This is a genomic window from Burkholderia sp. 4M9327F10 (assembly GCF_005503145.1).
In the GTDB taxonomy this organism is placed as follows: Bacteria; Pseudomonadota; Gammaproteobacteria; order Burkholderiales; family Burkholderiaceae; genus Paraburkholderia.
Window position 1 is genome coordinate 1 of sequence record NZ_SCNV01000048.1, and the last position, 57,671, is coordinate 57,671.

Genomic DNA, 57,671 nt, shown 5'->3' on the forward strand with positions numbered 1-57,671 from the left:
CCTTCGGACAGCCCCATCCCCACCCCACGCCAGCATTTCGCCTCGTGAAACAGTCCGCGCGCAACTGAAAAACAGAAAACCTCTTTTATTTCCAAAGGCTTATCGGCTATTCTTCGTTTTGTTTCACGGAAACCAAGCGCTGAGCCACTGCTACGGACCTAACAGCAAGCCCATTTGCTCCAGATTGGCGAAAAAACCACCTGCCCCCACAAAGTTGTAGCAAACAATACGTAAATTGTTATGATTCATCGAACCCTGGCAATATCGAGGTGTAAATGAATCTGGATGAGGAACGGCAAGCGATCCGGCAGGAGCTTGAATCAATGCGTGAAAGCGGCGCCCGCCGTCAGGAACTGTCGCTGCACGCCTGTAAGCGTCTTTTCTTCGACCTTGGCATCCGGCCATCCATGGCTGCCGTTCGCGATCTGACTCAAACAGGCAGCGCAAGTGACATTCCCAAAGATATCGACAGCTTCTGGGAGCGCATCCGTACCGCTTCAAGGGTGCGGGTCGGCGCCGGCAGTATCCCCAAAGTTCTTGAAGACCGTGCCGGTGAACTCCTCGGTGCGTTGTTCGAGGAAGCGATCGCCCACGCGCGCGCTACATTCGACGGGGAGCGTGCTGATATCCAGACGCAGATAGAGGCAGCGGAACAGGAAACGCGCGAGGCGGAAATTCGCCGGCAGGCTTCCGACGACGCCATTCGCCGCAGCGAAGCAAGAGCAGATGCAGCCTGGGAACGCGTTCGTGCGCTTGAGAGCGAACTGGTGATGGCCAATTCCCACGGCACGGCCCACCAGGATAGTTTGCAAGCCAGCGTGCGCCGGCTCGACGCGGAAAATGAAACCTTGCGCAAGCGCGTGGAAACCGAGCAGTCCACCAACGCCGCTCTGCGCGACAGGATCGATGCGCTGCATCTGGATTTGCGCCACAGCACCGAACATTACGCCCAGCAGATCAAGGACGCCGTCGCCGAGGCCGAACGACGCATCAAGCCCATGCTGGTCGAGCTCGACTCGTTGCGCAGCATGGCTGCGACGTATCAATCCGGCGTGCGTGATGCCAGCCGCAAGGAATTCGAGTTTATCCAGCAGATCGCGGCTGCCAAGGCTCGCGGCGATCGCCTGGACGCGCAACTGCGCGAACAATCCGACGAACTCGATGCGCTCACCAAGGAAATCGAGGTCTTGCGCGCGCAACAAGGCGTGGATCCTGCCGTCGCGGATCTGCTGTGCACGCTAGCCAGTTCCGGCCGCTTGGGTGATGCCGAAATGGCGACGATCGGCACCATTGCGGACGGTCATGTCGTGCTGCCGCTACGTTGCCCGAAATGCGAGGAAGGTGAACCCGAACTCTCGGAGGTCGATCACCGCTACGAACTCCAGTGTCCCGAGTGCGAACACTCGTCCGGGCTCGGACACTCCCGTCTCGAGGCGGTGACGCGGTTTTTGTCTTTGCGACCGGTGACCTCGGCGGCTTAGATGGAACTCACCGGATTCGCCGCCATGCAGCAGGAAAGGGGCTAAAGGTGAGCGAATTCGGGACCGAAAAGGTGAGGCTTTTCAGGAAAGTTTTCGCACGCTTATCAGGCCTGGCGCCCGCCAGGCGTTGCAATTCCTTCCGTTGCCGAACCGGATTGCACTGCGTCAGATGTCAGGGTTTCCTGCTGTTCTGACCAGGTCGTCCAGGCGCGATGCAGTCTGTTAGCGGAAACCGGCTGCATAAAGCCGAGCCACTGCCCGACGAGATCTGGGGCAACGCCCGTTTCGAACAGGTCGGCGGCGAACGTGTTGCGCAGGGTCTGCGGACTCGCACGCGACTCGCGCGACTCAGCAAAACCCGCGGCTTCGATCAATGCGTCGACCGACCGCAGCATGGTGGCCTTGTGCATGGGCCGGCCGGAAGGCGAGGCGGGAAACACCAGATTGCCAGCGAGTTCGGATAGACGCCGTTCGGCAAGCCAGGCATCCACTGCCGCGACGGCGAAGGGTGCGAGTCGTGTGCGCCGGGTCATCGCCGGGTTCGGTGACTCGATGGTCACCCACGGTGAACTCGGTGTCACGCAACTAACCGTTAGCGATCGTGCCTCGCCGGTCTTCAATCCTCCACCTAGAAACATCGCAATCAGCGCACGGTCACGGCGTTCCCGCCAGCGCTGCGCTGCGGACAGTTCGCTGACCGGCGAGAACAGATGGGCTATCAGCAGCGCCCGCTCCTGCGTGGTCAGAAAACCGGTTGGTTCGTTATCCAGAGCATTGCGCCACGCGGCTTCACCGTCCTGGGCGACAAACCGTGCAGGGTTTGTCGACGCGAGTTCGATTTCCCGAACATGATCGAGCACGCGCTCGATCAGCCGCAAATAGCGGACACGCTGCGGTTTGCGGATTGCCAGTCCGGCAACGAAGTCGGCGATTGTGCGGGTATCGACGGTCATGAGGGTCTTGTGCCTGACCGCCATCCAGTCGAGAAAGAGCCCCCACTGCGCCTGATACACCTCGGCCGACGAGCGGCGAAAGTGTTGCTTCGAGAGCCAGGCGTCGAAAGCGATGCGCGGATCGCGACGCCAGTCTTCACGTTCGCGATCGAACAGGTCGGAGGTGGGGATGTCTCGGTCGGCGGAGCCGGACGAGTGGGGAGAGACCATGATCTGATTTACCGTTAGTTGCGTATTATTGTAGGTCAGGCTTCTCCGTTTCGATAGTCAACATGATCCGATCATTGGACCGGGCAGACCGCCCGGTCGAGGGCGCCCGCGCTCAGTCGCCCCAGGCGCGCGTGCGTCGAAGCGCACCCTGAACCGGCACGGCCTGCGCCGCGCGGCGGTGCGCTTCTTCATAGACGGAAACCGCAAACGCGAACACCGCCGGCAACGCGTTCGACGCGCCGAAATCCACCGGATCGTCGGTCTCGGGATAAGGGAGCGCGGAGGGTCGCTGGAACAGGCCAAGCATCAGTGCATCATGCCTGCTGGCGAAGCCAAGGTCGGCGAGGGCTTCCGCCTCGATAGCGTGGAGTAGCCGCCAGGTGAGCGGAACTTGCTGCGCGATATAGCGCGCAGCAATATTGCGGACGATGTGTTCGAGATCGCGCGCCGCGGTCTGAAAGCGCAGCGCAGCCAGGCCGTGGTCGGCGTGGTGGGTTGTCAGTTCGTTCATTTCGGCTCCGGTCAATCTGGGTATACTGTACAAATATACAGTGCTCAAATCAACCTCGGTCGAATGGCCAAGCATCCACGCCCTCGTCGAAATGTTATGCGCATAAAGGTGCGCGTCGCTCCCGGCGTTCAGCCGTGAATCACCACCAATAGAGCTTTCGCCTCGCTCTTGCCGGCATTGCGAATGGCGTGCGGTTCGTCGGCGACATAGCGTGCCGTGTCCGCCGCCTTCAGCCGCTTGGTAGTGCCCGCCGCCTCAATTTCAATCGACCCGTTCAGCACGGTCAGATGCTCGCGGGTACCCGGCTCGTGCGCATTCGACACCAGCGCCCCGCCCGCCTGCAGCGTCAACTCGTACCACTCGAACTTGCCTGCCAGCTCGATCGGCCCCCACACGCGCAACTGATATTTGGCGTCGTGACCGCTGAGCGTGGGAATCTCGTGCGGCCCGGACACGGCAATGGCTTCCGGCGCCTTCTGCTGCGCGAACAGCGAATCAAGACTGACGCCCAGCGCATTGGTGAGCCGCCAGGCGACCGCAATGGTCGGATTGGCCTTGTCGCGCTCGATTTCCGACAGCATCGACTTCGACACGCCCGCCGCGCGCGACAGGTCGTCGAGCGTCATACGGCGTTCGCTGCGCAGCCGCTGAATCTGTTCGCCCACTCGCGGCGGTGCTGCCACGGTTTGGGCTAAAGTGGGTGCAGCGCTGGGTGCTGCGCGCCGGGTTCCCGAACTTGCCATTTTCCGACCTATCGTTTAGAGTTGTTCGACATACCGAACTTGTGTTCGGAAAATCGAAATTGTTCGGTAAAACCGATATCCAACTATAGCAGGCCGTCATCGCGCCGAACATCACGGCGGCACGGTCTACCTCCCTTCAGGAGACTGATGTATGCGTGAACCCTACCTCGCTCATCTGCGCAGCACGCTCGAGCAGATCCGCGCCGACGGCTTCTACAAGACCGAGCGCGTGATTGCGAGCCCGCAGTCGGCTGACGTGCAGCTTGCGGACGGCTCGGAGGTCCTGAACTTCTGCGCCAACAACTATCTGGGCCTCGCTGACGACGCGCGCCTGATCGCCGCGGCCAAAGACGGACTCGATCGCGACGGCTTCGGCATGGCCTCGGTGCGCTTCATTTGCGGCACGCAGACCGTGCACAAGGAACTGGAGCAGGCGCTCGCCGCATTCTTGCAGACCGACGACTGCATTCTGTATTCGAGCTGTTTCGATGCGAACGGCGGTCTGTTCGAAACGCTGCTCGACGAATCCGACGCCATCATCAGCGACGAACTGAACCACGCCAGCATCATCGACGGTGTGCGGCTCTCGAAGGCCAAGCGCTTTCGCTACAGGAACAACGATCTCGCCGACCTCGAAGCGAAGCTGAAAGAAGCCGACGCCGCCGGCGCGCGCTTCAAGCTGATCGCCACGGACGGTGTGTTTTCGATGGACGGCATCATTGCCGATCTCGCCGGCATCTGCGATCTGGCCGACCGTTACGGCGCCCTCGTAATGGTGGACGATTCGCACGCCGTGGGTTTTATCGGCGAACACGGCCGCGGCACGCCGGAACATTGCGGTGTGCTTTCGCGCGTCGACATCATTACCGGCACACTCGGCAAAGCCCTGGGCGGCGCATCGGGTGGCTATGTGGCAGCGCGCAAGGAAATCGTCGAACTGCTGCGGCAGCGCTCGCGCCCGTATCTGTTTTCGAACACGCTCACGCCGAGCATCGCCGCGGCGTCGCTCAAAGTACTCGAACTGCTCGCCAGCACGGAAGGCGCGCAACTGCGCGCACGCGTGCGGGCAAACGGCGCGCATTTCCGCAGCAAGATGAGCGCGCTCGGTTTCACGCTGGTCCCGGGCGAACACCCGATCATCCCGGTGATGCTCGGCGACGCGCAACTCGCTTCGCGCATGGCCGATGCGTTGCTCAAGGAAGGCGTCTACGTGATCGGCTTTTCGTTCCCGGTGGTGCCCAAGGGCCGGGCACGCATCCGCACGCAGATGAGCGCGGCGCATACGACTGAACAGATCGACCGCGCCGTGGATGCATTTGCACGCGTGGGCCGTTCGCTCGGCATCATCTAACCTGGAGGCGCACATGAAAGCACTCGCAAAACTCGAACGCGCGCCGGGCCTGACGCTCACCGACGTACCGAAGCCCGAAGTCGGCCACAACGACGTGATGATCCGCATCAAGCGCACGGCAATCTGCGGCACGGATATCCACATCTGGAAGTGGGACGATTGGGCGCAGAAGACGATTCCCGTGCCGATGCACGTGGGTCACGAATACGTCGGCGAGATCGTCGAAATGGGCCAGGAAGTACGCGGCTTTGCCATTGGCGATCGCGTCTCGGGCGAAGGCCATATCACCTGCGGTTTCTGTCGCAACTGCCGCGCGGGGCGCCGGCATCTGTGCCGCAATACCACAGGCGTAGGCGTCAATCGTGAAGGCGCATTCGCCGAGTACCTGGTGATTCCCGCGTTCAACGCCTTCAAGATTCCGCCTGAAATCTCCGATGATCTCGCGGCGATCTTCGATCCGTTCGGCAATGCCACGCACACCGCGCTGTCGTTCAACCTGGTCGGCGAGGATGTGTTGATTACCGGCGCCGGACCGATCGGCATCATGGCGGTGGCGATTGCGAAGCACGTCGGCGCACGCAACGTCGTGATTACCGACGTCAACGACTACCGGCTCGAACTTGCCCGCAAGATGGGTGCGACGCGTGCCGTGAACGTTTCACGCGAATCGCTGCGCGACGTGATGGCCGATCTGCACATGACGGAAGGTTTCGATGTGGGCCTGGAAATGTCCGGCGTGCCGAGCGCGTTCACCAGCATGCTCGAAGCAATGAATCACGGCGGCAAGGTTGCACTGCTGGGCATCCCGCCCGCCCAGACGGCGATCGACTGGAACCAGGTGATCTTCAAGGGGCTGGAAATCAAGGGCATCTACGGCCGCGAGATGTTCGAGACCTGGTACAAGATGGTTGCGATGCTGCAAAGCGGCCTGGACCTGTCGCCGATTCTCACGCACCACTTTCCCGTCGACGATTACCAGCGCGCGTTTGCCACCATGCTCTCGGGCGAAAGCGGCAAGGTGATTCTCGACTGGACCGCCTAACCGCCTGCCACCGGCCGGTCGAATTCCGCCTGAATCCGCACGTGGACGTCGTCGCCTACAGCGGGATACCACGTCCCCAGGCCGAACTTCGACCGGCTGAAACTGCCCTCGGCGGAAAAGCCGAGCGTGTCCTGTTTGGTCAGCGGATCGGGACCGAAGCCGTTGAACACCACATCGAGCGTGACCGGCGCGGTTGCGCCGCGAATCGTCAGATTGCCGCTGAGCTTGCCGCGCGCCTCGCCCGTGCGCTCAAAACCCGTGCTGACGAAGCGGATCTGCGGATACTGCGCCACGTCGAACATGTTGTCGCCCTTGACCAGCTTGTCGAGCAAGGGCACGTTGGTATCCACGCTCGCGGCGTCGATGGCCACCGCGACCGAGCTCTTGTCGAGACCGCCTGCGTTCCAGTCAAGCTGAGCGGTGGCGCGGTCAAAGCGCATCGTAAAGCGCGAGTACTTCAGATGGTCGACATCGAACGTGATGCTCCAATGATGCGGATCGAGCGTGTACTGCCCGACCGGCACGCTCGCTTCGGTTTGCGTCACCGAGTGCGTGACGACCTGTAGCGGCGTACACGCGGCTGCCGCAGCCACCGCCACCATCGACAATGCGCGCGCCATGACTGCGCGGACAGCGTAGTGCTTCATCGCTTTGCTCTCCTGATTCGCCCGACGCCACGATAACGCAAGCCGCGCCCCAACGGCAAAAACGCGGGCTGGACTATTCGCGCGGATACCCAATACGTGCTTTCGAATTAAAACGCCATGGGAAGCGGAAAAATTCCATCGCGCGAATTTTTCTTGACGAAGGAGAATGATCGTTCTACCCTTCGTTCATGGCTACTTCAAACGATCCCTTGAGCGCAGGCAGCGCTCGCGAACGCTTACTCGATGCCGCCGAGGCGTTGATATACGCCGGCGGCATCCATGCAACCGGGGTGGATGCGATCGTCCGGCAATCCGGTACGGCGCGCAAAAGCTTCTATACGTATTTCGAATCGAAGGATGCATTGGTCGCCGCAGCGCTTGAGCGTCGCGACGAACGCTGGATGAACTGGTTCATCACGCACACGCTGCGCCACGGCAAGAGCCCGCGTACACGGCTGCTGGGCATGTTCGATGTCCTGCGCGAGTGGTTTGCCGCGGACGATTTCCACGGTTGCGCGTTCCTCAATGCTTCCGGCGAAATCGCCACACCTGAGGATCCGATTCGCGTCGTCGCACGTGAGCACAAGGAGCGCCTGTTGGCGTTCGTGCGCGCGCAGTGCGACGAACTGATGGCCGAGGGCGGCGGCGCAGATAGCCGGCACGCGGCGCGCCTCGCGCGGCAGTGGCTGATTCTGATCGACGGCGCGATCGGCGTGGCGTTGGTGAGCGGCGAACCCGACGTGGCACTCGACGCACGCGCCGCCGCCGAGCAATTGTTGAATGCGGAATCCACCAGCACTCGCACGCCATCCCGGCGCGCGTCCACCTGACCTTTGGAGCAAACATGGCCGATAGCATCGAAACTCGCCCACCTGTGCCGCCCTTCACGCGCGAAACCGCGATCCAGAAAGTGCGTGCTGCGGAAGATGGCTGGAATACCCGCGATGCGGAACACGTGTCGCTCGCCTACACGCCGCAGAGCGTGTGGCGCAATCGCGCAGAGTTCGTGACCGGGCGCGCGGAAATAGTCGGACTGTTGCGCCGCAAGTGGGCGAAGGAGCTCGACTATCGCTTGATCAAGGAGTTATGGGCCTACACGGACAACCGCATCGCGGTGCGCTTTGCTTACGAGTGGCACGATGATTCGGGCAACTGGTTCCGCTCGTACGGCAACGAAAACTGGGAGTTCGACGCAGACGGGTTAATGGCGCGCCGTCACGCGTCCATCAACGACAGGCCGATCCACGAAGCCGAGCGTCTGTACCTCTGGCCGTTGGGGCGTCGTCCGGACGACCATCCGGGGCTGTCCGATCTCGGCCTGTGAGTCAGCAGGAGACGCCGGATACGGGAGCCGCATGAGCACGCGGTTCCCATCGAAATCGTGAACGCTTGCGGGCATTCACCGATCTGCCACTGCTTTTCCGCTATTGTGCTGTCTGGGTAGGGACCGCGCAGGTCCCGTGCCAGTTGTTCCGAGTGTGACTTCAAGATTGATCGCGCGGGTTTGAGGTACAGTGCGCGACGGACGGCGAACCAGACAATAACCAGCACATTCAATACACCGGCGCTCGACCGGTGACGGAGAAGATATGCATTTGCGGCAGACCAGCAGTAACATCCGGCGCGCGCTGGTGACGCTCGTCGCCGGCTTCGCGGTAGCTTCTACTGCGCATGCGGCGGACTGGTGCGGAGGCGGCGTCTGGGTCGACGCAATGGTCGGCTCTTACCATATCGATCCTGATCCCGGTACTCACTTCAACGAATTCAATCCCGGCCTTGGCGTCGAGTGCTGGGTCAATGGCCAATGGGCCGTGACAGCGGGAGGCTTTCGTAACTCGCTGCGCCGCCCTTCGTACTATGGCGGCGGCGTGTGGGCACCGGAGTTCGCGCACTGGGGCGTGATTCGACTGGCGGCGATCTCCGGCATCATCTCCGGCTATAACTACGGTGACTGGGGCCTTGGCCGGAACCACACCATCGGCCCGGTGGCGGCGCCGATTATCATGTTCGACTACAAGCGTGTGGGGGCGAACCTGATCTTTATTCCGCCGATTCCTTCAGATAATTTGCCGTTCACGATTGGGTTTCAGGTGAAGGTGAAGTTCTGAGTTTCGGGCGAACATTCAATTTTTTCGCAATTAAGTTACGAGTCGCTTTGCTGGGTGGTTCTTTCCGGTCCAGGAATCGAATTGACCGGAGCGATTTTTTGCCTGGTTATACGAAATAAAAGATCCGAAACGACGCAATCGACACAGACGACTACCGGCCAAGATTTATGGCCGCCTCCTGGATATCCTCACCGTACTTCAGAGTGATGTCCAAGGGCAGGCTCAACTCACCGGTTGAGCTTGGTGACGGCCTCCTGGGTTTCCTCACCCCACTCAACAGTGACGCGCAGGTTCAGGTCGACCTCACCGGTTGTGGTTGGTGCCGACCTCCTGGATTAGCTCACCTTGCGTGGCGTGGTTCCGCGTGCCGCGCTCCGACATGCAAAAACAGCATCGCCGCGCCGCCTTGCGTTACGGCACGTTACGTCGAGCGCGCTTCGTAAGCACCGGTAAGTCTTCAGATTCGGGTTGCAATAAACGCGGCAGTACGGCGCTGCTATGCTTGATTCGTTCATCCCGTCTGTTCAGGTTTTACCTGCACGACCAGATACGGGAGGTGTCTCAACCTTCGCTTCACCGGCCCGCAAACACCGCATCACGTCGCGTCACGTTGCGCGCATGCGGTGTTCCTCACTCATGTCCATCGATCCTGTTCTTTTCCTGGCGTCCTCGTATCATGAAGAGGGACGTCTCGACCTGGCCGAGCGCTATTACCGTGAAGCAATCAGTATCGAACCAGATCACTGGGACGCATGCTTAGGACTCGCACAAGTGTTGATCCGTCAGGATCGATTCGACGAAGCAATTGGCCGGCTGACGCGACTGCTGAACGTGCATGGCGATAGCGCAACCGTATACCGGCAACTGGGCCTGGCCGAGGCATGCATGGGCCGCAGGCAACGCGCGCTCGATCATTTCAAACGCGCTCTTGAACACGACCCCGACGATCCGGCGACCCTGCACATCGTTGCAAATTTTCAGCAGGCGCTAGGTCTCGATAGCGAGGCGGACGCAAACTATCGCCGTGCTGTGAAATCCAAGCCGCTGATCGCCGTCCCCGCCGTCGTCGCACCACCAGATTTTCGCGTGCTCTTTGTGTTCGGACCGGGCGCGGGCAATACGCCCATCGAGTATCTGATCGAGCAGGCGCGTTTCGAAAGCAATATCGTCACCCTCTTGCGGGATGTCGACTACGATGTCGATCGGCTGCGCGTCTATGCTGACGTGGTCGTCAATCTGATTTCCGACGTGGATCGAGGGCACGCCTTCCTCGGGTCAGCGCAAACGCTTATAGAGCGTGTTGGTAGCCCCATCATCAATCACCCGCAGACGATTGCCGGTACGAGCCGCGAGTCGGTTGCACTGCGCCTCGCGGAAGTACCTGACTGCTGCGTTCCGCAAACTCGGCGCTATCCGGCCGCCGAACTGCGCACAATGCTCTCGCATTCCTCGCTGGCGCAGTTGTCGTTTCCGTTGCTGGTGAGGCCGGCCGGCACGCACGGCGGCGACGACTTCGAGAGAATGGAGGAGCACGCGCAACTGCGGGCATTCCTGGACCGGCACGATGCAAACAGCTACTACGTCACGCCGTTTGTCGACTACCGGTCCGACGATGGCTATTTTCGCAAGTACCGTTTCGTCTGTGTCGGCGATGAAATCCTGCCGTACCACCTCGCCATTGACGACAAGTGGAAGGTGCACCATGTCTCAACCAGTATGGCTAGCCATCCCTGGATGCAGGCCGAAGAACGGGCCTTTCTGCTGGATCCGTGGCGCGTCTTCGGTCCGGCTCAACGCACGGCATTGCAGTTGATTCGTGACTCGATCGGCCTCGACTTTTTCGGCATAGACTGCTCGCTCGCCCGTGACGGCGCCGTCATCGTATTCGAGGTCAATGCGAGCATGCTCGTTCATGGGAATAACCATCGATTTCCGTACAAGACGGCCGCGGTGGAGCGCATCAGGCAGAGCTTCCATGCCATGCTCGAACGGCGAGCGCGCAATGCGCCGGTCCGGCCGGATAGTGCTCAAGAGAAGTAGCGGGGAAACCACCGCAACTATTACTCGCCCGGTACTGGCGTAACGGCGACGCTAACCGCCCGCCATACCCCATTCCGACACGCAAAGACGCGGAGGAACCGTTGATCGATGCGCCGATCGCCCAATTGCAGCTGAAGCCGCCCACGGGTTACAGCGGTATCCCCTAAGACCTGCGCGTCCTGCTCGCTGAATGCCACCAGGCTGGCGATCTCTGACGGATTGACCATGAGTAACGCCTTGGTGATTGCGTCACCTGCGGGCGTCAGCGCAAGAAAGTCATCTGCAAGGACGTTTGCCAATTGCTCGCGATTATGGCTTCGATACGCTTCGTTCCAGGCATTATCGAGGCGTAGCACTTGCGCTTTTGCATCTATTTCCACGGTGATGAGCATCCTGAGTGATTGTCGTTGTGCGCATCACGCGAGCTTACACAGATTTTCGAGCCATCAGGATGGGATATAGCTCAAGCTGACAATACGATCTTGTGCCGGACCTCTGCGGCTTGCGCAGCGTTGCGATTCAAGGTCGCGGCATCGTTGATACCCACGCGATCGTTCGGTTTTAAGATCTAAAGCAGATTCGGCGTCCCGACCCAGATCGCGAGCGCCTCAGTGGCCTGGTTATTCAACCATCCGTGGGGCAGCGTCGATTGATAATGCGCACTGTCCCCTGCTTTAAGCACAAATGTCTTGTCCTCAAGGGTCAACGAAATTTGACCCGAAGTGACGTAAAGAAACTCTTCTTGTGCGCTGGTTGGCATATCGGCGGGTCCGCTCTGACAGGGTGGGAATCTCACCAGGACGGCCTCGAGCTGCCGGCGTCCAGGCTTATGCGTTAGTCGGGCGAACGAGTTCGCGGTATCCGCGAACTCGAAGAACCTCACTTCTCCGCCACGAAACACAGATTGCTGCTCGCTTGGAGCATCGACAAAGTATTGCACGGCGACGCCGAGCGCGTCGGCAATGCCTTTCAATGAGGTAATCGAAGGGGTAGCCAAGCCACGCTCTACCTGTGACAGAAAAGGTTTCGAAATCCCTGCAGCGCTTGCCGTGCATTCAAGAGTGCGCTTTAGTCGCTGTCTCAACGCGCGGATCTTGCTGCCGAGTAGCATGGATGGCGAATTTTTTTCCATTTCGGTGTACATAGTAAGTGAAGTGGAATTCGAGGCGTATGGCATCAATGTATTCACATGATCAGATGTGAGGCTGCGGAGTGCGGTGAGGCCACCTGTGAAACTGGGCTTTGTCCACCGCCATCAGCCGAATCCTCCCTGTGCTCGGGAGATGCCTGCAGGCGCGACACCTTAGAAGCTAGCAGCACATTCTTTTCCGATGTGGAGGCCGAGGTTCTCTGCGCGAAGGCGATAGATCGCGCCCACCCCTGCTTTTCAGTGAGGCACGTCAGCAAGGAGCCGGCCGCAACACCGATGACGAACCACAGCGCTGCCACCTTCCGCAAACCGTCCCCGGCAGCCCGCCCCATCCAACGTAGCTCGCAAGGTCGGCTCGGAGATGCCGGGCGCGGCGCGATGCGCAGTGTCCCGGAACAAGCGTCTACCTCGCGCAGCGGCCGGGGCTGCCGTAGGCGGGCGCCGGTTTCACTTGCGTTCTCATATACCGCCCATGCGTCATCGACGCTCGCTACGCAGCAGATAGTCCCTAGCGGGCGCCAACCAAGCGACATTGCGAAGAACATGTCGGTTGACGTCCCTCGATACGTTACTTCCGTCACGCGAAAGCTTTCAAGCGGCTGCGTCAGACGCTTTGTCGCGATCGTTCCGTCTCCCGGTGCATGCGTAACTCGCTCGCCCGGCCGGTTGCCTTTTCGATGCATTGTTCCTCCTCACACGGAGCAAGATCCAAGAATATATCCACACCGGGCAAGCAACTAGATGGATAATCGTGGACGAATCATTAAGTGAGACAGGATAATGCGAAAGCACGGATTGACTGATCTCGACGCCATATTGACGCTCGCCCGTTATCGCAGCTTTCGGTCATCGGCGGCCGAACTCGAGATTTCGACCTCTGCATTAAGCCAGATGATCGCCGCGTCAGAGTCGCGCATTGGCGTGCAACTGTTCCACCGCACTACCCGAAGTGTGTCGCTCACCGATGCTGGACGGGAGTTCGTAGAAGCCATCGCGCCTGCGGTCGCAGTGATTCGTGACGCGACCGAGCGCGCGGGAGAGCGAAAGGATTCGCCTTCCGGGCGGATTCGCGTGAGTGCAACCACGGGTTTCGCACGACAGTCCATGCCGATGTTTCTCTCCTTTATGGAGCGTTATCCCGACATCGAACTGGAGCTAAAGGCTGAGGACCGTATCGTTGACATTGTGTCGGAGGGTTTCGATCTAGGCATCCGTTTCTCCGAGAGCGTCCCCAAAGACATGATCGCAGTCCCGTTCGGGCGTCCTCAGCGCGCTGCCGTGGTAGCGACACCCGAATACTTTCTGCGGCACCCTGTGCCGAAAACACCCCATGATCTGCTTCATCACGAATGCATTCGCTCCCGCATGAGTGACGGAACGATCAATACATGGGACTTCGAGTTCCGGAGCAAAAAAATCCGGATAGAACCGAAGGGGCGCCTAACAGTCAATTCGGGAAATCTGGCACGCGATGCCGCCCTTAGCGGAGTGGGCATTGCCTTCGTCAACGATTGGCATGTCATGGGGGACATTACCACTCAGAGGCTGCAACGCGTGCTTGAAAAGTGGCTGCCCGCCTACAACAGGCCCAGCCTGTACTTTGCCAACCGTCGGCATAAATCGAGCAGTTTGCGGGCGCTCATCGCATTCGCAAGGAGCTGGACGCCGGATTCGAACATATGAGGTGAGCGTTTCCGGGAGCCGGCAGCCGAAAGGTGAGGACTTCCAGGAGTCAGCCTCTGGCGGTGTGTTCCCACACCGCCATCCCCGCAACCTCAGTGAATCAGGCAGATCTCGTGCAGTGCATCCAGCCTTCGCACAGGTTCGGCCACATATGGATTCGACTCATCCCACGCATATCCCGCCAGAATCGCGCTGATCATGCGGCGAATCAGCGTGGTCTGGCGCGGATAAAAAATGATGTCCTGCAATGCGCCCGTGTACCACCGCTCCACGAAAGCGCGGAACGTATCAATCCCTTTGCGCAGCGGCACATCGTAATCGGCCTGCCAATCGACCGCTTCGCCTTTCAACTGGCGTTCGAGCGTCTGCACGGCGAGATGCGCCGAACGCAGCGCGATTGTCACGCCGGACGAAAATACCGGGTCCAGAAACTCGCCCGCATTGCCAAGCAACGCGTAGCCCGGCCCGTGCAGCCGTTCGACGTTGGCGGAATAGCCGCCAATATGCCGCACCGGCATCAGAAACGGCGCGTTGCCGATCAGCCGTGCGAGGGTCGGCTCCTGCGCTATCAGGCTGCGCAGCTTTGCGTCGCGTTCCTCCTCAGGGCCGGCGAGAAACTCGGCCTCGGCCACGCAGCCCACCGAAGAGCGCCCGCCCGCCAGCGGAATCATCCAGAACCAGACATCGCGGCGTTCCGGATGGGTGGCGACGCAAATCTTGTTGCGGTCGATGGCGTCGAGCGTGAGGCCATCGCGCACATGGGTGAAGATGGCCGCGCGCGTCGGCATTCCCGTGGGCGCTTCGAGATTCAGGAGACGGGGCAGCACACGGCCAAAGCCGCTGGCGTCGAACACGTAACGGGCCTGTACCTGATACTCCCCGCCTTCCTCATCCAACACCTCAAGCACGGGCGCGCTGCCGGTTTGCATGGCCCGCACCGTATGCCCGAAGCGCACATCGGCGCCCTGTTCGGCTGCGCAACGAATCAGGATGTCGTCGAACACGGCGCGTTCGACCTGATAGGTCGTGCCCCAGCCGGGCGAATGCTTGTCGCGGAAGTCGAACGCGGACGACTTGTCCCGCCAGATGAAGTGCGCGCCGTTCTTGTGCTGGAATCCCGCCTGTACGACGGCCTGGAGCATGCCAGCCTCTTCGAGGTAGGCCATGCTTTGCGGCAGCAGGCTCTCGCCAATCGAAAAGCGGGGAAAGTGTTGCCGTTCGAGGACGAGCACCGAACGGCCCGCCTTTCTCAGCAATGCCGCCGCGACGGCGCCCGCCGGACCCGCGCCGATGATGGCGACGTCGACGCTGTTGTTTCTCGATGAAAGGGGATTCAATCTTTCCTCTAAGGGTTATCTAAAGTGAACTGTGCCGTGGCAGGCTCCACATCCCGACGCTCCCGCTTGCCATTACAATGGCGCGCATTCGATCAAAAATCGTAATCCGCCGGGAAAACACATGTCGTCATCTGAACTGTCCTACGTGCCCTTTGTGCATGAAACGGCCTTCGGAATATGGTTTCTGCGCACTCATACCTGGGAACACCATGTTTTGCGTGTTGCGATCAACGACCTGAAGCGCCTGATCGACACCCCCTTGCCTGACGCACCCGTGATTGCCGATGTCGGTTGCGGGCAAGGCATATCGTTTCGCCTGCTGGCCGAGGCGTTTCGTCCGAGCCGGATCATCGGCATCGATTACCACGAGCCGTCGCTCGAGCTCGCTGGCGAGGCCGCACGTATCTGCAAGACCGGCACTGCTCCGGTCGGCGAGATTGAAGTGCTGCATGGCGACTGCGCACAGCTTGCGCTGCCGGACGCGAGCGTCGATATCGTCTTCTGCCATCAGACCTTCCACCACCTTGTCGAGCAGGAACGTGCCCTTGCCGAATTCCATCGCGTCCTGAAACCGGGCGGCGTGCTGCTGTTCGCCGAATCGACTGATGCCTACATCAAGTCATGGGTGATCCGTCTGCTGTTCCGCCATCCCATGCACGTGCAGAAAAGCGCCGCCGGATATCTTGACATGATTCGCCACGCTGGCTTTGCGTTTGGGCAACAGAACGTCTCGTTACCCTATCTGTGGTGGAGCCGCGCGACAGACTTCGGTCTGTTCGAGCGGCTCGGCCTTCATCGTCCGCAGCCCGGCAAGCGCCGCGAAACGCTCGTCAATGTTGCGGCGGTGAAAGCGGGCTGACGTACACCAGCGGGCGTTCTCCGCGCTCGTCCGCCGGACCCGCTTTACCGGCCTTTCAGCTTCACCACATCGCCCACCAGCGCCACGCCTGCGATCACAGCGCCGGCGCCGCACGTGAACTCCGTGGGGCTTGCCGTCAGTTCGTTGTGGTAGTTGCTCTTGATGTTGATGACCGCGTTACCGCCTTCCTGGCGCGCTTGCTGCTGCAACTCGATGACGGCAGACAGGAAGACGTGCTGGCAAGCCTGGACGTCGGTCTTGGCGAACGCGTTGGTCTTCTTGTTCGTTGCGATCGCGTTGAATGTTTGCGCGACGGCCGGGTGGCTCTGGCCGGCGAAGTAGAGCGCGATGTCCGGCGTTACCTTGCCCGGCTCGCTCGCCAGTGCGGCGTCAACCGGATAGGTGCCAACGCTGTCGCGAGCGAAGGCGTGGGATGTAACGAAGGTGGCGCACAGGGCCGCAAGCATCAGATGGCGTTTCATTTAGGTTCCTCGTTTTAGGTTGTTGGTTAGTTGGATTGAAGGACGGCGAGATCGCCGTGCACGGCGACTGCCGCCGCGCTTGGGCTCACGCCACAGGTGAAATTGGTGGACGAACTGGTCTCGGCGCTATGAAAACGTGTCTGGACGTTGATCACGGCATTCGCCTTTTTTTCCTGCGCAGCGGCGCGCAGCTTGTCCAGCGCCTGCTCAAGCGCCTTGTCGCACGAGGCGTCTGCACCGTCCTGGGCACGCGCTACCCGTGCCGAAACAGACGCTTCGCCAAGTTGCTGCTGCACTGCCGGATGAGTTTGCGAGCCAAAATACAAGGCAACCCCGCTCCCCGCTGCGGGCTGCTGCACAGAAGGCTGCAACGCTACCGATTTGACCTGGGTCCCACAGCCGGCCTGCGTGATTACCACGGCAGCCAGCGCTCCCAGGATAAGACCGTTCCTCATTGTGTTTTTCCTCTTCTTGTTAAAACGACCAGAAACGTCATGCGCCCTTCCAGGCGCGAAACATCAGGCTCGCGCAACTGCCGCCGAACCCGAATGAAACCGACATGGCCGCGTCGATGCGCGCCTCGCGCGACGTGCGCACGAGCGGCAGCTCCGCTACCGCGGGATCAAGCGTCTCAATGCCGCTGGTCCCCGCGAAATAGCCATCCCTCATCATCAACAGGGTGTAGATGGCTTCGTGTGCGCCGCATGCGCCGAGCGGATGGCCGGTCAAACCTTTGGTCGACGAAAACGGCGGCACTTCCTTGCCGAATATCCCGGCGAGCGCGTGCAGTTCTTCGAGATCACCGCGCGGCGTCGAAGGCGCGTGCGTGTTGATATAGTCGGGACGCACCTTCGCTTCGTCGAGCGCCTCGCGCATGGCGCGGGCAATGCCCGGTGCACGCGGCGCCACCATGTCTGCACCGTCGGTGCAATGTCCGAAACCAATCAGCTCCGCATGAATACGTGCTCCCCGCGCCAGCGCGTGGTCGAGCGATTCGAGCAGCAACACACCCGCGCCCGAGGCCATCACAAAGCCGTCACGTGCGACATCGTAGGGACGCGACGCGTGCCCGGGTGCATCGTTGAAACGTCGTGACAGGGCGCCCATGGCGTCGAACATCAGCGTCATGTTGTCGTGCAGCGCTTCGCTGCCGCCTGCGAGGACGATCTGCTGACGGCCGGTCTGGATCAGCTGCATAGCCTGGCCGATTGCGAGCGCCGAGGTCGTACATGCTGACGACGGCGAGTACGTCGCGCCTTCCAGCCCGAACACGTGCGCGACATTGGCGGAGGTCGTGCTGCCCATCGCCTGCGGCACGATGTAAGGGGGAACCCGATCGACTCCGCGTGCCCCGGCGATTTCCATGGCGACGTCGTAAGCCGACATCGTCCCGACCCCCGAGCCGATCACCGCGCCCGCCGCCGGCGAATGCAAGGCAGCGGGGTCGAGACCGGCATCGTCGAGTGCGCTGCGAACCGCGTGACACGCAAAGCGTGCGGTGTCGCCCATGAAGCGTTCGAGCTTGCGCGCGAACGGCGCTTCGTCGGCCACCGAAGCGACGCCCGCCACCTGGCTCGCGAAACCGCGCTCGCGCCATGCCTCGATGCGCGAGATGCCCGAGCGTCCGGCGCGCAGTCGCGCCGACACGCCGTCGAGCGTGTTGCCGAGACAGGACACGAGACCCATGCCCGTCACGACGACGCGGCGCAGGCCGCCTGCGGTATGTGCTGCCTGGCTCATCCGGCGCGCCTGAAGATCAGCGAGGTATTGATGCCGCCGAACGCGAAATTGTTGCTCATCACGTATTCGGCCTCGAGCGTGCGGGCCTCGCCGACAATGTAGTCAAGCTCTGCACACGCCGGATCGACATGGGTCAGATTCAGCGTTGGCGAGAACCAGTTGCGCTTCATCATCTCGATGGTCCACCACGCTTCAATGGCGCCGCACGCGCCGAGCGTATGGCCGATGTAGCTCTTCAGCGAGCTGATCGGCATGCGCGAGCCGAAGATCTGTGCGGTAGCGCGGCTTTCCGCCACGTCGCCGAGATCCGTGGAGGTGCCGTGTGCATTGACATAGGCAATCGACTCCGGCGGCAGTGCGGCGTCTTGCAGTGCAAGCCGCATGGCGACCGCCATGGTTTCGGCGGTCGGCTGGGTCATGTGCGCACCATCCGAATTGCAGCCGAAGCCGACAATTTCCGCGTGAATCCGCGCTCCGCGGGCGACCGCATGTTCATACTCTTCGAGCACGAGCGTCGCCGCGCCTTCGCCGACCACGAGACCGTCGCGTGCGGCATCGAAAGGCCGCGGCGTCAGGTGGGGTTCATCGTTGCGCGTGCTGGTTGCGTAGAGCGTGTCGAACACGGCGACCGCCGGCCCCGACAGCTCCTCTGCTCCGCCGGCCAGCATCAGGGTCTGCTTGCCCTGGGCGATCGCTTCGTATGCGTAGCCAATGGCCTGGCTGCCCGACGCGCAGGCGCAGGAGGTGGGTATGATCCGGCCTTTCAGATCCCAGAACAGGCTGACATTGACCGCTGTGGTGTGCGGCATCATCTGCACGTAGCTGTTCGAGGTCACGTCGCTCATCGAACCGGTATCGAGCATTTTTCCGAACGCGCGGATCGGCTCGACGGAGCCGGACGACGATCCGTACGCGACGCCCATGCGCCCGTCGCCGATTGACGGATCGTCGAGCAGGCCGGCATCGGTCAACGCCAGTTCGCTGGCCCGCACCGCATACTTCGAGACGGGGCCCATCGAGCGGGTCTTCTTGCGCGGATAGTGCCCGGGCGTGACGAATTCCGGCAACGGACACGCAAGCCGCGTATGCAGCGATTCGAAGTAGTCCCATTCGTGAATGCGCTGCACCGCATTGCGGCCGCGTTTCAGGCCCGCTTCGACTTCGTCCCAATGATTGCCGAGCGCCGATACGCCGCCCATTCCGGTAATGACGACGCGCTTCATCACACCATCCCGCCGTTGACGCCGATCACTTGCCGCGTGATATAGGACGCCGCATCCGACATCAGGAAGCCGACCACCGCGGCTACTTCGACGGGCTGTCCAACGCGGTTCATCGGCACCGCCTTCAACGCGTGTTCGAGCGGCACCTCGTCGAGCATGCCGGTATCGATCAGGCCCGGCGCCACGCTGTTGACGGTGATGTTGCGGGTCGCGAGTTCGACGGCGAGCGCCTTGGTCGCGCCGATCAGGCCGGCCTTTGCCGCGCTGTAGTTGACCTGGCCGCGATTGCCGGTCACCCCGGAAACCGACGCGACGGTCACGATCCGGCCGCCCTGGCGGGCGCGGACCATCGGCATGGTGAGCGGGTGCACGACGTTGTAGAACGCGTCGAGACCGGTCTCGATCACGATGTCCCAGTCTTCGTCGGTGAGCGCCGGAAAGGCTGCATCGCGGGTCACGCCTGCGCAGCAGACAATGCCGTAGTAGGCGCCGTGGGCCAGGACATCGGCCTCGAGTGCGGCACGGCACGCGGCGCGATCGCGCACATCGAACTGCAAGACGCTGGCCGTTCCGCCTTGCGCCGCGATGCCCGCCGTCACCGCTTCGGCTTCGCTGCGCCCGGTACGGCAGTGGACGGTCACCGCAAAGCCGTCAGCCGCCAGTTGATAGGCGATTGCGCGGCCGATTCCACGGCTCGCGCCGGTAATGAGAACACGCCTGCTCATGACCTGAAACCCTCTTCGATAAATGTCTGAAAATCGCGTGGCTGAAAAACCTTGATCACCGCCTCGGCCGCCACCACGCCATCGTGTTGAATGACGCACTCGTAAGCGCCGTGACCTTCTTCGCTACGCAATAGCTCTTTGATTTCGATTTGCAGCAGCGCGTCGCGCGCAAATGCAGGTGTATGCATCTCGTAGCGGCGCGAGCCGAGCAGCACGCCGGGGCGCGCCGTGTTGCCCGCGCGCATCGCGAGCAGCCCAACGTGCGCTGCAATCGCCTGTGCCATCAGTTCGATGCCGATCCATGCGGGCATCGCACCTTCGGCGTCGGCGTACCACGCATCGCCCAGGACGCGTGCCTGGGCCGTCAGCGACTCCTCTGCGCACGCAACGACCGAGTCGAGCAAGAGCATGGTCCCGCGATGCGGCAGAATTTCCTCGATAGACGGAAAGCGTTGCGCTTCGAAATCCGGACTGGATTGAATGGACTGGATCATGGGAGGCTCACCGGCCGAGAATCACGCTGACGTTGCTGCCGCCGAACGCGAACGAATTGCTCATGACGTATTGCGCACCGGCGTGGCGCGGCAAATACCGCTCAGTTTCAACGAGGTCGAGCGCCGGCAATTCGGCGTCGGCTTCGCGGTCCCAGAGGTGACGCGGCAAGGCGACATCGTCGCGGGCGAGCGTGAGCCAGGCGAAACCGAGCTCGTTTGCGCCTGCCGCGCCGAGTTGATGTCCCGTCAACGGTTTGGTGCCGCTTGCTGCGACCCCGCCGGGGAAGACGCGCGACATCAGATGCGCTTCCATCTGGTCGTTTTTGCGCGTAGCGGTTGCATGCAGGTTGACATAGCCGATCGATGCAGGCGCTACGCCCGCATCCTGGAGTGCGCCGCGCAAGGCGTGCTCGCCGCCGACGCCGTGCGGATCGGGCGCGGAAATGTGATGCGCGTCGCTGGATTCGCCGGCGCCTGCCAGCACAACCGGTCCTTCGTCGCGGCTCATCAGGAACACGGCCGCGCCTTCGCCGATGTTGATGCCGCAGCGGTTGCGGCTCATCGGATTCATGCGCGTCACGCTGGTCGATTCGATCGAGGCGAAACCCTGCAAGGTCAGTTCACATAGCGAATCGACTCCGCCGGCCACCACCGCATCGCAGAGACCCAGATCCAGCAGCCGGCGCGCCGAGATAATGGCTTTCGCCCCCGACGTGCATGCCGTCGAGACCGTGAAGGCCGGCCCCTGGATATCGAGCGCTGCCGCGGCGAATGGCGCGGCCGTGCCGATTTCCATCTGGCGGTAGTCGAACCCGGCCGGCAAACTGCCCGCTTCGGCGTGTTGTGCGAGCGCGGCTTCGGCTGCGCTGATGCCCGACGTGCTGGTGCCGAGCACCACGCCAATGCGACGGGCGCCGTAGCGTTCGCGCGCTGCTTCGATAGCGGGTCTGATCTGCGCGAGGGCGGCCAGCAGCAAACGGTTGTTGCGGCAGTCGTAATGTGCGAGCGCGGCGGCCGGCGCATGCTCGAGCGGCGCCATGACCCGGCCGACGAATGCCTCGCCGCGGCGGGTTTGCAGCGCGCCCATGCCGGGAGCCTGGCCGTCGGCCAGCGCGGCGACAATCGACGGCACGTCGTTGCCGAGTGCGTTGATCATACCGAGCGCATGCAGATAAACACGTGAGGTGCTCACACCATTACTCCTGTCCCACGCAAGATGATTGCTGTTTCGATGGAATGCCGATCGGCGCGAGCAGCACGGACACCAGAATGCCGATCGACAGCGTCGCGCCGAAGCTGCGCAAGGCCGGCATCGAACTCATCCCGAGCATGCCGAACGACAGCAGGGTCGTGAGGGACGACAGCAGCACACCGGTCCACACGGCGCCGGGGTCCGCGTCCGCTCGCAAGGTGCCCTCGCGCAGGAACACGGCATAGTTCGCGCCCACGCCGAGCACGAGCATCAGCGCGAGCCAGTTGAACAGCGTGAACGGGATATGCGCGTAGCCGAATGCGGCGAGCGTGACGGCCACGGCGAGCAGCACGGGCAGCGTGACAGCGAGGCCGCCGCGCGGCCGGTAGCGCAGCATCAGCAGGATCAGCACCAGCAGTAGCGCGCCCGCAAGCCAGATGCTGCTGTCGACACGATATTCGCCGAAGAGCTTCGACACGCTCGCAGCCTTGTCGACGAAGCTGACCCCGGGTACCGCACGCGCGGCGTCGAGCAGCGCAGGCTCGTTGGCCGGCGTCACGCTTTGCGGAATGACCACGGCGGCAAAGGCGCGGGGTGTCGTGGACGTCGCGCCGAGCCACAGATGGCGGAACGGCTGCGACCAGGGCGCGGCAAGCCAGCGGTCGATCGTCAGCCGTGAGGCCGACGAGCCGGCATAGTCCGCGAGCCACGCGTCGGCGACGTTGTCGCGAAAGCCGGCCTGCAGCAGCATCGCGCGCAGGACGACGGGGTCATTGAAGACGTGGGCGGCGAGCAGCGCGCGGTCGGCGCGTTGCTGCTTCGCGGACGGCACGAATGACGTCACCGATTGCCAGCTACCCACCTTTGCGGCGCCGCCGAGTGCGTCAAGCCTCGCGCCGAGCGCTTCGGCGCGCTCCAGCACGATCTCCGGCGTCTCACCGCGCACCACGAAAAACTGGGCCGTGTTGTCCACGCCCACCGCGCGGGTCACCTCGCGCTCCTGTGCCACGAGCGCAGGGTCACGCTGGATCAGCAGGTGGATATCGTCATCGCTTCGCAATTGCAGCCAGCCGGGTGCGGCTGCGATCAGCAGCGCTGCGCTCACCCAGATTGCACGGCGGCCGCCGATCAACGCCCGCCACGTTTGCAGCATGCGTCCCGCCGCCTTGAACAGGTATTGCGGGCTGCGCGCCGGCGCTCGCGTGAGCAGGGTCGGCAACAGCAGGAGAACCGAGGCGAAAGCAATCGAAATGCCCGCCACCGCGAAGCACGCGATCTGCTTGAGCGCGGGAAACGGCGCGCACGCGAGGATCGCGTAGCCAAGCAGGCTCGTGGCGAGGGCAACCGAGAGCGCCGGTGCGACCGCACGGGCGCCGCGCCGCGAATCCCAACCGTCGCGCGCGCCCAGATAGACGACGAAATACTGGATCGAGTAGTCGACCGCTTCGCCGATCAGGCTTGCGCCGAACACGAGCGTCAACAGGTGTAGCTTGCCGAAGACGAGCAGGGTGAATGCAAGAGCGCCGACAATGCCGAGCGCGGTGGAAACGAAGCCCAGCAGCAATAGCCGCGGCGAACGGAAGATCCACAGCATCAACAATGCGATGCCGCAGATCGACACGACGCCGATCGCATGCATTTCGTGTTCGGAGGCGCTGCGCGCTGCTTGCGCGTAGAAAACGGCTCCGGTTCTGGCGAGCGTGACGTCGGGGAACGCCTGCTTGAGACTCGCTTCGCTGTGCCCCACTGCAGCGAGGACGGCGCGTTGGGTTTGCGTTTCGTACGCGGAGCCCGGCAGGCTTGCCATCACCAGTACGCTGGTGGCCGCGCCGCGATGGGAAACCAGCAGGCTGTCTTCGATCTCCAGATTGGAGGTGGCAAGCGGCAGGCCGCCTAGCCAGTGCTCGAGCCAGCCGAATGGATCGTCGGCGAGCGCGGTGGCAAGACCGCCTTCGGCCGGTGCGTAGAGGCGGCGCATGAGCGCGTTGCGTAGCGTCGCTGGACCGTTCGAACCGTCTGTCAGCAGCGCACGGTCGGCCGGCGTGAGCAGGCCGAACCGGTACGGCATGTACAGGCCGCCGATCTGTGACAGGTCGAACGGCGGCAACGTCGTGGTCACGGAGCGGAACGCGCCGCTCGCCGACAGCGCCGCGCCTAGCTGCTTTGCCGCAGCCTTGGCGTGAGTCGCGTTGTCGCTCGTCACGAGGAACACGGTCCGGTCGCCGAGCGTGGCCGCGAGCCTGTCGACCGCTTCTTCAGCGACCGGATCCGCCTCGGTGGCCGGCAACAGGGCGAGCAGATTGGTCTGCAGCGGCGACGGACCGGCGAAGCGCCACACGCAGTAAAGCGCGGCCGATAGGGCGAACACGAGCCACGCGGCACGCATGCCCCATGCCGGTTTCGAGCCTCGCACCTGTGCCGCGTCCATTAGGGCGCTCCGAAAAGCTGCTGCTCGGCAGACGTCAGATCAGTCACCGTGGCGGTATCCGAGAAGTCCAGCGTGGTGACGTCGCCGTTCGTGAGCGTGATGTGCAGGGTGCGCAAGTAGCTGCCGCCGCTCATCTGCAAGCCCTTGATTGCCTGGGCGAGCTGCGGCTGGTTCGGTGTGAGCTGCATGCGCCATTGCGCCGGCGTGCCGCTGGCTTGCACGTCGAATTGAGAATAGAGCGCCGAAAGATCGCCGCCGAGCATCGCGCGCATCATCCGCGATACCTCGGCGACGCCGCGCGCACCGTGGGGGCTCGCGCCTCCGACGCGCTGACCGGCTGCGTCGATTTCGCTCACGCCCGCATCGGTAATCAGATAGGTGGCCTGGTACGGTGTCTCGATGCGCCAGATGACGCCGCGTCCGCGCGCGAGCAGCAGCGATCCTGAACTGACGAGCGGTTGTTTTAGCGCGGCGCGTATTTGCGTTTGCGTGAAGTGTGCGCGAATGCCGCTCGCCCGTCCCAACTGGGCGGCGATCTGCGACACCAGCCCCGCGTTCTGCGCAGATCCGGATGCTTCAGCGGATGTGCGCACAGACGTGGACGCGGCATGCGCCGCTGGCGCGAGTGCCTGCAGCGCGACGCTTGCCGCAACCATGGCGATGCGCAGCTTCAGCCCGCCCATACGCGCTCCAGCTTCTCGAACACGACCGGCGGCGAGACGAACTGCAGTTCCTGGGTGGCCGCGCTTACGGCGACCTGGATCGTGTGGCCCTTGGTGAGCCGGGTGCCTGAGGCCTCATCCACGATTTCATAGCCGATCTTCAGGCGATTTTCGTATTCCAGCAGTTGTGCGCGCACTTCGAGCCGTTGGCCGTACACCGCGGGGCGCACATACTTCAAATGCGCCTCGACAACCGGCCACAGATAGCCCGATGCCTGCATCTCGCGATAGTCGTAGTCGAATGCCCGCAGCAGCGCCGCGCGGCCCACCTCGAAATACTTCAGGTAGTGGCCGTGCCAGCACACGTTCATCGCATCGACGTCGTGAAACGGCACCTCGACGGCCGCGCTGGCCGTCAGCACCTTGCGCGGGTCGCTCATTGCGTTTCCCCGCCGTGCTGCCCGAGCAGTTCGCAGGCCGCAATGCGCGCGGTCAGCGCGCGCAGGTCCGCTTCGAGCGCACGGTCTTCGTCGACGAACGGCGAGTCCGCGCTCACGCTTTGCATAAACGCCTGCAGGGGTGGCGGGAGGAACGTGGCGTCGTTGATGCGCATGCGCAGTCGCGCGGCTTGTACGGTGGCGAGGGTATGCGCAGCGGCAACCTGCTCCGTGAGCTCCAGCACGCGAAGGCAATCGCGTGCGGCGATCGTGCCCATGCTGACCTTGTCCTGATTGTGCGCTTCGGTGGAGCGCGAGAAGACGCTCGCAGGCATGGTTTGCTTGAGTGCCTCTGCCGTCCAGGCAGACGACGAAATTTGCACGGCCTTGAAGCCGTGATTGATCGGCGCACGCACCGAGGTGGCCCCGGAGAGATTGCGCGGCAGTCCGTTGTTGAACTTGTCGTCGACGAGGAGCGCCAGTTGGCGATCCATCAGATCGGCGAGATTGGCCACGGCGGTCTTCAACGCGTCCATCGCGAAGGCAATGTGGCCGCCATAGAAGTTGCCGCCGTGCAGCACGCGTTCGCCGTCCGGGTCGATCAGCGGATTGTCGTTGGCGCTGTTCAGCTCGTTCTCGATATCGCGCCGCATCCAGTCAAGCGCGTCGCACGCCACGCCGATCACGTGCGGTGCGCAACGGATCGAATAGCGGTCCTGCAGACGGTGGCCAGGGGTGTCGGCGCGTCCGGCGAGGTCAGCGCGAATCCACGCGGCGGCTTCGGCCTGGCCGGCGTGCGGCTTGGCTTCGAACAGCAACGGGTCGAAATGCGCGGCCCGGCCGTCGAGCGCGATGGTCGACAGGGCGGTAAGCCGTGCGGCCACGCGTGCGAGATGAGCGGCCCGCGCAAAGGCGAGACATGCGAGACCTGTCATCACCGCAGTGCCGTTCATCAGCGCCAGACCCTCTTTGGGCGCGAGCGTCAGCGGCGCATGCCCGAGCTCGGCCCAGACTTCCCGCGCCTCGCGCAACTCGCCGCGAAACAGCACGTCGCGCTCGCCCACCAGCGCCGCCGCGACATACGACAGCGGGGTGAGGTCGCCGCTCGCGCCCACCGATCCCTCGGCGGGAATCAGCGGCAGCACCTGATGGTTGATCAGATCCGCGACACGTTCGAGCAGCACGGGCCGCACGCCGGAATAGCCGTAGGCGAGCGAATTGAGCCGCGCGGCGATCACGGCCAGCGTCTCTGCGTTGTCGAGATGCCGGCCCATGCCGCAACCGTGATAGCGGGTGAGCTGAAGCGGCAGTGCTTCGACCAGTTCCATCGGCACGTCGACCACGCAGGCGTCGCCATAGCCGGTATTGACGCCGTAGACGGTGGCGCCCGCGGCGAGATGGCGGCGCAGAAAATCGGCGCCGCGGGCGATACGTGCTCGCCACGCCGGATCGGTGCTGAGAGCGACGGGTGTGCGTTGCCGTGCAATCGCCACCACCTCTTCGATCGTGAGCCGCCGGCCGCCTATTGTGATGGCATGGGTGCCGGCGCGCGCCGGCTGGCGCACGTCCTCAGTCAGATCACTTTCGGCCATCTACGCCTCCGCTGGGGCGCGCCCAGAAATCGAAAAAGTTGAACCATTGATAAGGCGCCTTGCGGCAATAGTGCTCAAGACGCGTTGCATACCGTTGCGCCCACGTCGAGATATGCCGCTCGCGTTCGCGGCGCGGCAATTCGATACGCTCGGCGAACGGCTCGAAATACAGCCGGTAGCTACCCTGCTCTTTCAGACAGAAGAACAGGTAGACGGGACACGCGAGGGCATGCGCAAGCACGTAGGGACCCTGAGCGAACGGCGCCTGCGCGCCCAGAAACTGCGCGCTGGTTGTTCTGCCCGATTCGTGCGCCGGCGTGCGGTCGCCCACGATCACCAGCAGCTCGCCGCGGGCGATGCGCTCCTGCATCATCATCGCGGTCTCTGGACCGAAGTCGTTGACTTCGAGCAGGTGTTGCGAGAAATCGCGGTTCGCCGACGCCAGTACGCTGTTGAAGCGGCGCGCATGCTCGGTGTAGACGACGGCGGTCACCTTCGCTTGCGCGCCCCTCACCGCAAGTGCCCGCGCCATTTCCAGGTTGCCCAGATGCGAGCCGATCACGAGTGCGCCGCGGCCGCTCGCGAGCAGGGCGTCAAGTGTGCCGGTATCGTGGAAGCAGACCTCGGCCGGTTCGACGTGACCCGACCAGGCCGTCAGCTTGTCGAAACCCGACTGCGCGAACGCGAGCATGTGCCGGTAGGCGGAGAGCCAGCCCGGACGCGGCGTGTCCCGCTGCGCCGAAGCTTGCCCGAGCTGCTCGAAGTAACGCCGCGAGGCATCGCGCGCAGGACGTCCCGTGAGCAGGAAATACGCGACGATCGGATGCAGCCACCACGAGGTGAGGCGCGGGCCGATTGTCTTGCAACCGAGTGCGAGCAGCGTCATGCCCAGGCGGCTGCCGCGCTCCGCCATACGCCACCAGGGCGCCCCGCCTTCGTTGGCGGAGCGGGCTGTGCGCCGTGGCGTCAGCTTGTGCAGCAGGAGCAACGGCAGCCGCAACAGCATCCCGGCGACGAGCCGCGTATGGGTGCGGCTGATGCGCACGTTGTCCCAAAGCACGTCGAAATGGGACACGCCATCGGCCGCGTAGGTGACGGGGGTGGGAATCGCGATGAACTCCACGCGACGCCAGTGCAGGCGCACGAGGATTTCGATGTCGAAGTCCATGCGCGTGCCCAGCTTTACCGTGTCGATCAGCGCGCAGGCGATCTCGAGCGGATAAAGACGGAAGCCGCACATCGAGTCTCGAATCGCGAACGAGAGCGTTTCGATCCAGACCCAGACGTGGGTCAGATAGCGCCCATAGAGTCTCGACTTCGGCACGCTTGCGTCGTAGACCGGGCTGCCGAGAATGACCGCGCGCGGATTGGCATGCGACGCGTCGAGAAAACGCGGCACGTCGGTGGCGTCGTGCTGGCCGTCGGCGTCGATCTGCAGGGCGTGCGTGTAGCCGGCCGCGCGTGCGGCGCGCAGACCGGCCATGACGGCGGCGCCCTTGCCGCCGTTGACCGGCAGGCGCAATAGCGTGAGCTGGTGCGCGTGTTGCTGCGCCAGCGCGGCGAGCACCTGCTGGGTTGCCTCGTCGCTGCCGTCGTCGACCACAAAAAGCGGCAGGCCGTGCACGGCCAGATTCGCCACGGTCGCCGTAATGGCGTCCTTGTGGTTGTAGATGGGGATGACGATGCAGGCGGCTTGACTCATGCCGCCTCCCGGTAGACGAGCACACCCGAGGCGCAGTCGCGCTCGCCGAGCCGGTAGGTGAACGGGATGCGCTGGCGTGACGCGTCGTGTGAGAAGGTCAGCTTGAGCAGTGCGCCCGGCGGCACAGGCGCCATGAACTTGAGCCGGTCGATCGACTCCAGCGTGCCCGCCGCGCCGACGTGAGCTGCGGCGAGCCGTATGGCCCAGTCGACCTGCACGACCCCCGGCAGGATGGGCAGACCGGGGAAATGGCCGGCAAAGTGGACGAGGGTGCGCGGCACGTGCAGCTCGTAGTAGAACTCGCTTCCCTGTTGCGCCTCGGCCAGCAATTCGAAACCGTCTGCCCGGACCTCGAAGCTTGCGGCCAGCGCAGCGGCCGGCAGCTTGCCGCGCGCATCGAACGGCAAGGCGAGGCGAAAGCGCCAGTGACGTGGCAGCACCACGAGGTCGAAATAGGCGGCGAGGTGGCGGCGCAGGATCTTCACGAGCGCGACACGGCCGTTGGCGCGCAACGCTTCGTTGCCGGCTTCGCTTAGCACCACGACTGCACCGGCCCGCTCGCGCGAGGCGCCCGCGAGTCGCGTCACCGCAACCTGGGCGACAAACGGATGCTGGGCGAGGCGGGTCTCGAGTTCCGCGAGCGACAGACGCTTGCCGTCGAGTTTGATCACCCGGTCGAGGCGGCCCAGCAGACGGAAGCGGCCGTCGCTGTCGAAGGCGGCTTCGTCGTCGGTGCGGTGCCAGTCGTCGTGGCCGAGATGCGGCGAGCGCACGCATAGCGCGCCGTCTTCGGCGCGCTGCACGAGGATGCCCGGCATGGCCCGCCATGCGTCCGACTCGTTCTGCCGGCGCCATGCGATGCCGCCGGTTTCGGTACTGCCGTACACCTCGATGGGCGCTGCGCCGAAACGCGCGGCGTATTGGCTGGCGGTTTCAGCCGCGAGCGGCCCGCCGGATGAGAAAAACGCGAGCGGCGCCGGCGAGAGCGTGGCGAAGCTGGGCAGCTCGGGCCAGCGCGACAGTTGCGCTGGCGTCGACACGACCACCGTCGCGCCGCACCGGTCGATGCTTGCCTGGATGGCCTGTGGGTCGGCGCTGACGTTACGCTCGAAAGCGCGTCCGGCCGCCAGTGGCCAGAACACGCGAAACAGGATTCCGTAGATATGGTGATGCGGCACGCTCGCGAGAATCGTTGCCTGGCCGAGCGCTTCTCCCCATTGCCTTTCGAGCGTGTGGACTTCAGCGTTGAACTGGGCGAGCGTCTTCTGCACCGGCTTGGGCGCGCCGCTGCTGCCGGACGTGAAGAGTGTCAGGCGCGCATCTGGATCGATGGCCCAGTTGCCGTGCGCAGCGTCTTGCGGTGCGGTATTGCGCTCGAGCGCAGCCAGATCCGCAGCGGTGAGCAGGCAGTCGTAGGCGCTCGACAGATCGGCAAGATAACCCGGCGTGGCATTCGCCGGAATCACCGGCTCCTTGCCAGACGCGAGCAGCGCGAACAGGGTGCAGGCGAAATCGAACGAATCGTCGAGGCACAACGCGTAGCGCTTCAAGGGCTGAGCCTGTAGTGCCGCGGCGAGGCGCAACGTGCGGGCGCGGAACCCGGCGAAGTCGAGCACGGCGCCGGCGTCGCGGCACACCGGCGTGTGGCCGGCGCGCGCCGCGGCCAGCAGGTCGTGTAACGCGATCATGAAGCCTCCGAACGGGCGGCTCTCGGCAGCATGATCAGATGGCGCCATGCAATCTCGCCTGCCAGCAGAACGCCGATCAGCGCATAGGCGAGCGCGCCGTTGTAGAGCGACCATGCGTCGCGGCGCCAGCACAGGGCGGTATAAACAGAGAACACGCTATTCAGCATGAAGAAGGCGCACCAGATCTGAGTGACACGGCGCGTGTAGCGCACCACTTGAGGACTCGGGTCGGGATTGCGGAGTCTGGCGAATTTCTCGACCATTGACGGGCCGCGCACGAGCGTAGCGCCGAACACCACCAGCAGTCCGAGATTGACGAGCGACGGGTAGAGCCGCAGCAGCAGTTCGCTGTTGGTCAACACAATCGCCACCGACGCGCAATTGAGCACCCCGGCGACGCACCAGTCGACCGACGTCAAACGGCGCAACGACTCGGCGACCGCGCCGGTGCCGGTCCAGCGCTGCAACCAGAGCAGAACGAACAGCATGCAGCCGATATAGCGCGGGGTGTCCCAGTGCCATGCGCACAAGATCACCAGGGGATAGGCAAGCTTCGTGGCGATACCCAGCAGACCACGCAATTTGCCACCGAGCTTGCTGCCGGCTTTGCCGCGCAGGCCGCTGCCAGTCGTTGCAGCCGCTGGCGCGGCATGGTCATCGCGAGGCGGGATGCCTTGCGCTGCCGTTCCGGGCGTCTCCTGTTCGCACGAGGGCACGGACAGCATCAGTCCTGAGCCGCAAGCAGCGACTCGATTGCGCTGATCACGTCGCCGACCGTGCGCACCTGCTTGAACTCTTCCGGTTTGATCCGGCGTCCGGTCATTTCCTGCAGCTTGATCGCAAGGTCGACGGCGTCGATGCTGTCCAGATCGAGTTCTTCGAACAGATGTGCTTGCGGCGTCACGCGTGCCGGCTCAATGGCAAAGTTCTCTTTGAAGATTGCGCGGATGCGCTCCAGAATTTCTGCCTCGGTCACGATTCACTCCCCTGTGCTTGCGGTTTCGCTGACCGCGGTTGCTGCTTCCCGCTGACTGGCAATCAGCGCTGCGAGGCTGCTGACGCAGCGGAAATGGTCGCGCATGCGTGTGTCATCCGCGGCGATGGTCAGTTGATACTGTTTGCGCAGCACGATGCCGATCTCCAGCGCGTCGATCGAATCCAGTCCGACGCCGTCGGTCTCGAAGAGCGGCGCATCGTCGTCGATATCGGCGGGAGTCAGGTGTTCCAGATCGAATGCTTCGATCAGGAGCTGCTTAATCTCAAGTTTTAAAGAATCCATATTCGAACAGGTGCTGGGTGATGTGCTTCTCGATAGCGCTCGTCACGCTGCGTGCCGCGAGGGCCGGTGGGACATCGTCAATGGCGAGCCGTTCGATGCCCACAGGATCGAGCGCGTTGACACTGATGCGGAATGGACGCGCCGGTACGTGGTACCAGCGCATCTCCTTGGTGAAGGCCGGCGGATCGCAATTCATCAGGACCGGGACAATCGGCGCCCCCGCGTTCAGCGCGATATAGGCAAAGCCGCGCGAGAACGCGTGCAGGCGGTTCGGCGCGGGACTGCGCGAGCCCTCGGGGAAAATGATGATGGTGTTGCCCGCCGCGAGCTGGCGCGAACAGTCTTCGACGAACTGGACCGGGTCCGCGTTGCTCACATAGCCCGCGGCCCGCACGATACCCCAGAAGCAGGGGTTGCCCCAGTGTGCGTTTTTCACGACGCAGCAGGCCGACGGCACCATGGCGAGCAGCACCATGACGTCAAGATAGGTGGGATGATTGGCCACGACAATGGCCGGCCCGCTTGCGCGCAGGCGGGCCACGCCTGCAACGTCGAGTTCCATCACGCCGGTCCACTGCAGCGCTGCAACCAGCGCGCGAAAGAACCAGTGAATCACAGCGGTGATCGCGCGTTGGCGTGAGGCGGCATGCGGCCAAAGGCTCGCGAGCGGATAGGCGAGGATCGAGAAGAGCAGTCCGCAGATGCCGAACACGACGAAGCTCATGCCCGTGGCGAACAGCCGCCAGCCGTAGTCAAGCCGCGCGGTCATGCCATCTCCATTGCCAGTTGGCGCCGGCGCTTTGCCACGTTGCGGCCCGGCGCGAGTCGAGGCAGTGCGCGATTGCCTCGCTTTGCGTGGCGAAGCGCGCGCTCGCGGTGGCCCCGCCGGCTTTATCGGCTTCATCGGGTCCGCAGAGGGTGCATTCCAGTTGCCCCTGGGCTGCATCTGCGTCGAGCAGGATGGCGAGCGCACCTTCCTGCACTTCATCCTCGACGCTGCCGTACAAGGCATCGGCCGGTTCGTCGGCATAAACCAGCAGAACCGGCGGCGAGGGCTGCGTTATGTATTGCGCATAAGCTTCGAGCAATGCGTAGCCGAGTGTTTCGGCACCGGCCGAGATCGCCGTGGCGGGCGAGCGGTCGCTTCGCGCAATGCCGAAGATTCCGGACATGGCATTGAGTACCGAAAGACTGAAGGCGTTCGGCGAAACCGGTTCGGCTGCCGTGATGGCGCGCAAGATGTCGGTGGTGCGCCGCAGTTCCCCGTGCCGCGATGCGAATACCATGCGCACGGCTTCCTTGCCGTCCGCGCAGTCGTACGCGACCTTGAGCGCGACCCGCGACAGGGAGCTCAGGCGCCGGCGCACCATTGGCTCAATAAAACCTGCGTCGGGCATGGGCGCGGAGGTAGCGGACCAGAATGACCAGTGGGCAACCGGCATGGTCCAGTGCAAATCGGGCATCACGGTATTCTTATATTGAGGACTGCAGCAGTTTCAGATCCCCGCCGAAGCGAAATGTCAAAGCTTGTTAAGACTTATCTCGCTACGGATCCTGATAATGTGCAGAGGAAGGTCAAGTTGTTTTCGGTTATGTGCGTTAACGGCATGCCGCGCAAATTATATAGGCCCAGGAATGGAAATAATCCGAGGAGCCTGTCGGTAGTGACGAAATTTAACGTGCATGGCTAACCAAATCGCTCTCGCAGCAATGTCGTCTTATATTTTTATTCTTCTGTGAAAGATTTTCGTAATGTAATGAAGCGCAGCCCCTGGTGTCTGGCGGCTTCAAACACACGCGGCAATGCGCAGAGGAGCACGGGTTGGCCGTTCGCCGTGGTGGCGGCATTACCATCGTGCACGAGCAAAATGTCACGAGGCGACAGATTGTGAAGCAAACGTTGTCGTACTCGCTCCGGATCCGGTTCACGCGTGTCGAACCCGCGTTTCGTCCAGGACACCAGCCGCAGATCGTGCTTCTGCAGCACGGGTTCCAGCAGCACATTGCGTAGTCCGGCCGGTGCGCGAAAGAACGTTGGCCGTTCGCCGGTGAGCTCGATCAAGGTTCGCTGCGCCGTATCCACTTCTTTGGCCAACGCGCCCGGAGTTTTAACTGAAAACGTGTGCCGGTGCGTGTACGAATGGTTTTCGATGGTGTGGCCGCGCGCCACGATCTCGCGGGTGAGCGACGGATAACGGCGGGCGCGCTCTCCGATGCAGAAAAAAGTGGCGCGAATCGCGTATTGATCGAGCAGATCGAGCACTCGTGGCGTGACCTCGGGGTCCGGGCCGTCGTCGATTGTCAGCGCGATGCAGTTGGCGTTGCCGGCGACCGCCGGTAAATGGGTCCAGTTGGGCCCGAGCAGCGACGAGCGCGGCCACAATCCCGCCAGCGTGACCGCAGCATGGTTGATGGCTGTGCCGGTGAGCCACCACGGCCATGTGGACGGCGCAATCGCGCAACCGGCCAGCGCGGCCGCATGCCATGCGGTGGTGAGTTTTAGCGCGATGGGGTGGCCCGTGACGGGCCAGCGACGCTCAGGCGTCACTTCCAGTCCGAGTGGCGCCCGCGTGATGGGCTCGGTCATCCTGCTTCTTCTACACTTAAATAAACGGCCTGTTGCGTGCAACGGCTTTCAACGCCGCGCTTCATGCTGATGAAGCGGGAAGATTGCGATTGTGCCGCATTCGCGAAAGACTCGAAGTTTATTGCATCGACGCGGATTGGTGTAGGGTTAAATAAAGGGTGAGAGGATTCGGGATAGTGAGGACTTCCAGGATCTCAAAGCATGATTTCTATCCGCCGGCTTTGTCCGGCGGGCGGGTGCGACGCGGGGGACCAGATCTCATCGAGAGCGGGCCTCACCAGATCGAGCTCGGTCGACACCCCTGTCGTGCGGTGAAAGCGCGCCTTGTTGAGGGCTTGTGCCTCGACGATATCCTGATCCTGCCGGGCCACATGACGCAAAAAGGGCCATGCGATCATCCGTACCGCCCACTGCGGCGCCCAGCGGTTTTCGACGTGGAAGGTGCCGTGCACCTGAGTCAGCGTCTCACCGATCGGGCTGAAATGAAGCGTGAAATAGAGCGCACTGCCGTTCTGATAACGGTATTCGAGTTGCGCCGTACCCGCCGCGGCAGCCGCGAAATGCGCGCGCTCCAGCTCACGCGGCGACTCGAACAAGCGGTACAACCAGCCGCTTTGCTGCGGCTGTCCGCGATAGTCGACCTGTAGCAGGCCCGCCGAGCGCGTGAGCGTCGCGCTGACGACCCGGCGATCAGCGTCACCGCGTACCAGCCCCGGATGCACGAAATGCGTATGCAGCGGATCGAGGAAATTCTCCAGCGCATCGGCCGCGTGGGCCTTCCACGTTGTGCTCCAGGTGAAGCGGCGGCTTCCCTGCGGCAACCTGCGCACAAACTCGGGCAGCCCGTGCGAATCCGCGCTGCTCGTGGCGTCGAGTTTGACCCAGACGAGCCCGTCATGCTCCATCACCGGGACCGAGGCGACCCGCACCAGTGGCTTGCACGATGAGGGTGCCAGTCCGGGTATCGCGGTACAGCGTCCATCGGCACTGAAGGTCCAGCCGTGATAGCCGCATTGCAGCCCTGCCGGCGTGACGCGCCCTGCCGACAACGGCGCATGCCGGTGCGGGCAACAATCGTCGAGCGCGAGCAGTTCGCCCGACTGCATGCGCGCCAGCACCAGCGGCCGGTCGAACAGCGTGACGGCCAACGGTTTCGACTTCAGCCGCCGCGACGATGCGACCACAAACCAGCTTCGATACAGCGTCGGGTTCCATGGGTTCATAGCTGAAAGCGCCTCATGATCGGTACGCCGAGCCGGGTTGTCAGCATCTGCAGGCCGCGTAGCGTGCGGCGTGTCGCCGCCGGCAAATGGCGGCTAAGCACTGCACTGTATTCGATCGCCGGCTCGCCACCCCGCAGCCGCTTGAAGTGCGCTGCGCCCGCGCTCAGATTGAGAACGGCCTCGCGTTCGAGCGTCGTCTTGAGCACATGCGCCATCAGCAGACGATACAGGCCTGCGGCAGACGGCCAGCTCGTGTCGTAGCCGACAATCGGTGCGCTTAGCAGCATGCCCTGCCCGAACATGCCGACTACCGCGCGCAGTTCCCCGCTGTCGTCCCTGAAGCCGAAGAATTCAAGCAGCCCCGCGTGATGCCACGCTTTCAGAAACGCGGCCGTATAGCTCGGGTTCAGCCGCGAATACTTCTCCAGATAGAGTTGCGCGTAAAGCGTTTCGCTCTGGGCAAAATCGGCGTCGCTGAAGTCGTCGTGGCCGACCGGCGTCAATGGTGTGGTGCGCAGCAGGTGCAGATCGCGGCGCAGATTCTGATGCCGGACTCCGCTCTGCTTCATATTGCGGAACAGGTACACCTGGCGCGTGGGGATCAGGTCGAAGCCGGCCGCTTGCAATTCCCGCAACCAGTCGGCATGTTGCACGGGATTGAGCGAGCGGAACCACACCGCATGGCGCGGCCAGCGCGCCTCAGACGCCGCCGCGAGCGCGGCAAAGTCGATGCCGTCGGCGGCGGGGTACAGGTTCGTGCTGACCAGCCAGTTGTTCAACGATACCGCGTTGTCCAGCTCGGCGCGGCGCAGCCAGCGATCGGCGAGGCCGATCACGCCGCCAAGCGGCGCCGCAAGCATGTGCGGCGCGACGCGGCGGGTCTCTTCGAGCGCATAGCGGCTATAGGTCGTCAGTGGCGAGCAAACCCATGCGTTGTCCGGCACGTTGCCGTTGACGGTGACCGGCAGGCTCAGGCCGCCGGTATCGAGCGTTTCCACTTGAGCGTCGATGTTCGAGACGAAACCGCGCGTGGCGACGCCGGCATGCAGCGCGGCGAAGGCCGCGGCCTTGCCGGCGAAACAGGCGTGCGGCACGTACAGGCATTCGCTCATGGTTCGGGCAGCTCCTCGCCGTCCCACTCGATATCCTGCGTCGCCGCCTCGCGCATATTGCAGCGCTGCGCGAGCGCCAGCCGCGCATACGACGCCAGATCGCGCAGCGCGCCGCCGATCGGGCCGCGATCACCTGGTGTGCCGATCACGTCGGCGGCGCGGCGGTAGTCGCGCAGCCACCCGCCGAGTTCGCCGCGCCGCAGCCCGCCGATCAGGCCTGCACTCAGCATCACCGCGCCAATCATGCGTGGTGTGCCCAAGGGCGGCTCGATGGGGGCTGTTATTTCGCTGCTGAGGGTGCCGTCGAGCGCTGCGGGCAGCGGGGCGTCGAGCGCAAACAGATGGCAGCCGCTGGTCGCGCGGGGATTGCATTCGAGCACGCTCACGCGCCCGTCGGCCTGCTGGATCCAGTCGAACGACAACTGCCCGGTGAAGTCGAGCTTGCGCGCGAAGTTTTCGACGAAGCGGCGAATGGCCTCGATGCGCACCGCTTCGAAATAGAAACTCGAACTCGTCGACATTCTCCAGCGCGGCCAATACACGCTATGCGCGACCAGCCGGCCGCGGTCCGCCACGCTGTACGAGCAGAATTCACGGCCTTCCGCGAAAGCCTGCACGACCCAATGACCGAGCGGCGCGAGCGCCGGTGCGTCCGCCGGGATGCCGTGGCGATAGAGCCGTACATGCACGCCGAAGCGGGAGTACTCCGGCTTCAGCACGACCGGTCTGCCACCTGCCCAGGCGCGGGCTTCGTCAAGCGACGCGACCCGCGCCGAATCCGGCACCTCGGCGCCGCAGCCGCGAGCCAGCGCAAGAAAGCGCCACTTGCTGTGCACGTCGCGCATCTTGCCGAAGTCTTCGGCTAGGACGCGCACGTGGGCCGGCAAGCGGTCGCGGTACCGCGAGACAAAGAAAACCTCCTCGCAGGTCGGCACGATCAGGTCGATGCCGTGCGCCAGCGAGGCGCGCCGCAAATCGTCCACGAAGCCGGCCGGCGCGTGACGCGGCGACGCGACCCGCAGCGTCGCAGTGACCGCATGCGAGGCGCCGCTGATCTGGCAAGGGATGCTGTCGGCCACCCACACCTTCCAGCCCTGATGCGCGAAACGGCGCGCGTGGTCGAGTGCGGACGGCGCGCGGCCACCGAGTATCAGGACGTTACACGTCATGGCGCCGCCCGGCGCTGCTGCGCGGCAGAGAACCCGGGAAGCCGGCCGGAACGAGTGTGAGTCGCCGCATCTCAGTAGACCATGACCATGCCGCCGATCGTCAGGCCCGCACCGGAGCCGATCAACATGATGGGATCGCCGCGCTGCACGCGGCCGTCCGCAATTGCGTGATGCAAGGCGGACGGCAGCGACGCAGCGACCTGGTTGCCGTAGCTCGCGAGGATATCGACTGTGCGGGCCGCTTCGACATGCAGCCGCCTGGCGAGGTGATCGAGCGCGAGACGGCTCGCCTGATGCGGCACGATGAGGCGCAGTTGGTCGAGCGTGAGCGCCGCGCTGTCGAGCAGGCCGTTGACGAAGCGCGGCAACTCGCGCGAGGCTGCCTTGAAGAGGCGCGGACCGTCCATGTGGAACAGCGACAGCGGATCGATACTGGTGCTCAGCCGCAGAGGATGATAGCGCGAGCCGCCGGCCTTGATCTGGCAATACGCGGCGCCCTCGGGATAGGTTTCGATGCGCGAGGCCAGGATCGACGACGCTTCGCCGGGCGCGCTTTTGCGGATCACCGCGGCCGCGGCGCCGTCGCCGAAAATCGCCGATTCGCCAAGCGTCGACCAGTCCAGCGAAAAGGTGGCGATATCGGCGGAGACGATCATGACGTTGCGGTAGCGCCCGCCTTCGACCAGATAGCTGAGCGTGTCGAGCCCTACCAGAAACGACAGGCAGCTTGCGCCGACATCGAACGCGGCAATCCGCCTGGCCTCGCCGCCGAGTTCTGCGAGAACCATCGCCGCGTTGTAGGGCAGCGCCTGATCCATGGTGGCCGACGCGCAGACCAGGCAGTCGATGTCGCTCCAGCGCAGCCCGGCATTGGCGAGTGCCGCTTCGCATGCCTGCACGGCCAGCATGGCCGCGTTTTCATGGACGGTGCGATGCCGCGTGCGCACGCCGTAGCGCTTGAATACGGTCCCCACCGGCAGGCCGAAGCGCCGGTCTATTTCATCGCTCGTCAACACCTGTTCAGGCACGGCGACGCCCGTTCCGCAGATGCGGACACTGCGCCCGTGGTTCGTCATATTGCTTCCTCTGCATAGCGGGCCGTGCTTTCCAGCGCCTGCAGCAGCAGGGCTTTGTTCACGGTGAGAAATACCTCACGGCCTTCCTTGCTGGCTTCCAGCAGGCCCGCCGACTGCAGCACGCGAACGTGATGCAGCACGGCGGTCCGGCTGAGCGGGAGCGCGTCCGCGATCTGCTTGATCGTCAGCCGTTCGCCTGGCTCGAAGAACAGCAGGATGCGCTGCCGGTAGCTATCGCCCAGCGCCGAGAAAACGGCGGCGAATTGCGCCCAGTCCGCAGGAATGTCGTTGGCATATTCGTTTCGCATATCTATAAATCTAGATATGTAGTTATTTTAAGTCAAGCTTTTATCAACCGGCAAGGTGCTGATGGATAGCCTTTGATCAGAACGGTCTCGTTATTCAAGACGCATGAGCGACGCTCGCGTTGCCATCCAGTACGGTTGTCGTCTTAAAAACAATACAGTTTGGTTGCGCGATGTCTGGCTGTGTAGGGAGTCCGCCTGGCCGCGCCGATAAAGTCAGCGGGTCTTCAGGGCGCCTGCGCGCCGGTCCCATCCAGAACCCGAGGTAATGAAATGAATGCAGTGAACGAGCAAGCGAACCTGTCGGTGCAGCAACTGGGCCATTTCATCGGCGGCGCGGCTGCCGCGCCCACCAGCGGCCGCTTCAAGGACGTGTTCAATCCCGCCACCGGCAAGGTGACCGGCTCGGTCGCGCTCGCCTCGGTCGCGGAAGTCGACGCGGCGGTCCAGGCGGCCAAGGCGGCTTTTCCCGCATGGAGCGAGACCGCGCCCATCAAGCGCGCACGCATTCTGTTCAAGTTCAAGGAGTTGCTCAACCGGCACCACGACGAACTGGCGCTGCTGATTACGCGTGAACACGGCAAGGTGTTCTCGGATGCGCAAGGCGAAGTGGTGCGCGGCATTGAAGTGGTCGAATTCGCTTGCGGCATTCCGAACCTGTTGAAGACCGACTTCACCGACCAGATCGGCGGCGGCATCGACAACTGGAACCTGCGCCAGGCGCTCGGCGTGGTCGCCGGCATCACGCCGTTCAACTTCCCGGTGATGGTGCCGATGTGGATGTTCCCGGTCGCGCTCGCGTGCGGCAACACGTTCGTGCTGAAGCCGTCGGAGCGCGACCCGTCGGCGTCGCTGCGCATTGCTGAACTGCTGAAGGAAGCGGGCCTGCCCGATGGCGTGTTCAATGTGGTCAACGGCGACAAGGTCGCGGTCGACGCGCTGATCGATCACCCGGATGTCGCGGCGCTGTCGTTTGTCGGCTCCACGCCGATTGCCGAATACATCTACACCGAAGCATCGAAGCGCGGCAAGCGCGTGCAGGCCTTGGGCGGCGCGAAGAACCACCTCGTCGTGATGCCCGATGCCGATCTCGACCAGGCTGTCGATGCGTTGATCGGTGCGGCCTACGGTTCGGCCGGCGAGCGCTGCATGGCGATTTCGGTGGCGGTGGCGGTGGGCAACGTGGGCGACCGCCTGATCGAAAAGCTGGTGCCGCGCGTGAAGTCGCTCATCATCAAGAACGGCGAAAACGCCGACGCCGAGATGGGTCCGCTGGTGACGGCCGAACATAAGGCCAAGGTGGCCGGCTATATCGCGTCGGGCGAGGCGGAAGGCGCGACGCTGGTCGTCGATGGCCGCGCGCATCCGGTCGCGAGTGAAGAAGGTTTCTTTATCGGCGGCACGCTGTTCGATCAGGTCGGCACGCAGATGAAGATCTACAAGGAAGAGATCTTCGGGCCGGTACTCGCCGTCGTGCGCGTGCCGGACTTCGCGAGCGCGGTCGAACTGATCAACGCGCACGAATTCGGCAATGGGGTGTCGCTGTTCACTTCAGATGGCGGTGTGGCGCGCGCCTTCGGCCGGCAGATCCAGGTGGGCATGGTGGGCATCAATGTGCCGATTCCGGTGCCGATGGCGTGGCATTCGTTTGGCGGCTGGAAGCGTTCGCTGTTCGGCGATCACCATGCTTATGGCGAAGAAGGGGTGCGCTTCTACACGCGCTACAAGAGCATCATGCAGCGCTGGCCCGACAGCATCGCCAAGGGCGCGGAGTTCACCATGCCGGTGGCGAAGTAAGGGCGTTGCCAGGCAGCGTGGCTTCCCGGTTGCCGCGCTGCGTGAACTGAATAAAGGCGGCCAAAGGTCTTACTTCGGCTTACTTACGGCAACAAGACGTAGAGGCGCCAAATGCCTCCAACGACCCCTATATGTTCCTGTAGTGCGCAAACCGAGGTTGATTCCGCGGTTTGCGCGCACGCTTGCGGCAAACCTTTGTCTGGATTGTAACGGCGCTGTTAAACACGATCCTTCGTGGATTGATATGTTGCGGGCATTGCGGTTGATAGGGACCGAATCGACGGTCCCGTGCTCGCAACACCTCACGAAGGAGAAGCGCATGAGAAAGTTAGCGATAGTGGCGGCCCTGGCGGCGCTGACGGCTACCCTGAGCGGTTGCTGGTGGGGACCGGGCCCAGGTTGGGGTGGCCCTGGTGGCGGTGGCCCTGGCGGCCCCGGCGGTGGCGGTCCGGGCGGTCCTGGCGGAGATGGGCCACACGGCTCGATCACGGTTCCCGCTCAGGTGGCTCAGGTGGCTCAGGGCTGAGCCGTGGCGATGGACCGAGCGGGTGCGGTACGCAGCCGCTGTCCGCGTCGAGCTTAAGCCAGCACACGCAAAAACGCCTGCCATGCCATGGCGGGCGTTTTTGCATACAGACGGCGCATGTCACACGTTGCCGCGATTGCCGCCGTGTGCAGCCGGAAACGTCAGCGATACGGCAAAGCCGCCAGCGGGCGCATTTTCCGCGTCAAACGTCCCGCCGTTATATCGCACCAGCCGCCGGACGATTGCGAGTCCCAGCCCGCAGTGAGCGTCGCCGCCGCGCGCCTGGTCGAGCCGTACGAAAGGCTGCAAGGCCCGCTCCAGTTGTCCGGCGGGAATGCCGTTGCCGTGATCGCGCACGCTCAATGTGTATTGCTCGTTGCGCCGGTAAGTCGAGATTTCCACCGGCGGCTCGCCATAGGTCAGCGCGTTCTCGATCAGGTTGGCGAGAATCCGGTCGAGGTCTACCAAAGGCAGGCTGAAACCGTCGCCGGCTTGCAGATCCACCCGCATCAGCGCATCGTCCGCGAGACTCTCGCCATAGTGCCGGCGGCAATGGGCATCGACGCCGGCACGCGGCGAGGTATCGGCCGTCTCACGCGCGAAATCGAGGAACTGGGTGACGATGCGCGACAGCGACTCGGCATCGCGCAGAAAGCCACTGCGGTTCGATTCGTCGGGCAGCAGATCGGCGCGCACCTGCATCCGTGTGATCGGGGCGCGCAGGTCGTGTGCCACACCGGCCAGCATCACTGCGCGTTCCTGTTCAGCCCGCACGAGGTCATGCACCATCTGGTTGAAGTCGCCGATCAGTTCCTTGACTTCACGCGGCCCGCCCGGCCGCACCACTGGCACCCGGTGACCGACGCGGAATTCGCGTGCGGCGAGCGCGAGCCTGTGCAACGGCCGCTGCAGATACCACGCGCCCAGTAGCGCAATGATCACGGCGAGTGCGAGCATCAGCGCCGACGCGCTCACGAAGCGGCGCCCCGGCAACACCGCGTTTTGCAGTTTCAGCCAGTCCGGATTGTCTGCATATCGCACCCACACGGTGCCGTTGCTGCTGTCGAACACCACCTGGCTGCCTGGCGGCAGCTTGTTGCGCAGATCCCGGTCGAACGGACCGAATGTGTTCGTGCAAGGCGCAGGGCAACCTTCTTCGATTGCCTTGCTCGCCGGCACGTAGGAGAGTCCAAGCGTCTGGGCGACATGCGATGCAGCGGGCCGTCCGTCCTGTTCGGCCTGTACGGCGAGCATGACGGCATTTTCCAGATGGGTGGTCTCCAACTGGCCGCGTTCGAGATCCACGAGGAACAACAGGGTGAGGTGGACCAGCACGATCAGCCCCACGGTCATCAGGGCAAGCCGGCCAAACAGCGTGTTAAACGGGTTTTTCATCGTCGCTATCGCCAGGCACGAACATGTAGCCTACGCCGCGCAACGTCTGAATGCGGCGCGGGTTGGCCGGGTCGTCTTCGAGCAGGCGGCGCAGACGCCACACCGGCACGTCGATGCCGCGTTCGGTCACTTCTGAATAAGGGCCATGCAGCAGGTCCACCAGCTTTGTGCGCGAAAGCGCTTCCATTGGGTGCTGCACGAACACTTCGAGCAATGCGTATTCGCTGCCGGTCAGCTTGAGCGGCTCGTCGTCGCGCAACAGCGTGCGCGAGGCGAAGTCGAGCCGGAAGCGTCCAAAGCGGAACGCCTCGCGCCGTTCAACCGGCACGGGTGACTGAGCTTGCGCGTGACGGCGCAGCACGGCGTGAATGCGCGCGAGCAATTCCTGCGGCATGAACGGCTTGCCGAGATAGTCGTCGGCACCGAGCTCCAGGCCGATCACGCGATCCACGCCATCGGCGCGTGCCGTCAGCATGATCACGGGGATGGTGTCGCCGCTCAGGCGCAGTTGGGTGAGCGCGGTGAGCCCGTCGACACCCGGCATCATCAGATCGAGCACCACGATCGAGGGCCGCTCGCGTTCGAGCCGGCGCGCAAGATGGTTCGCGTCGTGCAGCACCGAAAACGCGATGTCGCGTTGCTGGAAAAAGGTTCTCAGCAGGTCGCGCAGGTCGGCGTCGTCGTCGACCAGCAGGACATGAATGGGCGTGTCGGACATGGTTGGACCCGAGGAGATGGGGCCGGGTAAGGCCGTAAAGGCAGCGCGTGTGGAAATTGGGGCGGCTGCCGGTAAGGATGGAGATTCCACGAAGCCAGGTTGCACGCGCCTCGTACAACGAAATATAGCGAAATTGACTGCCGCGCCGGTTGCGGGTTCTTAACGATGCTTACGGTTTATTACGCGCTCGCCGCCGCAGCGGGCTGAGCGCGTTGTGTTACGGAGCGTAATCGAGCCCTAAGCCATCGTAATCGACCGCTTATTAAGCTGGGTCATCCATTGCCGCCGGGCATGGCTTTGCGTGGTTTCTGTCGCCCCTTCATCGTTCTTCCCGCGCTTTTGAGACCCGCATGCGCCAATGCATGCCAGGCGGCTCTTTGTCGAATTCAGCCGAAGGATGCCCTGAGCATGACAAGAGTCCATATTTTGCCGGCGCTGCCCTCGCGCGCGATGGCAGTCAGTCCGCTTGCCCTCGCGGTAGTCGCCGCCGCATTTGCCCTCGCGGGCTGCGGCCGCCAGGGGCCGCAGATGCCGCCCCAAATGACCCCGGAAGTCGGTGTCGAGATTGTCGCGCCGCATCCGGTGGTTTCCAGTACCGAACTCTCCGGCAGGCTCTCCGCCATCCGCGTGGCCGATGTCAGGCCGCAAGTGGAGGGCATTGTGACCAGGCGCCTCTTCACGGAAGGTTCGCTGGTCGCAGCCGGCAGCGTGCTGTACCAGATCGATCCGGCCAGCTATCAGGCCTCCTACGACCAGGCCGTTGGCACGCTCGCAAAAGCGGTGGCCACGGCCGCCGCCGCGCAGACCAAAGCCTCGCGCTACACCGAGTTGTCGAAGATCCAGGGCGTCAGCAAGCAGGACTATGACGACGCGATCTCGTCGCTGCAGGAAGCCCAGGCGGACGTGGTGGCTGATCGCGCCGCATTGAAGACCGCCGCGATCAACCTCGGCTATACGAAGGTGGTCGCACCTATCGCCGGGCGCATCGGCAAATCCAGCGTCACCGAAGGCGCCCTGGTCACGGCGGAGCAGACCACCGCGCTCGCCACGGTGCAGGCCACGCAAGAGATGTACCTCGACGTCACCCGTTCGTCGGTGGACTGGCTGCGCCTGCAAAAGGAGTTCGCGAACGGCCAGTTGCAGCAGGCCGGCAAGGACGGGGCGGTGGTCCATCTGGTGATGGAAGACGGCACGGCTTATCCGCAGACCGGCAAGCTGTTGTTCTCGGATATCACCGTTGATGCCACTACTGGCTCGGTCACCTTGCGTTGCGTGTTCCCAAATCCCGACGGCGTGTTGCTGCCCGGCATGTTTGTGCGCGCACGGCTTGAAGAAGGTGTGAACCAGCAGGCGATCACGGTGCCGCAACTGGCGGTCTCGCGAGCGTCCGACGGCTCGGCCAGCGTGCTGACGGTCGACGCAGCCAACAAGGTGGTGCAGACGGCGGTTACCGCCGACACCGCTCACGACGCCGACTGGATCGTCACCCGCGGGCTGAAGGCCGGCGACCGGGTGATCGTCGCAGGCTCGCAGAAGGCGCGCGTTGGCGCCCTTGTGACGCCGGTGGAGAGTCCCGCCACCGCCGCAGCGCCCACCGCCCCGGACACGGCCCTGGACACCGCGGCGACCGCTGCCCGGCAGGCCGCGCCCACGACAACCGGTAGCTAAAGCGAGACTCTCATGGCTGGATTTTTTATCAATCGACCGATTCTCGCGTGGGTGATCGCCATCGTCATCATGATGATCGGCGCGGCATCCATGACGACTCTGCCGGTCGAGCAATATCCGAGCGTGGCGCCGGTTTCGGTACAGATCACGGCGACCTATCCGGGGGCCTCTGCCGAAACCGTCGCGACCACGGTCACCCAGGTGATCGAGCAGAAGCTGAGCGGCATCGATCACCTGCTCTATATGTCCTCCACGAGCAGTTCGTCCGGACAGGCCACCATCACACTGACGTTCCAGCAGGGCACCAACGCGGACATTGCCCAGGTGCAGGTGCAGAACAAGGTGGAGCAGGCCACCTCTTCGTTGCCGCAGACCGTGCAGGATCAAGGCGTGCAGGTCGCGAAGGCGGCCAACTCGTTTTTGATGATCGTATCGCTGTCGTCGAGCGACGGCAGCATCAGTTCCATCGATCTCGGCAACATCATCGCCACGCAGATTGAAGATCCGCTGACGCAGATCGACGGCGTCGGCGACGTGACGCTATTTGGTGCGCAGCACGCGATGCGCATCTGGCTAGATCCGGTGAAGCTGCAAGCGGTCGGCTTGACGACCAGCGACGTGACGACCGCCATCACCAACCAGAACGTCCAGCTCTCAGTTGGAGAGATTGGCGGCGCGCCGTCCACCCGGGCTCAGGCGATCAACGCAACCATCTCGTCCTCAAGCCTGCTCACGACCCCTGCGCAGTTCGGCGCCATTCTCTTGCGCGTGAACAGCGACGGCTCGAAAGTGCTGCTCAAGGACGTGGCGCGCGTCGAGGTGGGCGGCGATGACTACAGTACGGACTCGCGTCTGAACGGCAAACCGGCCGCGTCGCTCGCCATCAAGCTTGCGAGCGGTGCGAACGCGATGAATGTCGCCAAGGCCGTGCGCGCGAAGCTGACCGAACTGGGCGCACAACTGCCGTCCAGCGTGGTGGTGGACTACCCGTACGACACGACGCCCTTCGTGCGCATCTCGATAGAAGAGGTCTTCAAGACGCTGATCGAAGCGGTGATGCTGGTGTTCGTCGTGATGTACGTGTTTTTGCAGAACTTGCGGGCGACGCTGATTCCGACCATCGTTGTTCCGGTTGCGCTGCTGGGCACGTTTGCGGTGATGTCGGTGGTGGGCTTTTCGATCAACGTGCTCTCGATGTTCGGACTCGTGCTCGCTATCGGCCTGCTGGTCGACGACGCGATCGTCGTGGTGGAGAACGTCGAGCGCCTGATTGCCGAAGAAGGATTGTCGCCGCTCGAAGCCACGCGCAAGGCGATGAAGCAGATCACCGGGGCGCTCGTCGGCATTACCACGGTGCTGGTCGCGGTCTTCATCCCGATGGCGTTCTTCTCCGGCTCGACCGGCGCGATCTACCGTCAGTTCTCCATTACGATCGTGGCGGCCATGCTGCTGTCGGTGTTTCTCGCGTTGACGCTCACGCCCGCACTATGCGCGACTCTGCTCAAGCGTTCGGACGTCGAGCATCACGAGAAGCGCGGTCCGCTGGGGTGGTTCAACCGTATGCTGGCGCGCGGCACGCATCGCTACGGCGCGGCGGTGACCGGTGTGATCGGCAAGCCCCTGCGTTATATGGTGATTTATGGGCTGATCGTGGGCGTAGTGGCGTTGCTCTTCATGAAGCTGCCTTCGTCGTATCTGCCGGACGAGGACCAGGGCATCATCATCACGTCGATTTCGGCGCCGGTCGGCACGCCGGCGGCGGCCACACTGGAAACCGTCAAGCAGGTGGAGGCTTATTACCTCGGGCTGCCGCAGGTGGACAAGATCATCTCCATCACGGGCTTTAGTTTCAACGGCTCAGGACAGAACAATGCGCTCGCTTTTGTCAGGCTGAAGGACTGGAGCGCGCGACGAGGCGAGGCGAATTCTGCGGCGGCGATTATCCAGCGCGCCAACATGCACTTTGCTGCTACCCGCAATGCGCAGATTTTCGCGCTCAATCCGCCGGCTATCCAGGAGCTCGGTACGCAGAGCGGGCTCGACTTCGAACTGGAAGATCGTGCGGGGCAGGGTCACGACAAGCTGATGGCCGCGCGTCAGCAACTGATTGCGCTGGCGTCGAGCGATAGCACGCTGTCTGGCATGCGCCCAGGCGGTCTCGAGGATACGCCGCAGTTCCAGGTGAATATTGACCGCGAAAAGGCGAGTGCGCTCGGTCTTTCGATTGCCGATGTCAACGACACCTTGCAGACGGCATTCGGTTCGACCTACGTGAATAACTACGTCGATACGGGGAGAATCCAGAAGGTCTACGTCCAGGCCGATGCGCCGTACCGGATGATGCCGGCCGACATCGGACGGTGGTATGTGAGGTCGAGCAGTTCGAGCGCATCTAGCAGTTCCGGCAGTTCCAGCAGCTCCAGCAGTTCAAGCAGTTCCAGCGACTCCAGCAGCACGACGACCACCACCAGTTACGACGGCGAGATGGTGCCGTTCTCGGCTTTTGCCACCGGCAAGTGGAGCTTCGGGCCACCTCAGATAGAACGCTTCAACCGCACGCTGGCCATGGAAATCACCGCGCAGACCGGCCCGCACGCGAGCACCGGCCAGGCGATGGACGCCGTCGACGCGCTTGTGAAGAAGCTGCCCAGCGGCTTCGGCATCGACTGGACCGGACAGTCCTATCAGGAGCGCATGGCCGGCTCACAGGCGATTTACCTGTACGCAATTTCGGTGATCGTGGTGTTCCTGTGCCTCGCCGGCCTGTACGAAAGCTGGTCCATTCCGATTGCCGTCATCCTGGTCGTGCCGCTCGGCGTGCTGGGCGCGCTGCTCGGCGCGGATGTGCGCGGTCTCTCGGACGATATCTATTTCAAGGTCGGCCTGCTCGCGACCATCGGACTCTCCACCAAGAATGCCATCCTGATCGTCGAATTCGCCAAGGACCTGCAGGCGCAGGGCCGCAGCCTGATCGATGCGACGCTCGAAGCCGCACGCCTGCGCTTGCGGCCAATCCTGATGACCTCGCTCGCCTTTGTATTCGGCGTACTGCCGCTCGTTATCAGCACGGGCGCGGGCTCGGCGAGCAGGCATGCGATCGGCACCGGTGTGATGGGCGGCATGATCGCCGCGACCTTTCTCGCGATCTTTTTCGTGCCGGTGTTTTTCGTCGTCGTGCGCCGCTTGTTCGGCGAGCACGGCCACGCCCCGCAAAACGAAGGTGCAGCATGATGAAGCTCAAACTGACCGCCTGTGTGGCGCTTGCGATGGCCGCACTCGCGGGTTGTACGCTCGATCCACATTACGAACGGCCGGCCGCGCCGGTTCCGTCCTCCTATCCGCAAGGTGACGCGTACCGGAGTACGATGGCAGCCCAGACGGCCACAGCCGAAGCGCCGCTTGCCACCGACACCGACTGGTATCAGTTTTTCCGCGATCCGCGCCTGCAGCGCCTGATCCAGATCGCGCTCGACAATAACCGCGATTTGCGAGTGGCGGCGCTGGACGTGGCGGAGTACGAGGCGCAATACCGGATCACGCGCGCCGAGCTGGCGCCTACCGTCAATGCGAGCGGCAGCTTCACGCGTGAACGCGTCGAAGGCGTTACCACAGGCGACAATGAACTGAACGTGGGCACAACGTCGTGGGAGATCGATTTCTTCGGCCGCCTGAGGAGCCTCAAACGCCAGGCGCTGGAGAACTATCTTTCTACCGATGCATCGCGCCAGAGCACCCGGATCAGCCTGATCGCGACGGTGGCGACGGACTACCTGACGTGGCTATCCGACGAACGGCTCCTGAAGGTGACCCAGGACACCGTGACAGCGGATCAGGCCACGTACGACGTGACCCGGCGCATCGAGGAACTGGGCAATTCGACCCTGCTCGACGTGCGGGAGGCGGAGAACTCGCTGGCGAGCGCGAAAGCAAGCCTCGCGTCATACCGGCGAGCCGTGGAGCAGGATCGCAACAACCTCGTTGCGGCGCTCGGCGCGCCGCTTCCGGATGACCTGCCCCCCGAGCCCAAGCTGGACGACGCGTTCGACGACGGCGCGCTGTTCGCAGACATCGGCGCAGGCGTGCCGTCCATGTTGCTTGCGCGCCGCCCCGATATCGTGGAGGCCGAGCATGCGTTGAAGGCCGCCAATGCGAATATCGGCGCCGCGCGGGCCGCGTTTTTCCCGAAGATCGAACTGACGGCGACCGCCGGTGCATCGAGTTCGACGCTTTCCAGTCTGTTCAAGGCAGGCAGCGGCGCATGGACTTTCGCGCCGAGCATCTCAATGCCGATCTTCGACTACGGCAGCAACAAGGCCTCGCTCGATGTCGCGAAGATCGAAAAGCAGATCGAAGTCGCGGACTACGAGAGCACCATTCAGACTGCGTTCAAGGAAGTGGCCAATGCGCTGACGGCGCGTGCGACGTATGTGGACCAGGTGCAGGCGGACCGCGAGTATGTTGCTTCGGCCCAGAGCTACTACGTGCTGGCCCAGGCGCGTTACAAGGCGGGTACGGACAGTTTCCTCACGTTCCTCGATGCGCAACGCACGCTCTACACCGCGCAGCAGCAGCTTGCGTCGGATAGTTTGTCGCGACAGAGCAATCTCGTCACCTTGTACAAAGTGCTAGGGGGCGGCTGGAACAATGCGCGTACGGATGAAAGCACTGCCGCGCAGGATTGATGACCCGGGAGCGCGCGGCTCGCACATGCATGTGAGCTGACGCGCCCCGAGGTCTTGAGTCCCACCTCGTGGGCTACTAGTCCCGCACGTACGTCACGATCTCCACCCGGCGGTCAGGCTGAAGGCATCGCACCAGGTCCGCGTTATCCATATTGCCGCATTGGGTGACCGGGTCCTGGCTGCCAAGTCCGTCGGCGCGGATCTTCTGCGCCGGCACGCCCTGCTGGACCAGGACCGCTTTAACTGCCTCGGCACGCCTTCTGGAGAGATCCAGGTTATAGGCGTCGGAACCGAGCCGGTCGGTGTAGCCGCGTACTTCCACGTGACCAAACGGGCTGCCGCGCAGCCGCGCCGCGATCTGTGCGAGGTCCGACAGACCCGCGGGGCGAATGTCGCTTACGTCGCCACGGTCGAACGGAAACAAGGCGTCCGCCGACAGACGTTCGACGCGCGGAGGCGGCGGCGGTTCGGGCGCGGGTTGCACCGCTGCCGGATACACGCCATAGGCGAGCGTTGGTTGAGCGACCCACACGCCGGAAATCCACACATAGCGGCCATGCTCCCATTGCCAATAGCCGTGGTGCCACATATGCCCGGGGCGCGGCGGCGGAACGTACTCGTGAACCGGCCCAGGAGCCGGCACGAGTACGACCTGTGCGAACGCGGCAGGTGCTGTCGCAGCGAGTACGGTTGCCGCGACCAACGTACGCACCAGCGTGCGTGAGTGTGAGATCCGTTTGCGGAATGCGAGCGCGCGGTTTTTGACCGATTGTGATTGTAGGGACGTCATCGGGACAACTCCGGATTATTGTGGGGCGCCACGGATGAATCTGGCACATGCGCATTCTAGGAAGGGCGCATATGACAAGCTCTCTCGGTTTGTAACGAGACGTGTGCGGCGTTACGTATTCTCCGGTGAGGGCCGTTGGCTGGGCGTGAATGAATTGCAAACGATGGTTAAACGGGGCGACAGCGAGGTGTGAGAAGCGGCGTTTCGGGAGGCGCAAGCGAGTGGCAGCGCGGCGATTGTGAAACAAAACCGCACTATGTTTCGGCCTGATGTGGACGGGTAAAGGTGAGGATATTCGGGAGGATCAACCGGCATCGGCACATCCAGCTGGAATGTGCCGCTCCGGCTGGATCGTATGGCGTCAGCTAATTGAAGGCATGCCTGGGAATGCTGATTAGCCGTGGCTGCACGCAAAGGTGAGACTATTCGGGAATCGCGCATGGTGACGAAGAGGTGCGGTGTCTAACTCGCTTTGTTTTCACCTTTTGTTGCGCAGCGGTGAGGGGCGCGTTGCTCAGGCTTATCACCTTTGCAATGCAGTAGAAGCGCGTTTGCCAATGTGTGCGGCGAAGCGCTGCATACGCTTGATGCCTCTTTAACAATCGCTGGTGCATCAATCACTTGGATTGTTTGCTAGAAAGTTATTCACAGCCTTATCAAGCAAAGCTGTGGATAAATCCATCCCGCGCGGGCTATGCCATATCGCGATAACGCACGATAGGATCAATCCGATTTGATGCAAACGTTGTAGCGCCGCACCTTTTGCGAATTTTGACATTTCCCCGGTTCGATATCCGCTAGTTTACGGTCCGTTAGCAATCCGTAATACGAAGCAAAAAGAATGAACCGGAAAACATACAGGCTGGTGTACAGCCGACTGAGAGGCATGCTTGTAGCCGTCGAAGAGAGCGCCACGGCAGCGGGCAAGGAAGCGGGGCAGACCACGGTACGCAGCGAAAAATCACAGGGTGTAATTTTTTCATCATGCGCCGCGCTATTCACACTGAGCACGCAGAGACAGATCACGCTGGCCGCGCTCGCGCTCCTTGGCGCGTTGCCTTCATTGGCGGGTGCACAGATCGTTCCGGGCGGCGCGCACGCCCCCGGCGTCGTCCAGACACAGAACGGGCTGGATCAGGTGAACATCAACCGGCCCTCGGGCGCGGGTGTCTCGATGAACACGTACGGCCAGTTCGATGTTCAGCAGAAAGGCGCGATCCTGAACAACTCGCCCGCCATCGTGCAGACGCAGCAGGCGGGCATGATAAACGGCAATCCGAACTTCGGCCCCGGCCAGTCGGCGCGCGTTATCGTCAACCAGGTCAACAGCAGCGCGGCAAGCCAGATCAACGGGCATCTGGAGGTTGCGGGCCAGCGCGCGGAGGTTGTCATCGCGAACGGCAGCGGGATTTCCGTCAATGGCGGCGGCTTCATTAACACGTCGCGCGCGATCCTGACCACCGGCACACCGAACTTCGCAGCGGACGGCTCGCTCTCGGGTTTCAACGTGACCGGCGGCAACATCAGCATCCAGGGCACGGGACTCAATGCAGGCGACACCGACCAGGTTGACCTGCTTTCGCGCGCCGTACAGGCGAACGCCGCAATCTATGCGAAGAACCTGAATGTCGTGACCGGTGCAAACAGCATCGGCCATGACACACTCAATGCAACGCCGATTGCGGGTGATGGCCCGGCGCCGGGCGTCTCCATCGACGTGAGCCAGCTTGGTGGCATGTACGCCAATCGTATCGTGCTCGTAGGCACGGAACAGGGTGTGGGCGTGTCTAACAGAGGCGTGCTGGCCGCCCAGTCGGGTGACCTGACACTGACCACACAGGGCACGCTCATCCTGGCCGGACAGACTAACGCGAGCGGTAACGTTGCGTTGTCCGCGCGCGATGGCATCGACAACAGCGGCACGACCTACGCGCAGCAGAATGTCATTGCGAACACACCTGGCGCGTTCACGAATAGCGGTGTGCTCGCGGCGCAGCAGAATGCGAGTGTCAATGCCGGCAGTGTGACATCGACCGGCACGCTCGGTGCGGGCGTGAACGTCGACGGCAGTCTCGCGCAATCCGGCGATCTGTCGGTGACGGCCGACGGCACACTGACTGCGACCGGACGCAATGCGGCGGGCGGAAACGCCGCCGTATCCGGGTCGACGGTTGGTCTGGCCGGCAGCAGCACGTCGGCCTACGGCTCGCTGGCGCTTGTTGCCAGCAGCGGCGACCTGAATCTCTCGGGCGCAACCGCGACGGCAGGCGGCGCGCTGGACGCGCACGCCTCCGGGACGCTCATCAACGACGCTGGCGCTCTGTCCTCAGGCGGTGCGCAGACCGTGACTGCGGGGGCGCTGTCCAATCGCAATGGGCAGATCGTCTCGGGCAGTACGCTCAACGTCGCGGTAACCAGTGACTTGTCGAACGAGGGCGGCACGCTGCAGGCCGCGGGTGCGCTTTCCGTCAATGCCGCTTCACTCGACAACTCGGGTGGCCATGTCGCAGCGCTCGGTGCGGATGGCCTGACGCTGAACACGGTCGGCCTCCTGAACAACGGTGCGAGCGGTACCGGGGTTGGCACCATCGGCGGCAACGGCAATGTGACCGTGCAGGCGGGGCAAATTGCAAACGCGGGTTCAATCGCGGCTGTGCAGTCGCTGATTGCCAGCGCGGCGCAGACCCTTTTCAACAGCGGCACGCTGGCGGCGAACGGTAACGTCACCTTGTCCGCAGGTTCAACGTTGACGAACGCGAACACCATCGCGGCTGGTCGTCTGGTGACGCTCACTGCAGCGGCGTTCGACAACAGCCGCGGCAATATTGGCGCTGACCAGCTCGCACTGCATGCGACGAACCTTGTTAATCAGAGCGGCAGCATCACGCAGACCGGCACGGGTGCGACGATTGTCGATGTGACCGGCACGTTCGACAACACGGGCGGCATGCTCCAGACCAGCAGCGAGAACCTCGCGCTCGGCCCTGCTGCACTAGTTAACGACGGCGGCACGATTGCCAGCTCCGGCACCGGCATGCTGTCGGTCAATGCGGGCAAGCTTTCAAACAACGGCGGCACGATTGCGACGAATGGCGCGCTCGATGTCCGGTCGGGCGCCGCGTCGAACCGGGGCGGCACGCTGGCCGCACAGACAGGCGCGGCGCTCCGGATTGCCTCACTGGACAACAGCGCGGGCGGCTATGTGGGTGCACAGACCGTTTCGGTGACTGACACGGGTGCGCTGAACAATGCAGGCGGCACGATCCAGGCGGACGATACGCTCTCGGTCTCCGCGCAATCGGTTGCCAACGATGGCGGCTCCATCGCCAACGGCGGCACCGGCGCGACGACGCTCAGCGCCAGCGGTGCGGTCACGAACACGGGTAACGGCCTGATTGGCGGTAACGGCGCCGTGTCGGTATCGGGCGGCAGCATCGGTAACGCCGGCGGCACGATCACGGCGGGCGGGGCAGCCACGGTGCAGTCCGCCAGCACGCTCGACAACCGGGCGGGTTTGATTCAGGGCAACGGGAACGTCTTGGTGTCGGCACAAGGCGCCATTGACAACACAGGCGGGCAGATCGAGGCGGATGGCATGGGTGCAGCGCTGGCCGTCTCGGGCGCATCGCTGGACAACACGAACGGCCGGATCGCCGACACGGGATCGGGTGCGACGACTGTCAGCGCGGCTACCGTCACGAACAGCAACACAGGTGGCGTCGCTGGCGCAGGCACTATTGGCGGCAATGGTGACGTGACCGTGAATGCGGGTACGCTGTCGAACACGAACGGCGCGCAACTCGTGTCGGGCCATGACCTCGCGCTGAATATCGCCCAGCTTGCAGACAACACCAACGCAACGCTTTCGGGTGCCAACAACGTCACGCTCAACGGTCCGAACGCTGGCGTCATCAATGCGGGCGGCTCGATTCACGGCAACGGTGCGATGGTGCTGAATGCGGTCTCGCTCGACAACACGTCGGGACGGATCGGTAACGATGCAGGTAGCGGAGGCTCGGTATCCGTCAATGCCGGCACGCTTGCGAACCAGAACGGCGCGATCGGCAGCGACCAGAACCTGAGCGTCACGACGGACCAGCTTTCCGGCGACGGCCGGATCGTTGCAGGTAACGATGGCGCGGTCACCATCAACGGAGACTACACGCTCACGGGCGCCAACCAGATTCAGGCCAACAACAACCTGACGTTCACTGCGGCGGGCACCTTCACGAATCAGGGCACGCTTGGCGCGGTGAACGCGCTGACGGTGAACGCAGCGAACGTGGATAACCAGGCCGGTGCGGATCTGAACTCGTCAGACACAACGGTCAATGCCGCGAACGCGATCACCAATGAAGGCCGTATTGAGGGCGATCTGGTGACGACGCATAGCGCGTCGCTGATCAACACGGCTACGATTGTCGGCAATGTGGTCACGCTGAACGCTGGTTCAATCGCCAACACGGGTCCAGCGGCGGCTATCGCAGCCGCCTCTGCGGTGAACCTGTATTCGCCCGGCGACATCTCGAACACGGGTGGCGCGAATATCTTCAGTCTTGGTGACATTAACATTGCCGCAGACGCAACGCGCGATGCTAACGGTGTACTCGCTAAGCGCGGCAACTCGGTCACCAATGACCAATCCACCATCGAGGCAGACGGCAATATCGAGGTCGCCACACAGACGCTGACGAACACGCGCCCCGCGCCTACGGTCGAGACCGTGACAACCGGTGTCGATACGGTTCACCAGACCAAGCGCAGCAAGTACATACCCTGCACGACAACCGGTCCAGATTCGCATACATCCTGCACGCAATCGGTATGGGACAACGGCTATATCGCACCGGTCAACGCGACCTTTTCCGGTTCAGATGTCGTGTCGCAGACTTCCGGTCCGAGCGCTACCGATAACATGCTGGTGGTGAACGTCAATGGCCAGCCGCAGACGATCTGGTACAACACGCTGACCACCAACGCTGACGGCACGATCACGATTAGCTATTGGGACGGCTACGACCCGAACGTCAACTACGACCCCGCCACCGAATATGCATCGCGTAACGATGCCCACAAGGGTTACCAGCGCGTCGAGATCGCACGCGACACGACCACCACCACGCAGCAGGACCAGGTAACCGGACCGCAGGCGCAGCAAGCGCAGATCATGGCAGGCGGCAACCTGGTGCTTGCCAACGTTGGCACGCTGAACAACGCGTACAGCGCGATCGGCGCAGGCGGCTCCATGCAGATCGGCAGTGCCGATGCCGGCGGCGATGTGGCGAGCGGCAACTACGGCGGCACGCTCGTCAACAATACTGGCCAGACGCTCTACCAGTACCAGAAGCAGGACATCGTTTCGACCTATGCATGGAACGAGAACATTTCGCGCGATGTCGGCACGGTGGTTGAACCGTCGATTGTCCTGTCTCCGGTTGCGATTGGCGGCACGGGTGGCACGATCATCGCGAACAAGGCGGTGCAGATCAACGCAACCGATATCAACAACACGAATGTGGTGGCGGCAAACTCCGCGACTGGTGCGACGGGCGGCACGCTTGGCGCGAATGGTGCGGTTGGTGGCATCACCGGCGGCGGGGCACAAACCGTCAACCTCGCAACCGGTCAGACTCAGACCGTTAACGCGCCGCAGTCCATCGCGGGGCCGGGTGGCGCGCTCAGCATTACCCTGCCGCCAGGCGGCCTGTACACGCTCAACACGGCGCCCGGCGCGTCGTATCTGATCGTCACCGATCCGCGGCTGACCAGCTACGCGAGCTTCATTTCAAGCGACTACATGCTGGGGGCACTCGGACTCGACCCATCGAAGACCATCAAGCGGCTCGGCGATGGAGTGTATGAAGAGCAGATGGTGCGCAACCAGATCACGCAACTGACGGGCCGTGTCTATCTGCAGGGCTACACGAGCAACGAGGATGAGTATCGCGCGCTGATGGATAACGGCGTGAACGTCGCGAGGGAATTCAATCTCGAACCGGGCATGGCGCTGACTGCTGCGCAGATGGATGCGCTTACCAGCGATATCGTGTGGCTGGTCCGCCAGAGCGTCACGCTGCCGGATGGCAGCACGCAGCAGGTGCTGGCTCCTGTCGTCTATCTGGCTCATACCCATGCGAACGATTTGCAGCCAACCGGTGCGCTGATTGCCGCGGACGATGTGGAAATTCACGCCACAGGCAGTGCGATCAACTCGGGTGTCATCAAGGGTGGTACGCAGACCGTGGTCAGCGCGACCAATATCCTGAACCGGGGCGGCTCGATTGGCAGCAGCACGGATAGCGGCACGACCGTGGTTTCGGCGAGCAATGACGTGGTGAACGCCTCGGGGCGGATCACGGGCAACCGGGTAGCTGTGCTTGCCGGTCATGACGTCGTGAATACGACGCTGGTGGATGCGATTGGCGTCAGCTCGGCAGCGGGTAACAGCAAGGTCAGCCAGACGCTGCTGGGTGCGCAGGGCACGATTGCGTCGACGGGGGATCTGCTTGTGGCAGCAGGCAATGACCTGGCTGTACACGGTGCGAGCATTGCTGCGGGCGGTAACGCGCAGATTGCTGCGGGTCATGACATCACCGTGGACGCCGTGCAGTCGAACACATCGCAGTCGGTCACGAAGAATGCCGGCCATCATTGGGAGGCGTCCAGCACGATCAACGAGACTGGCGCAATCACGGCTGGCGGCAGTCTTGCGATGCAGAGCGGCAACGATACGACGCTCAAGGGGGCGACCGTTAGCGCGGGCGGCGACATGGCGGTTGTGGCGGGCGGCAACCTGACGGCGACGACTGTCACCAACACCGCGACATACAGCAATGTCGCGACCGACGATAAGACGCGCAAGCA

At 63.2% G+C, this 57,671-nt stretch carries 49 protein-coding genes (1 of these 49 running past the window's edge); 15 read left to right on the plus strand and 34 right to left on the minus strand.

Features of this window, described 5'->3' with window-relative positions:
* The first annotated feature begins 275 nt into the window (after positions 1–275).
* On the plus strand, positions 276–1,481 hold the full coding sequence (locus FFS45_RS30825) for a DNA-binding protein (RefSeq protein ID WP_137958425.1): 1,206 nt from the start codon (positions 276–278) through the stop codon (positions 1,479–1,481).
* 104 nt (positions 1,482–1,585) lie between these two features.
* Here the strand turns inward: FFS45_RS30825 and FFS45_RS30830 are convergent, their stop codons facing one another.
* From FFS45_RS30830 to FFS45_RS30840, 3 genes are all read right to left on the minus strand, one after another.
* Positions 1,586–2,644, minus strand: coding sequence for a tyrosine-type recombinase/integrase (locus FFS45_RS30830; protein WP_137958426.1), 1,059 nt, complete (start codon positions 2,642–2,644; stop codon positions 1,586–1,588).
* Positions 2,645–2,756: 112 nt separating this feature from the next.
* Positions 2,757–3,155: a DUF2471 family protein gene (locus FFS45_RS30835; RefSeq protein WP_137958427.1), complete on the minus strand. Its 399-nt coding sequence runs from the start codon at positions 3,153–3,155 to the stop codon at positions 2,757–2,759.
* Positions 3,156–3,283: 128 nt separating this feature from the next.
* Positions 3,284–3,898 carry an XRE family transcriptional regulator gene (locus tag FFS45_RS30840; protein ID WP_137958428.1) on the minus strand — a complete coding sequence of 205 codons (615 nt, stop codon included), beginning with the start codon at positions 3,896–3,898 and terminating at the stop codon, positions 3,284–3,286.
* A 151-nt stretch (positions 3,899–4,049) separates the two neighbouring features.
* On the opposite strand from FFS45_RS30840, the gene FFS45_RS30845 reads away from it, so the two are divergent.
* Both FFS45_RS30845 and tdh read left to right on the plus strand, forming a co-directional pair.
* Positions 4,050–5,249, plus strand: coding sequence for a glycine C-acetyltransferase (locus FFS45_RS30845; protein WP_137958429.1), 1,200 nt, complete (start codon positions 4,050–4,052; stop codon positions 5,247–5,249).
* Between the two features lie 13 nt (positions 5,250–5,262).
* Positions 5,263–6,291 (plus strand): L-threonine 3-dehydrogenase, encoded by a 1,029-nt coding sequence (gene tdh, locus FFS45_RS30850; protein ID WP_137958430.1) that lies wholly within the window; start codon positions 5,263–5,265, stop codon positions 6,289–6,291.
* Here the strand turns inward: tdh and FFS45_RS30855 are convergent.
* On the minus strand, positions 6,288–6,938 hold the full coding sequence (locus FFS45_RS30855) for a YceI family protein (protein WP_137958431.1): 651 nt from the start codon (positions 6,936–6,938) through the stop codon (positions 6,288–6,290). The genes tdh and FFS45_RS30855 overlap by 4 nt on opposite strands.
* Positions 6,939–7,126: 188 nt before the next feature.
* On the opposite strand from FFS45_RS30855, the gene FFS45_RS30860 reads away from it, so the two are divergent.
* The 4 genes from FFS45_RS30860 to FFS45_RS30875 all read left to right on the plus strand — a co-directional run bounded on the left by FFS45_RS30860 (position 7,127) and on the right by FFS45_RS30875 (position 11,086).
* Positions 7,127–7,768, plus strand: a complete 642-nt coding sequence (locus tag FFS45_RS30860) for a TetR/AcrR family transcriptional regulator (RefSeq protein ID WP_137958432.1) — start codon at positions 7,127–7,129, stop codon at positions 7,766–7,768.
* Between the two features lie 14 nt (positions 7,769–7,782).
* Positions 7,783–8,262, plus strand: coding sequence for a nuclear transport factor 2 family protein (locus FFS45_RS30865; protein ID WP_137958433.1), 480 nt, complete (start codon positions 7,783–7,785; stop codon positions 8,260–8,262).
* A 265-nt stretch (positions 8,263–8,527) separates the two neighbouring features.
* Positions 8,528–9,046, plus strand: a complete 519-nt coding sequence (locus tag FFS45_RS30870) for a hypothetical protein (RefSeq protein ID WP_137958434.1) — start codon at positions 8,528–8,530, stop codon at positions 9,044–9,046.
* A 636-nt stretch (positions 9,047–9,682) separates the two neighbouring features.
* Entirely contained in the window at positions 9,683–11,086 is a 1,404-nt protein-coding gene (locus FFS45_RS30875; RefSeq protein WP_171029797.1) for a tetratricopeptide repeat protein, read from the plus strand.
* Positions 11,087–11,106: 20 nt separating this feature from the next.
* Here the strand turns inward: FFS45_RS30875 and FFS45_RS30880 are convergent, their stop codons facing one another.
* On the minus strand, positions 11,107–11,478 hold the full coding sequence (locus FFS45_RS30880; protein ID WP_137958436.1) for a nuclear transport factor 2 family protein: 372 nt from the start codon (positions 11,476–11,478) through the stop codon (positions 11,107–11,109).
* 176 nt (positions 11,479–11,654) lie between these two features.
* Positions 11,655–12,197, minus strand: a complete 543-nt coding sequence (locus FFS45_RS30885) for an XRE family transcriptional regulator (RefSeq protein ID WP_137958472.1) — start codon at positions 12,195–12,197, stop codon at positions 11,655–11,657.
* Positions 12,198–13,031: 834 nt separating this feature from the next.
* Between FFS45_RS30885 and FFS45_RS30890 the strand changes: the two genes are divergently transcribed.
* Entirely contained in the window at positions 13,032–13,919 is an 888-nt protein-coding gene (locus tag FFS45_RS30890) for a LysR family transcriptional regulator (protein WP_249363001.1), read from the plus strand.
* A 92-nt stretch (positions 13,920–14,011) separates the two neighbouring features.
* Here the strand turns inward: FFS45_RS30890 and FFS45_RS30895 are convergent, their stop codons facing one another.
* Positions 14,012–15,256 (minus strand): NAD(P)/FAD-dependent oxidoreductase, encoded by a 1,245-nt coding sequence (locus tag FFS45_RS30895; RefSeq protein WP_137958438.1) that lies wholly within the window; start codon positions 15,254–15,256, stop codon positions 14,012–14,014.
* Positions 15,257–15,377: 121 nt separating this feature from the next.
* On the opposite strand from FFS45_RS30895, the gene FFS45_RS30900 reads away from it, so the two are divergent.
* A complete protein-coding gene (locus FFS45_RS30900; RefSeq protein ID WP_137958439.1) occupies positions 15,378–16,115 on the plus strand; it encodes a class I SAM-dependent methyltransferase in 738 nt (245 codons plus the stop codon).
* A gap of 44 nt (positions 16,116–16,159) precedes the next feature.
* On the opposite strand, the gene FFS45_RS30905 is transcribed toward FFS45_RS30900, so the two are convergent.
* From FFS45_RS30905 to FFS45_RS31020, 24 genes are all read right to left on the minus strand, one after another.
* Positions 16,160–16,597 (minus strand): excinuclease ABC subunit A, encoded by a 438-nt coding sequence (locus tag FFS45_RS30905; RefSeq protein WP_137958440.1) that lies wholly within the window; start codon positions 16,595–16,597, stop codon positions 16,160–16,162.
* A gap of 26 nt (positions 16,598–16,623) precedes the next feature.
* Complete coding sequence (locus FFS45_RS30910) at positions 16,624–17,052, minus strand: YbjQ family protein (RefSeq protein ID WP_137958441.1); 429 nt, start codon at positions 17,050–17,052, stop codon at positions 16,624–16,626.
* Positions 17,053–17,089: 37 nt separating this feature from the next.
* Positions 17,090–18,337 (minus strand): beta-ketoacyl synthase N-terminal-like domain-containing protein, encoded by a 1,248-nt coding sequence (locus FFS45_RS30915; protein WP_137958442.1) that lies wholly within the window; start codon positions 18,335–18,337, stop codon positions 17,090–17,092.
* Positions 18,334–19,560 carry a beta-ketoacyl-ACP synthase gene (locus FFS45_RS30920; protein WP_137958443.1) on the minus strand — a complete coding sequence of 409 codons (1,227 nt, stop codon included), beginning with the start codon at positions 19,558–19,560 and terminating at the stop codon, positions 18,334–18,336. The genes FFS45_RS30915 and FFS45_RS30920 overlap by 4 nt, the downstream gene beginning before the upstream one ends.
* Complete coding sequence (locus tag FFS45_RS30925) at positions 19,560–20,285, minus strand: 3-ketoacyl-ACP reductase FabG2 (protein WP_137958444.1); 726 nt, start codon at positions 20,283–20,285, stop codon at positions 19,560–19,562. Before FFS45_RS30925 ends, FFS45_RS30920 begins: the two co-directional genes overlap by 1 nt.
* Positions 20,282–20,779, minus strand: a complete 498-nt coding sequence (locus tag FFS45_RS30930) for a hotdog family protein (RefSeq protein ID WP_171029798.1) — start codon at positions 20,777–20,779, stop codon at positions 20,282–20,284. The genes FFS45_RS30925 and FFS45_RS30930 overlap by 4 nt, the downstream gene beginning before the upstream one ends.
* Positions 20,780–20,786: 7 nt before the next feature.
* On the minus strand, positions 20,787–21,971 hold the full coding sequence (locus FFS45_RS30935) for a beta-ketoacyl-[acyl-carrier-protein] synthase family protein (RefSeq protein ID WP_137958445.1): 1,185 nt from the start codon (positions 21,969–21,971) through the stop codon (positions 20,787–20,789).
* A 4-nt stretch (positions 21,972–21,975) separates the two neighbouring features.
* Positions 21,976–24,399 carry an MMPL family transporter gene (locus tag FFS45_RS30940; RefSeq protein WP_137958446.1) on the minus strand — a complete coding sequence of 808 codons (2,424 nt, stop codon included), beginning with the start codon at positions 24,397–24,399 and terminating at the stop codon, positions 21,976–21,978.
* Positions 24,399–25,082: an outer membrane lipoprotein carrier protein LolA gene (locus tag FFS45_RS30945; RefSeq protein ID WP_137958447.1), complete on the minus strand. Its 684-nt coding sequence runs from the start codon at positions 25,080–25,082 to the stop codon at positions 24,399–24,401. The genes FFS45_RS30940 and FFS45_RS30945 overlap by 1 nt, the downstream gene beginning before the upstream one ends.
* Complete coding sequence (locus FFS45_RS30950) at positions 25,070–25,501, minus strand: thioesterase family protein (protein WP_137958448.1); 432 nt, start codon at positions 25,499–25,501, stop codon at positions 25,070–25,072. Before FFS45_RS30950 ends, FFS45_RS30945 begins: the two co-directional genes overlap by 13 nt.
* A complete protein-coding gene (locus tag FFS45_RS30955; RefSeq protein ID WP_137958449.1) occupies positions 25,498–27,090 on the minus strand; it encodes an aromatic amino acid ammonia-lyase in 1,593 nt (530 codons plus the stop codon). Before FFS45_RS30955 ends, FFS45_RS30950 begins: the two co-directional genes overlap by 4 nt.
* Positions 27,077–28,792 (minus strand): glycosyltransferase family 2 protein, encoded by a 1,716-nt coding sequence (locus tag FFS45_RS30960; RefSeq protein WP_137958450.1) that lies wholly within the window; start codon positions 28,790–28,792, stop codon positions 27,077–27,079. The genes FFS45_RS30955 and FFS45_RS30960 overlap by 14 nt, the downstream gene beginning before the upstream one ends.
* The gene (locus FFS45_RS30965) at positions 28,789–30,480 is read right to left on the minus strand and encodes an AMP-binding protein (protein WP_137958451.1); all 1,692 of its coding nucleotides are present in this window, start codon (positions 30,478–30,480) and stop codon (positions 28,789–28,791) included. The genes FFS45_RS30960 and FFS45_RS30965 overlap by 4 nt, the downstream gene beginning before the upstream one ends.
* Positions 30,477–31,205, minus strand: a complete 729-nt coding sequence (locus tag FFS45_RS30970) for a hypothetical protein (protein WP_249363002.1) — start codon at positions 31,203–31,205, stop codon at positions 30,477–30,479. The genes FFS45_RS30965 and FFS45_RS30970 overlap by 4 nt, the downstream gene beginning before the upstream one ends.
* Positions 31,205–31,456, minus strand: a complete 252-nt coding sequence (locus FFS45_RS30975; protein WP_137958452.1) for an acyl carrier protein — start codon at positions 31,454–31,456, stop codon at positions 31,205–31,207. The genes FFS45_RS30970 and FFS45_RS30975 overlap by 1 nt, the downstream gene beginning before the upstream one ends.
* Positions 31,457–31,459: 3 nt before the next feature.
* Positions 31,460–31,759: a phosphopantetheine-binding protein gene (locus FFS45_RS30980; RefSeq protein ID WP_137958453.1), complete on the minus strand. Its 300-nt coding sequence runs from the start codon at positions 31,757–31,759 to the stop codon at positions 31,460–31,462.
* Positions 31,740–32,528 (minus strand): 1-acyl-sn-glycerol-3-phosphate acyltransferase, encoded by a 789-nt coding sequence (locus FFS45_RS30985; RefSeq protein WP_137958454.1) that lies wholly within the window; start codon positions 32,526–32,528, stop codon positions 31,740–31,742. The genes FFS45_RS30980 and FFS45_RS30985 overlap by 20 nt, the downstream gene beginning before the upstream one ends.
* Positions 32,512–33,222, minus strand: coding sequence for a beta-ketoacyl synthase chain length factor (locus FFS45_RS30990; protein WP_137958455.1), 711 nt, complete (start codon positions 33,220–33,222; stop codon positions 32,512–32,514). The genes FFS45_RS30985 and FFS45_RS30990 overlap by 17 nt, the downstream gene beginning before the upstream one ends.
* A 263-nt stretch (positions 33,223–33,485) precedes the next feature.
* Entirely contained in the window at positions 33,486–34,346 is an 861-nt protein-coding gene (locus tag FFS45_RS30995; RefSeq protein ID WP_137958474.1) for a polysaccharide deacetylase family protein, read from the minus strand.
* 194 nt (positions 34,347–34,540) lie between these two features.
* Positions 34,541–35,569 carry an aromatic ring-hydroxylating dioxygenase subunit alpha gene (locus FFS45_RS31000; RefSeq protein ID WP_137958456.1) on the minus strand — a complete coding sequence of 343 codons (1,029 nt, stop codon included), beginning with the start codon at positions 35,567–35,569 and terminating at the stop codon, positions 34,541–34,543.
* Positions 35,566–36,681, minus strand: coding sequence for a hypothetical protein (locus FFS45_RS31005; protein WP_137958457.1), 1,116 nt, complete (start codon positions 36,679–36,681; stop codon positions 35,566–35,568). The genes FFS45_RS31000 and FFS45_RS31005 overlap by 4 nt, the downstream gene beginning before the upstream one ends.
* Positions 36,678–37,850, minus strand: coding sequence for an ATP-grasp domain-containing protein (locus FFS45_RS31010; RefSeq protein WP_137958458.1), 1,173 nt, complete (start codon positions 37,848–37,850; stop codon positions 36,678–36,680). Before FFS45_RS31010 ends, FFS45_RS31005 begins: the two co-directional genes overlap by 4 nt.
* 71 nt (positions 37,851–37,921) lie before the next feature.
* Positions 37,922–38,926: a 3-oxoacyl-[acyl-carrier-protein] synthase III C-terminal domain-containing protein gene (locus tag FFS45_RS31015; RefSeq protein WP_137958459.1), complete on the minus strand. Its 1,005-nt coding sequence runs from the start codon at positions 38,924–38,926 to the stop codon at positions 37,922–37,924.
* The gene (locus FFS45_RS31020) at positions 38,923–39,234 is read right to left on the minus strand and encodes a helix-turn-helix domain-containing protein (RefSeq protein ID WP_137958460.1); all 312 of its coding nucleotides are present in this window, start codon (positions 39,232–39,234) and stop codon (positions 38,923–38,925) included. The genes FFS45_RS31015 and FFS45_RS31020 overlap by 4 nt, the downstream gene beginning before the upstream one ends.
* 270 nt (positions 39,235–39,504) lie before the next feature.
* Here FFS45_RS31020 and FFS45_RS31025 point away from each other — a divergent pair, with 270 nt between their 5' ends.
* Entirely contained in the window at positions 39,505–41,028 is a 1,524-nt protein-coding gene (locus FFS45_RS31025) for a CoA-acylating methylmalonate-semialdehyde dehydrogenase (RefSeq protein WP_137958461.1), read from the plus strand.
* 319 nt (positions 41,029–41,347) lie between these two features.
* The gene (locus FFS45_RS41915; protein WP_171029799.1) at positions 41,348–41,554 is read left to right on the plus strand and encodes a hypothetical protein; all 207 of its coding nucleotides are present in this window, start codon (positions 41,348–41,350) and stop codon (positions 41,552–41,554) included.
* 120 nt (positions 41,555–41,674) lie between these two features.
* Here FFS45_RS41915 and FFS45_RS31035 read toward each other — a convergent pair whose 3' ends face one another.
* Entirely contained in the window at positions 41,675–42,949 is a 1,275-nt protein-coding gene (locus tag FFS45_RS31035; protein ID WP_137958463.1) for an ATP-binding protein, read from the minus strand.
* Positions 42,933–43,667: a response regulator gene (locus tag FFS45_RS31040; protein ID WP_137958464.1), complete on the minus strand. Its 735-nt coding sequence runs from the start codon at positions 43,665–43,667 to the stop codon at positions 42,933–42,935. The genes FFS45_RS31035 and FFS45_RS31040 overlap by 17 nt, the downstream gene beginning before the upstream one ends.
* Before the next feature lie 408 nt (positions 43,668–44,075).
* Here FFS45_RS31040 and FFS45_RS31045 point away from each other — a divergent pair, with 408 nt between their 5' ends.
* The 3 genes from FFS45_RS31045 to FFS45_RS31055 are packed head-to-tail and all read left to right on the plus strand — an operon-like array spanning position 44,076 to position 50,017.
* A complete protein-coding gene (locus FFS45_RS31045) occupies positions 44,076–45,335 on the plus strand; it encodes an efflux RND transporter periplasmic adaptor subunit (RefSeq protein WP_137958465.1) in 1,260 nt (419 codons plus the stop codon).
* Positions 45,336–45,347: 12 nt separating this feature from the next.
* On the plus strand, positions 45,348–48,566 hold the full coding sequence (locus FFS45_RS31050; RefSeq protein ID WP_137958466.1) for an efflux RND transporter permease subunit: 3,219 nt from the start codon (positions 45,348–45,350) through the stop codon (positions 48,564–48,566).
* Complete coding sequence (locus FFS45_RS31055) at positions 48,563–50,017, plus strand: efflux transporter outer membrane subunit (protein ID WP_137958467.1); 1,455 nt, start codon at positions 48,563–48,565, stop codon at positions 50,015–50,017. The genes FFS45_RS31050 and FFS45_RS31055 overlap by 4 nt, the downstream gene beginning before the upstream one ends.
* A 76-nt stretch (positions 50,018–50,093) precedes the next feature.
* On the opposite strand, the gene FFS45_RS31060 is transcribed toward FFS45_RS31055, so the two are convergent.
* The gene (locus FFS45_RS31060) at positions 50,094–50,807 is read right to left on the minus strand and encodes an OmpA family protein (protein WP_137958468.1); all 714 of its coding nucleotides are present in this window, start codon (positions 50,805–50,807) and stop codon (positions 50,094–50,096) included.
* Between the two features lie 841 nt (positions 50,808–51,648).
* On the opposite strand from FFS45_RS31060, the gene FFS45_RS31065 reads away from it, so the two are divergent.
* Positions 51,649–57,671, plus strand: partial view of a hemagglutinin repeat-containing protein gene (locus FFS45_RS31065; RefSeq protein WP_137958469.1) — the 5' portion only. The gene runs 3,166 nt beyond the window's last position; 6,023 of the gene's 9,189 nt are visible here — the first part of the coding sequence; the start codon lies at positions 51,649–51,651; the stop codon falls past the right edge of the window.

What these genes read in the sequence shown, in the direction of transcription:
- FFS45_RS30825 (WP_137958425.1), top strand. Translation starts at nt 276, where the DNA reads ATGAATCTGGATGAGGAACGGCAAGCGATCCGGCAGGAGCTTGAATCA.
- FFS45_RS30830 (WP_137958426.1), bottom strand. Translation starts at nt 2,644, where the DNA reads ATGGTCTCTCCCCACTCGTCCGGCTCCGCCGACCGAGACATCCCCACC.
- FFS45_RS30835 (WP_137958427.1), bottom strand. Translation starts at nt 3,155, where the DNA reads ATGAACGAACTGACAACCCACCACGCCGACCACGGCCTGGCTGCGCTG.
- FFS45_RS30840 (WP_137958428.1), bottom strand. Translation starts at nt 3,898, where the DNA reads ATGGCAAGTTCGGGAACCCGGCGCGCAGCACCCAGCGCTGCACCCACT.
- FFS45_RS30845 (WP_137958429.1), top strand. Translation starts at nt 4,050, where the DNA reads ATGCGTGAACCCTACCTCGCTCATCTGCGCAGCACGCTCGAGCAGATC.
- tdh (WP_137958430.1), top strand. Translation starts at nt 5,263, where the DNA reads ATGAAAGCACTCGCAAAACTCGAACGCGCGCCGGGCCTGACGCTCACC.
- FFS45_RS30855 (WP_137958431.1), bottom strand. Translation starts at nt 6,938, where the DNA reads ATGAAGCACTACGCTGTCCGCGCAGTCATGGCGCGCGCATTGTCGATG.
- FFS45_RS30860 (WP_137958432.1), top strand. Translation starts at nt 7,127, where the DNA reads ATGGCTACTTCAAACGATCCCTTGAGCGCAGGCAGCGCTCGCGAACGC.
- FFS45_RS30865 (WP_137958433.1), top strand. Translation starts at nt 7,783, where the DNA reads ATGGCCGATAGCATCGAAACTCGCCCACCTGTGCCGCCCTTCACGCGC.
- FFS45_RS30870 (WP_137958434.1), top strand. Translation starts at nt 8,528, where the DNA reads ATGCATTTGCGGCAGACCAGCAGTAACATCCGGCGCGCGCTGGTGACG.
- FFS45_RS30875 (WP_171029797.1), top strand. Translation starts at nt 9,683, where the DNA reads ATGTCCATCGATCCTGTTCTTTTCCTGGCGTCCTCGTATCATGAAGAG.
- FFS45_RS30880 (WP_137958436.1), bottom strand. Translation starts at nt 11,478, where the DNA reads ATGCTCATCACCGTGGAAATAGATGCAAAAGCGCAAGTGCTACGCCTC.
- FFS45_RS30885 (WP_137958472.1), bottom strand. Translation starts at nt 12,197, where the DNA reads ATGCTACTCGGCAGCAAGATCCGCGCGTTGAGACAGCGACTAAAGCGC.
- FFS45_RS30900 (WP_137958439.1), top strand. Translation starts at nt 15,378, where the DNA reads ATGTCGTCATCTGAACTGTCCTACGTGCCCTTTGTGCATGAAACGGCC.
- FFS45_RS30905 (WP_137958440.1), bottom strand. Translation starts at nt 16,597, where the DNA reads ATGAAACGCCATCTGATGCTTGCGGCCCTGTGCGCCACCTTCGTTACA.
- FFS45_RS30910 (WP_137958441.1), bottom strand. Translation starts at nt 17,052, where the DNA reads ATGAGGAACGGTCTTATCCTGGGAGCGCTGGCTGCCGTGGTAATCACG.
- FFS45_RS30915 (WP_137958442.1), bottom strand. Translation starts at nt 18,337, where the DNA reads ATGAGCCAGGCAGCACATACCGCAGGCGGCCTGCGCCGCGTCGTCGTG.
- FFS45_RS30920 (WP_137958443.1), bottom strand. Translation starts at nt 19,560, where the DNA reads ATGAAGCGCGTCGTCATTACCGGAATGGGCGGCGTATCGGCGCTCGGC.
- FFS45_RS30925 (WP_137958444.1), bottom strand. Translation starts at nt 20,285, where the DNA reads ATGAGCAGGCGTGTTCTCATTACCGGCGCGAGCCGTGGAATCGGCCGC.
- FFS45_RS30930 (WP_171029798.1), bottom strand. Translation starts at nt 20,779, where the DNA reads ATGATCCAGTCCATTCAATCCAGTCCGGATTTCGAAGCGCAACGCTTT.
- FFS45_RS30940 (WP_137958446.1), bottom strand. Translation starts at nt 24,399, where the DNA reads ATGGACGCGGCACAGGTGCGAGGCTCGAAACCGGCATGGGGCATGCGT.
- FFS45_RS30945 (WP_137958447.1), bottom strand. Translation starts at nt 25,082, where the DNA reads ATGGGCGGGCTGAAGCTGCGCATCGCCATGGTTGCGGCAAGCGTCGCG.
- FFS45_RS30950 (WP_137958448.1), bottom strand. Translation starts at nt 25,501, where the DNA reads ATGAGCGACCCGCGCAAGGTGCTGACGGCCAGCGCGGCCGTCGAGGTG.
- FFS45_RS30955 (WP_137958449.1), bottom strand. Translation starts at nt 27,090, where the DNA reads ATGGCCGAAAGTGATCTGACTGAGGACGTGCGCCAGCCGGCGCGCGCC.
- FFS45_RS30960 (WP_137958450.1), bottom strand. Translation starts at nt 28,792, where the DNA reads ATGAGTCAAGCCGCCTGCATCGTCATCCCCATCTACAACCACAAGGAC.
- FFS45_RS30965 (WP_137958451.1), bottom strand. Translation starts at nt 30,480, where the DNA reads ATGATCGCGTTACACGACCTGCTGGCCGCGGCGCGCGCCGGCCACACG.
- FFS45_RS30970 (WP_249363002.1), bottom strand. Translation starts at nt 31,205, where the DNA reads ATGCTGTCCGTGCCCTCGTGCGAACAGGAGACGCCCGGAACGGCAGCG.
- FFS45_RS30980 (WP_137958453.1), bottom strand. Translation starts at nt 31,759, where the DNA reads ATGGATTCTTTAAAACTTGAGATTAAGCAGCTCCTGATCGAAGCATTC.
- FFS45_RS30985 (WP_137958454.1), bottom strand. Translation starts at nt 32,528, where the DNA reads ATGACCGCGCGGCTTGACTACGGCTGGCGGCTGTTCGCCACGGGCATG.
- FFS45_RS30990 (WP_137958455.1), bottom strand. Translation starts at nt 33,222, where the DNA reads ATGCCCGATTTGCACTGGACCATGCCGGTTGCCCACTGGTCATTCTGG.
- FFS45_RS30995 (WP_137958474.1), bottom strand. Translation starts at nt 34,346, where the DNA reads ATGACCGAGCCCATCACGCGGGCGCCACTCGGACTGGAAGTGACGCCT.
- FFS45_RS31000 (WP_137958456.1), bottom strand. Translation starts at nt 35,569, where the DNA reads ATGAACCCATGGAACCCGACGCTGTATCGAAGCTGGTTTGTGGTCGCA.
- FFS45_RS31005 (WP_137958457.1), bottom strand. Translation starts at nt 36,681, where the DNA reads ATGAGCGAATGCCTGTACGTGCCGCACGCCTGTTTCGCCGGCAAGGCC.
- FFS45_RS31010 (WP_137958458.1), bottom strand. Translation starts at nt 37,850, where the DNA reads ATGACGTGTAACGTCCTGATACTCGGTGGCCGCGCGCCGTCCGCACTC.
- FFS45_RS31015 (WP_137958459.1), bottom strand. Translation starts at nt 38,926, where the DNA reads ATGACGAACCACGGGCGCAGTGTCCGCATCTGCGGAACGGGCGTCGCC.
- FFS45_RS31020 (WP_137958460.1), bottom strand. Translation starts at nt 39,234, where the DNA reads ATGCGAAACGAATATGCCAACGACATTCCTGCGGACTGGGCGCAATTC.
- FFS45_RS31025 (WP_137958461.1), top strand. Translation starts at nt 39,505, where the DNA reads ATGAATGCAGTGAACGAGCAAGCGAACCTGTCGGTGCAGCAACTGGGC.
- FFS45_RS41915 (WP_171029799.1), top strand. Translation starts at nt 41,348, where the DNA reads ATGAGAAAGTTAGCGATAGTGGCGGCCCTGGCGGCGCTGACGGCTACC.
- FFS45_RS31035 (WP_137958463.1), bottom strand. Translation starts at nt 42,949, where the DNA reads ATGAAAAACCCGTTTAACACGCTGTTTGGCCGGCTTGCCCTGATGACC.
- FFS45_RS31040 (WP_137958464.1), bottom strand. Translation starts at nt 43,667, where the DNA reads ATGTCCGACACGCCCATTCATGTCCTGCTGGTCGACGACGACGCCGAC.
- FFS45_RS31045 (WP_137958465.1), top strand. Translation starts at nt 44,076, where the DNA reads ATGACAAGAGTCCATATTTTGCCGGCGCTGCCCTCGCGCGCGATGGCA.
- FFS45_RS31050 (WP_137958466.1), top strand. Translation starts at nt 45,348, where the DNA reads ATGGCTGGATTTTTTATCAATCGACCGATTCTCGCGTGGGTGATCGCC.
- FFS45_RS31055 (WP_137958467.1), top strand. Translation starts at nt 48,563, where the DNA reads ATGATGAAGCTCAAACTGACCGCCTGTGTGGCGCTTGCGATGGCCGCA.
- FFS45_RS31060 (WP_137958468.1), bottom strand. Translation starts at nt 50,807, where the DNA reads ATGACGTCCCTACAATCACAATCGGTCAAAAACCGCGCGCTCGCATTC.